Here is a 57,671-nt window from a genome sequence, read left to right as displayed (position 1 = left end):
GCATATTCTATTGCAGGAAGAATTCGGGATGAAAATAGGATGAATGATGATTATAGGAATTTCCTTTTTGAGAGTTATTTGGAAGTTGTGGATAAATTTAGACCAAAAGTATTTGTTTTTGAAAATGTTGAAGGCTTATTGAGTGCTTCACCAGGTGGTATTTCAATAGTTGATAGAATTACAAAAGCCTTTTCTGAAATTGGGTATGAAATAACAGACAACTTACGACAGCTTGCTCTACTTGACTGTTCTAAGTTTGGCATTCCTCAATCAAGGAAAAGACTAATTATTTTGGGAGTAAATCGTGAATTAATAGAAGAAGAGCCGCAAGTGGCTTTGTATGATTTTTATGAGGTTATTATAAAAAAATACTTAACTAAAGAAGTTAATACAGTACGTCATGCAATTGGTAATATGCCAAAAATGTTTCCTCTTGATAGTCCACAAAAAATTAATGGAAAATTATTTAGCCATACTTATGATAGAAATCAAGAGTTCTTAAATAATTTACCAAGGACTCAAAGCCAAAGAGATATTTCTATTTTTAAATTATTGACAGAGGACATAGAAACAGGTAGAAATGAATATATTAAAACTGACAAATTAAAAGAGTTATATACAAAAGTAACAGGTAGAAATTCAAATGTCCATAAATACCATGTACTCAGGTGGGATAAACCAAGCAATACAATTCCTGCACACTTATATAAAGATGGACTTCGTCATATACATCCAGACAGTAATCAGGCAAGAACAATTACGATTAGAGAAGCGGCAAAACTTCAAACATTTGAAGATGATTTTGAATTTTTAGGAAGCCAACAAGACCAATATAAAATGATTGGCAATGCAGTTCCACCACTTTTTGCAAAAAAAATCGCATTAGCTACAAATGAATTTATAGAAAAATATTATGGCAAAATACTACATAAAGAAATTAGGTTTTCAAGAGTTGGGCAGTCCTAAGCCTGATGGAAGCGTTTCAAGAGGAAGATATATCTATGTATCAAAACAGGTTCAATCTTTTTTTCCTCAATTATCAAAAGTTATAACAAATGATGCTGTTGTTATACCCATAGTACCCTTTTTTAAAAATGAAAAAGTATATTCATGGTATGTATATCATAACGACAAATATAATCAGTCAAATGGTACGAGAGATGAGTTTCGCATTTATTTGAATAAACTTATAGACCCTAATAAACTTTATCAGCCCAATGATATTGTTGTTTTTGAAAGAGTTGAACAGAATGATAATGAGCTAATGCCTCTATATTTCATGTATCGGTTTGATAATGAAAATGAAAACTACCACTTTTTGACTTCTTTAATAACTAACTCAAAGATTAAAGGTGGTCATGCTCTTTTTGAAGGTGATTTACCTTTTATAGAACATAATACAAATAATGTCGAAAATATTAAAGTTATCATTGCAAATGATGCTGAAAGAGAGATAGTAAAACAACAAGATGAAATTTTACAGGAGTTTACTATTGCTAATGATACTACAAAGCAACAAGAAGAAAATTTAGAAGAGAATGAAAATTACGAAGATATAGAACAAATTAGAGGTGCCCATTTGTTTAACTCTGTGAGTTTTAGAGATTTTGTATTATTAGCTTATGACTATAAATGTGCAATTACTGAAAAAGTAATTTATTGGAATTCATTTTATAATTTAGAAGCTGCTCATATAAAACCTAAAGCACATTTAGGAACTTTTTTGCCTTGCAATGGCATAGCACTTTGTCGAGATATGCACTGGGCTTTTGATAAAGGATTTATCACTATCGACAATGAATTAAAAGTAATAGTTCATGAGGATGTTAAAAATACTCTTTTAAACGAATATCATGGTAAGAAAATCATTGTTCCTAAAGTTGAATATTTTCAACCATCTATTATTTTTCTTAAACACCATCAAACAAATGTTTTTGGTATGTTTAAATATTCAGGTATGATCAGAAAAATATAAATTACAAAAAAAGCCGTTTCAGATTATCTGAAACGGCTTTTTCAATATAAAAACGAATTCCTATTTAGAACTCAAAACTGCACCATAATACTCACGGTTCATACGAGCTATGTTTTCCAATGAAATACCTTTTGGACATTCAGCTTCGCAAGCTCCTGTGTTGGTACACGCTCCGAAACCTTCTGTATCCATTTGTGCAACCATTTTCTCGGCACGCATAGTACGTTCTGCTTGTCCTTGTGGTAATAAAGCTAATTGAGAAATCTTCGCTGAGGTAAACAACATCGCCGAAGCATTTTTACAAGCTGCTACACAAGCACCACAACCGATACACGCTGCTGCTGCAAATGCCTCATCTGCATGGTCTTTACCGATTGGTAAAGCGTTGGCATCTTGTGCGTTACCTGTGTTTACAGAAACGTAACCACCCGCAGAAATGATACGGTCGAAAGCTGAACGGTTTACCGCTAAGTCTTTTACAATTGGGAATGCTTGAGCTCTCCAAGGTTCAACTGTAATAGTATCACCGTCTTTGAAACTACGCATGTGTAACTGACAAGTAGTTACACCTTTGTTTGGTCCGTGAGGCTCTCCGTTGATATACATTGAACACATACCGCAAATACCTTCACGGCAGTCATGGTCGAATGCTACTGGAGAATCTCCTTCGTTGATAAGACGTTCGTTCAAAACATCAAACATCTCTAAGAAAGACATATCTTCTGATACACCTGCAACTTTATAGTCTTGAAAATTGCCTTCTGAGTTGGCATTTTTCTGACGCCACACTTTGAGCGTCAAATTCATATTTCCTTCCATTATTTATTAGGATTTAGGGGTTGGGGGGTAGGATTTAGTGTTGCCCTTCACTCGGAAGATTTAACTTTTCATTCAATGATTTTAATAAGCTGTTTAATAAAATCAGAACTTCTTCTATTTTCTTTTTACCCTCTAACGCCTGAATATTTGTGATATAACCTAAATTCTCTGAAATAATAATACAGGTTTCTGCTTCCATAATTGACCCACGAGCTATTCTTAAAAATTGAATATAACTTTGGGTACTGTGTCGTCCATATCCTTCTGCAATATTGAGTGAAACTGATACCGTTGCACGTCTTAATTGAGAGGTAAGCCCAAATGTTTCATCTTTGGGAAAACTTTTTGATAAATTATAGATAAAGGTTACAAGCTCAATCGCTTTTTGCCAAACTCGTAAATCTTTATAACTTTTTATCATTGTTTTGAGAACTATATTATGAAAGTTAAGATTTAGAACTTAGTTTATTTTACGTAATTACGTTTCTATATCTAAATCCTAAATCCCAACCCCTAACCACTATTTATAATTTCTTTGAGCAATTTTAATATTTTCGTAAACTAACTCTTCTTTGTGTAATTCATACGCTGACTGACCTTTGTATTCCCATGCGGCAACATACATATAGTTTTCGTCATCACGTTTTGCTTCTCCGCCGTCTTCTTGGAATTCTTCACGGAAGTGTCCTCCACATGATTCATTACGGTTAAGAGCATCAATACACATCAATTCGCCAAGTTCTAAGAAGTCAGCTACACGAGCCGCTTTTTCTAATTCTGGGTTGAATTCGTCTGCATCTCCCGGAATTCTTACATCTGCCCAGAATTCTTTCTGTAATGCTTGAATTTCAACGATTGCTTCTTTCAAACCAGCTTCGTTACGAGCCATACCACACTTATCCCACATGATTTTTCCTAATTTCTTATGGAAATAATCAACAGATTTCGTGCCTTTAATACCCATCAATTTGTCAATAGTCTCTTGAACAGCTTTTTCAGAAGCCACAAACTCAGGAGCATCAGTTGGGATTGCTTTTGTACGAATATCTCCTGCCAAATAAGCACCAATTGTATATGGTAATACGAAATAACCATCAGCCAAACCTTGCATTAAAGCAGAAGCTCCCAAACGGTTAGCACCGTGGTCAGAGAAGTTTGCTTCTCCCAAAGCATAAAGCCCAGGAACAGTTGTCATTAAGTTATAATCAACCCAAAGTCCACCCATTGTATAGTGAACCGCAGGATAAATACGCATTGGAACTTCGTAAGGGTCTTCGCCAGTAATTTGCTTATACATATCAAACAAGTTACCGTATTTCTCTTTTACTACTTCTTTACCCATTACTTGCAATTCTTCAGTAGATGGATTAGCAAGTCCTTTTTTGTTGGCTTCGATACGACCATAACGTAAGATAGCTTCTGCATAGTCAAGATAAACTGCCATTTTAGAAGTACCCACACCATAACCTGCATCACAACGTTCTTTAGCCGCACGAGAGGCAATATCACGAGGCACTAAGTTACCAAAAGCAGGATAACGACGTTCTAAATAATAATCACGCTCATCTTCTGGAATTTGAACGGCTAAACGAGTATCATTTTGTTTTTTAGGAACCCAAATACGACCGTCATTACGCAATGATTCTGACATCAAAGTCAATTTCGATTGGTGGTCGCCTGATACAGGAATACAAGTTGGGTGAATTTGTGTATAGCAAGGGTTTGCGAAGAATGCACCTTTGCGGTGAGCTTTCCAAGCAGCCGTTACGTTAGACCCCATTGCGTTTGTAGAAAGATAGAATACGTTACCATATCCACCTGTACACAATAACACAGCGTGTCCGAAATGTCTTTCTAATTTACCAGAAATCAAATCACGAGCAATGATACCACGAGCTTTGCCGTCAATCATTACTACGTCCATCATTTCGTGGCGAGTGTACATCGTTACGTTACCTAAACCAACCTGACGTTGTAAAGCAGAATAAGCACCTAACAATAATTGTTGTCCAGTTTGTCCAGCAGCATAAAAAGTACGTTGTACTTGCGTACCACCAAATGAACGGTTTGATAATAACCCACCATATTCACGAGCAAAAGGAACACCTTGAGCCACACATTGGTCGATAATATTACCAGAAACTTCAGCTAAACGGTGTACGTTTGCTTCTCTTGCACGGTAGTCACCACCTTTAATGGTATCATAAAATAAACGGTGAATAGAGTCACCATCATTTTGGTAATTTTTGGCAGCATTGATACCACCTTGAGCAGCAATTGAGTGAGCTCTACGTGGAGAATCTTGGAAACAGAAAGCTTTCACTTTGTATCCTAATTCAGCCAATGAAGCAGCAGCAGAAGCACCAGCTAAGCCAGTACCTACCACGATAACTTCGATATTCCGCTTGTTAGCAGGGTTTACTAAAGGTACTGATGATTTGAACTTTGTCCATTTTTCATCAATTGAACCGTTAGGTATTTTAGCATCTAATTTAGTTGACATAAACGTATTTATTTCAGTTAGAAGTCTTCAGTTTACCAATTTACTATATCCTAAAAACTTACAACTATTGACTTATGACTTAAAGATTATTTAATCCAACCCAAGTGCATGGCAATTGGCATGGCAGCAAATATCAAAGGAATAAGAATTGAGAATCCTGCACCTAAACATTTAACAAAAGGAGTGTATTTTGGGTGATTCCAACCCATTGTTTGGAAGGCACTCTGGAAACCATGTAATAAATGGTAAGCCAAAGAAAGACATCCTACAACATACAATACTACTGGAATAGGGTTAGCAAAAACCTCTACCATTTCTTGGAAAAGAGTTTTTTGTCCTCCAGAAATGACATCAGTAAAACGACTTACTACCCAAAAGTGACGTAAGTGAACTACCAAGAAAATCAATAATAATGAACCTAAAAGACCCATTGAACGAGAATACCAAGTTGAGTTAGCTTCGCCTTTTACAACTGCATACTTTACTGGACGTTTTTCGTTGTTTGATTTCCAAAGCATCAATCCATCCACGATGTGAATAAGAAGTCCTGCCATAAGACCAACTTCTGAAATTCTGATGAATAAATTGTGTGCCATAAATTCAGCGGCTTCGTTGAATGTATGCCCTCCATCATTAAGAAAAATACAAGCATTAATTGCACAATGCACTACAAGAAAGGCAATTAACGAAAGCCCCGTAACAGCCATAATGAGTTTTCTACCCAATGAACTTGTTAATGTTTTTGTTACCCAAGACATTTTTTATTTGTTTTAGTTATCAGTAATTAAGTTATTAGTTATTGGTAATTAGTGACTAATTGCTGATGGTTAGAAATTACTGATTAGTTGAAGATTTTTCAAAGAGATAATTTTGTTTAATAATTTCACAAACGAAGTCTTTAATAAAACCAACAAACATTCTCAGCCAATCACTAATCACCAATCACAATTCACAAATAACTTACTCCAAAACTACTACCCAAACGGCTGTCTTTCAAATTATCTATCACTTTTTCGCAATTATTTATAATGTTTTTACGTTTTTTTACAATAAAATAAGAATGTGCCGTTAAATTCTGTTTTATTAAAAACGGTATCGAAACATTTGATTTTTCAACCTTGTGTTTTAAAAATTTGTTTTGTTTGTCGGTAAAAAAAAATAATGTTTTAACTTGTGGGCAAAAGCTTGACCTTTTTATTCAACGTCACATGAAATTAAGATTACTATATATCCTCGTGCTGGGATTTTTTCTGAGCCTTTACTCTACCAAAACTTACGCCACTCACTTGAGAGGAGGTGAGATTTCTATTAAAAGGATTTCTACCACTTCACTCACTTATGAATTTACGCTAACCATTTATTGTGATAATACTTCTGGAGGCGGATTGACAGCTTGGAGTCAACAAAAAACGGCTAAATTTTGCTTTGGAGATGGATTAGGTGTTATCATTGAAGCTCCCAGAATTAATGGAGGAGGAAATGGTGAAGACCTTGGCAATGGTGTAGCCAAAGGAGTTTATAAAGCTACTTATACTTTTGCGGCTGCGGCTGACTATAAGGTTTCGGTAGCGATTTCTAACAGAAATGCCAATGTAAGAAACATGGCGGGAACTTCCGACCAAATTCCTTTTTATGTAGAAACAATTTTGAAGGTGAATCCGGGTTTGGGGCAAAACTCGACGCCCATTTTATTGAACCCCGCAGTTGATTTAACGGCAGTGATAGGACAGAAATTTATTCATAACCCTAACGCAATTGATGTAGAGGGGGATAGTCTTGCCTATAAGTTAGTTCCTTGTAGAAAAGGTAATCAAGATGATTGTAAAGACCGAGGAACGGCAATTACGGGTTTTGTTCAGCCCAATGAGGTCGCTTCTGCCTCAAGTAACTTTACCATTAATCCACGCACAGGAGATTTAGTTTGGGATGTTCCACAAGAACAAGGTTTGTATAACTGTGCCTTTATTGTAGAAGAATGGAGAAATGGCGTACTGATTTCAATAACGGTGCGTGATATGCAAATTGAAGTAAAAGATGCTGATAACGCTGCCCCCAAAATAAAAATCCCTGACGATATTTGTGTGGAAGCTGGGACGTCAATAAATGAAATTATTACGGCAACTGATACTCCTTCAAAAACAGGTAGAATGGATAATTTGACTATTTTATCAACAGGAGCGGTATATAAATTACCTGACGGAACAACATTTATTTCGCCTGATTATGCGGTATTTACTTCAACGGCTAATCAACCATCTACCGCTTCTGGAAGATTCGTTTGGAAAACAAGTTGTAGTCATATCAGGCAAGAACCTTATGATATTTTATTTAAAGTATCTGATTTGCCACTTTCTAAAAGTATTCCGAGCTTAGTAGATAGTAAAAACTGGCGTATTAAAGTGATTGCCCCAAGAATTAAAAATCTAAAACTTACGCCAAACGCAGGTAGCCGAACCATGACTTTACAATGGGATAGTTATGCGTGTCAAAACACAGGTGCGGTTATCATTATTTACCGAAAAGAAGGTTGTGATACCTATAAACCTCCTGTTTGTACCGTTGGTTTACCTGCTAATTTAGGATATGTAGAAGTGGGTCGTGTACCTGTAAATGCAACAACTTTTACAGATAGAAATCTTAAACGAAATACTGATTATAGTTATCGTACTGTGGTATTATTCACTAATGGAACAAATACTACCATGAGTGTAACTTCAGACCAAGTTTGTGCTAATTTACCATTTCAAGGGCCAGTAATTACCAATGTTACCGTTGATAAAACTGATGCTACCAATGGAGAAATTACGGTGAGATGGACTCGTCCAATAAGTTTGGATAAAGTACAGTTTAAAGGACCATATCAATTCCGTTTATTCAGAGCAACTGGCGAAACAGGTGCTACGGGCTTTACACAAGTATCACCAAATATTGATACAGATTTGACCGTCGGGAAATTGGATACACTTTTCACCGATAAAGCACTGAATACTACTAATAATGTATATCGCTATCGTTTAGTTTTTTATTACACAGATAACGCAACATTGACGGCATTAGATACTGCCGAAATGGCAAGTAGTGTACGTTTAACGGCAACAGGCGGATTGAAAAATGTAAGTTTGACATGGCAAGCTACTGTACCTTGGACTAACGACAATCAAGCTCACAGAATCTATCGTGAAACCAAACAAGGTTCTGGTATTTTTAACAGAATAGCCGACGTTCCTGTTACAAACACAAGCTCATTTAGATTTACAGATACAGGAGCAGATACTTATGCCGCAGATGGAATTGTTCTTGCTAAAATGTCTCCTGATTCTTCATATTGTTATAAAATTGAAACTGTTGGAACTTACGGTGATGCGAAAATAAAACCAGCATTGCTGTATAATTTCTCGCAAATTACTTGTGCAACACCATTCCTGTTACCGTGTCCTCCTGACTTAACAATTGATATTTTAGATTGTAATCAGATTAAAAATGACGCTTCAAAGTGTAATCAAACCACTTTTGAAAACAAGTTGAAATGGACAATGCCAACCAAAACAAGTGCTATTGAGGAATGCGACCCTGAGATTGTGAAATATACCATTTATTTCTCCGCACGTTCTGGTGCAGCTTTCACAAAGATAGGAGAGGTTACATCGCCAACACCACCAGAGAAAGCATTTACACATACAAAAACAGACTCATATTTGGGTTGTTATTATGTAACGGCAACGAACCGTTTTGGTAAAGAAAGTGAAAGAAGTAATGTAGTTTGTAAAGACAATTGTACCAGCTTTGAATTGCCAAATATCTTTACGCCAAATGGTGACGGTAAAAATGATATTTTTCAAGCAATGAAATGCCCACAAGCGGTGCAAGGTGTAAACTTCATTGTTTATAATCGTGCAGGACAAAAAGTTTATGAATATACAGGTCCAAAATTAGAATGGAACGGAACAGATGCTTCTGGCAATCAAATGCCAGCAGGGTCATATTTTTATACTTGTGACGTACAATTCTTAACATTAGACCCAGCTTCGCCATTATTAAGTTTAAAAGGCTGGGTAGAATTGGTTAGATAATAGTTTTGACAATAAATTTTAAACGTCGTTGAACACTTCCATAATCGAATTGTTCAACGACGTTTTTTGTTTGTTTGAACTATGATTTATAAGATTAGAATATTTCATAATTTTTACAAATCATAAATCGTTTAGGAACAATGTACTTATTGACGCAAACCGCAGACGGGGTGAAAAACCGCCGTCAGGGTTTCGACCAAATACCCTGACGGCGGTTTTTCACCCCGTCTGCGGTTATTGAAGTCGTAGTATAGACTTCCGAATCGTTCTGTAACCTCATAAATTTATCTTATAATCAACGAATCCTATCAATCATAGTTCAAACAAAAAACGCCATGAAAACTTAATTTCATGGCGTTTTTACTGAGAATTGATAATTATACTAAGCTATCAGCAATTTGCTTGAACTCTTCTACATCAATACTCTTTGATTCAATTTTCATATTGGCTACAATTACATCAGAGATTTTAGAAGCATAAACTTCATTAAACATCTTCATGAAATTGTCTTGTTTATTCTTGTCTGTCAAATATCCGTTTGCGATACGCTCAATCATTTCATTCATGCTATCGTCAGCACCACCCATCATACCGAACTGTCCACGAATCATATCTTTAGTTCTTTCTAAAACTTCTGGATATTCAACTTTGATTTCGTTTTTCGTAGCAATTTCGTTTTTGATTAAATTCCAACGAATGTCTTTCTTAACATTGTCAAAATCTTCTTCAATTTGTTCTGGCGTAAATTTACCCTCGTTGATTTCAACTAACCAAGTTTTCAAAAACTCTTCAGGTAATTCAATAGAAATATTTTCTAATAAAGCTTTTTCAGAATCAATTTTCAATAAATATTCTGATTCACGCTTGTAGTTAGATTTGATAATTTCCATGATTTCAGCACGGAATTCTTCTTCCGAAGAAACTTTACCTTCACCTAAAATTTTATCAAAAAATGCTTGATTCAATTCAGCAGGCATTTGACGAGTAATATCTTCTACTACAAAAGTTACTTCACCCGTTAAACCCGTTTTATTTCCAGTAGCTAATTCAATTGATTTTTCATCAACAAAAGTAGCTTGTAAGTCAAAGGTTAAAGTAGCATCTTTAGCAGCTCCGATGAAAGTTCCTTTTGCTTCTTCTTTGATAGCTTTGAAAGGAATAGCCGATTTTTCTGACCATTCACCTTGCGTAAATGTTCCGAAAATCATATCACCTTCTTCAATAGAATCTGGGTGAATTTGCTCGCCACCGTTTTTCTTTAAATTCTCAAGCGTTTCTTCTACTTCTTTTTCAGTTGCTTGAATATCATAAGTCTTTACAGCAGGAATTTTATCAAAATCAACAGCAAACTCACCTGCTAAACCAAGGTTATAAGCAAAATCGAAATCCTTTTGGTTGTCCCAATCAATACGGTCTTGCTCCTCACGTGCAGGCATTGGCTCACCTACAAGATTAAGATTATTTTCACGGATATATTCTTGTACAGCCTTACCCAACATTTGATTGATTTCATCAACTAAAATTGATTTACCAAACATCTTTTGAACCATCTGCATTGGTACCATACCCGGACGAAAGCCTTTGATATTAGCACGCTTACGATAATCTTTAAGATTTTTATCAACTTGAGGTTTGTAATCTGCTTCTACAATTGAAACGACCAAACGGGCATTTACAGGGGTACTTTTTTCGAGAGAAATGTTCATCTTTTTGATTTCGGATTGTCGATTGCGGATTTCGGATTTTATTTTTCCGTAAAATCAATGTTTGTCATCAATTTTATAAAACTATTGAGAATTATTTCAGATTGAAATTTCGTAAATCCGCATTCCGAAATAGACAATCTAAAATCAAAAAAGCCCTCAAAACCGTTTCGGTTGAGAGGGCTTTGAATAAAAGTACGGGCGGAGGGACTCGAACCCCCATGCCTCACGGCGCCAGATCCTAAGTCTGGTATGTCTACCAATTCCACCACGCCCGCTTGCGTTGAGGATTGTTCCTTTTGGGAGTGCAAAATTAGGAAGAGGTTTTTTTATTTGCAAATGGTTTTGCAAAAATTTTTCATTTTTTTTGAAATTATTTTAAAACCATCAATGCTTTTACTAATGGTTCGCCTCCTGTATCCACTTTTACAAAATATTTTCCATCTGGAATATTACTAACATTTAACGAAATCTCAGTCCGAGAAACCCGTGTTGGATTGGTGTTAAAATTACGTCCATACACGTCTGTTATTAAAAACTCGACATTGTTTTTAGCAAAGGCTTCTGACGAAATAATGGTTTCTACTTGAGCTGGGTTCGGGAAAATGGTCAAGTCTGTCAACGGTGTTTCATTTTCATTTGCCAATACTGCTGGTGCTTTGAAAATCGGAACAGGTTTAAAGGTTTGGTCTAATAAAATATTTTTTACAGAGCTGGCACTTGCCCCCATCCAATCCTGTAAAATTGCCGCATAAACAGTTCTAAAATCAGTTTGTAAAGGAATGTTGTTGTCTTTGGTAGTGAGGAGGCTCAAATCTGGATTTTTACCTATGATTTGCGTTTTTACGGCATTGCCAAAAACAAATAAAGGTGCAGCCCATCCGTGGTCAGTTCCTTTACTTCCATTTGAAAATCCACGACGTCCAAATTCTGAGAATGTCATGCCCACCACACGGTCTTGCGTTCCTTGTGCTTTTAAATCGTCCATAAAGGCAGTGATTCCTTCTGATAGCCGTTGCATAAGGGTTGCATGAGTGCCTGTGGAAGTATCGGTTGAAATTACTTGGTCTGAGTGTGTGTCGAATCCTCCGAGTGTAACGTAATAAATTTTTGTTTGCAAACCTCCATGAATAAGCCTTGCAACAATTTTTAATTGGTCTGCCAAACTATTGCTGGTAGGATATGTGACAAAGTTCTTTCCTAAACCTGAGGCTGTTTTCAATTGCCCTGCGTAGGCAAATGAGGAGGTTTGTTGCTGGCGAACAAAAGCAGTATATTTCCCGCCTGCTGTTTTGGGTAATGGGCTTGGGCTTATACTGGGTTTATCTCCTACAATTCTTGCAAATGCGTCAGGGTCTTGAATAGCAATAGCCGATGTTATAGATGTTGTATTGAAAATTGTTGCAGAAATAGAAGAAATCTGAATGGCTAATGGGTCAGGGTTAGTGGTATTTGGATAATTATCAAGAAAGTTGGGGTATCTATCCGAAACGTATCTCCCCAACCATCCCGAAGTAGAAATTTTGTCTGAATCTACCGCAGTAAACCAAATATCACTGGCACGGAAATGTGAAAAATTAGGATTAGGATAGCCCGCAGAATGCACAATGGATAATTTCCCCTCATTATAGAGTCTTTGTAAGCCTGTCATTGAAGGGTGTAATCCTGTTTGAGGGGCATTATTGAGTTTTAATATTTTACTTTCACTAATGGCAATATTTTCTCGTACACCAGTAGAAGAATACGTTTTATATTGGTCGATTGGTAAAACCATGTTTAACCCATCGTTTCCACCTGATAATTGAATGACAACTAAAATATTGTCGTTGGTATCGGCAGCATCCAACATGGCTTGCATAAACGGTGTTGTTGCTTGGGTATGTGCTTTAGCTCCAAATCCGTCAAGAATCAGAGGTAAAAAAAACGATGCTGAAGTATATTGTAAAAAATCTCTACGTTTCATGTTAATTTGGGATTTAATGGATTGAGCAATTCAAAATAATTTTGATTTGATAAATATCAAAATCGAAAATTATCCCATTTGAAATTCAGCTAATCTTAGAATAAAATTCACTAATCGGTCTAAACGTGTTTTAGCGTTATTTTTCTTGGTTGCATTAGTTGGTGCATTGGTGTATTCATCCCAAATTGTTACCCATTCATAATACGGTGAACCTGCCATTAAAGGCTGTTCAACTAAGTATTTCACTTGGTCGTCGGTTAAAGAGAAAGAAAGTAAAGAATCGGTTAATTCCTTGACCATTTTATAAGGGTCTCGTGGGTCAGAAGTTACCAGTGGTAGTCCTAAAGTATTAATATCCAATGCCGTTGCCGTAGCTCCTTTTACAAGATAGTCAGTCCAACTCCCTCTCAAAGCAAGCGTTGTAGAGTTTATCCAAATCTCATAGAAATCAGTATCATAGTATGGTCTCCAGCCAAAAACATTAGGTTGGTCAATAATATCCATTTGCTGTTCTTTCAATCGAGCATTGAAATAATTGGTTGCCGCATCGTACTTGGTGCGGTCTTTTACGGGGTCTGGAAGTTGATAATTGAAGTTTCTCAATGTGCCTATTACCAAGTCTGCTGGTGACTTTATTTGTGAACCCCAGAGTGTTTCATCATAAAAATGTTGACTATTAAAAAGTGTTTGTAGTGTAATTTTTATATCATAATTTTTTCTAAAAATAGCGGCTAAGGGTTCAATAAAATCTTTTTCAATTTGCTCCGAAATGTCGGCTTGAACAAACCAACGATAAAATTTTCTGACAATAAAACGTGCAGTTTCTGGTTGTGCCAAAATCATGTCAATCAACTCTTTTAATTCATTTTCTCCTGTGGCAGTACCTGTCGTTGATTTTATAGTCTTTTTTTGATATAAGTCTGAAAAAACTTTATCAGCTACATCATGTTGTGCCGACCTAAACTCTGAGCCGATATATGTTGAAGTGATGTTTCGGTAATTCAGAGAACGCCAACCTGTTAATACCCGTGCTGCTGCTTTTACGTCATCTTCTGTATAATTTCCACGACCAATGGTAAATAATTCCATCAATTCACGAGCATAATTTTCGTTAGGTTTACCTACAACATTACTTGCTCCGTCCAGATAGATGAGCATCGAAGGGTCTTTGGTGATTTCAATCACAAACTCTTTAAAATTGCCAAAAGCATATTTACGTAATAATTGATTTTGACGATATAAAAAACGAACATCCGATACCTCGGTGGAGGTAGAAACAAAATGGTTTTGCCAGAATAATGTTGTCTTTTCTAATAAAGAAACAGGTTGCGAAATCATCAAGCCAACCCACCATAATTTGAGTCGTCCACGACGAGTTCCATCAAAAGCGTTACGTTCGGTATCGTTTGTACCAGTTCCTCCCCATACTAAATCATGGGAAGTCTTCTGATTTTCATCAGTTGGGTCTGATGGGATTGGCTGAGTTGCCAGTAATTTTTGAACGACAAAATCAGATTTTTTGCCAGTAAATTCCTTTACTTGGGCAGGAGTTGCTCCGAAGGATGCCCTACGCAACAAATGTGTTACTTGACGAGCCGTGAGATTTTGCGTGAAAGCGTCAATCAATGCCATAAATTTTTCGGAAGTTTAATATAAGAGTTTAATGATTAGATTGTAAAGAAATACAATGGTTTAACGTGTCGGGAAGAAATTGTAAATAATTGATTGGCAGGTGAATAGAAGGTCGTTTTCTCAAGTGGTCATTTCTCAAAAATACAATATTCTGAGAAATATTAAAGATTTTTTATGTTATCATTTAAAGATTAAATATAATATTTTCTACTTGAAAAAAGTCAATAACACATTATTGTTCAATAGATTACATAAAAAAAGCGTCAATGAGTTTTGAGTCATTGACGCTAAAATGAGTTTTTATTTGATTTAAAAAGAATTCAAACAATTATTGATTCTCTTTAAATAACTTCTTTATATTTAAGTATTAGGACAAAATGAAACGCTATTTCGAAATATCACAAACCATTGATAATCAAGTTTATGATAATCGTAATTCTTAAATCGTCCTTGTACTTACTTATTCAAAATACGCTTAATATCATTGGCTTGTGTAAGATAGTCTTTGAATTTGTCGTAGCTATCTGAAATCATTAAACCCTTGAATTTCAGTAGCGTTGTGATATATTCGTCTAAGACGTCAATAATATTTTCTTGATTTTGGCGGAAAATAGGAATCCAAGTTTCGGGGTTAGACTTCGCCAAACGAACCGTTGATTCAAATCCAGAACTTGCCAAATTGAAAATACTTTCTTCATCTTTTTCCTTTGCCAAAACGGTGGATGCAAGAGCAAAAGAACAAATGTGTGAAATATGCGAAATATAAGCCGTATGAATATCATGAGCCGTTGAATCCAGATAAGTTACTCGCATTTTAAGTCCATTTTCGTACATTTTCTTGATAAGTTCAATCAATTCAGGTTTAGAATCTTCAATATCACAAAGTACACAATTTTTATGGTCAAATAAATTCCTAATGGCAGCATCTGGTCCCGAAAATTCAGTTCCTGCCATCGGGTGAGTTGCCACAAAGTTCTGACGATTTGGGTGCGATTTTACCGCATCAATCACAGGCTTTTTTGTTGAACCAACCTCAATAACTACGTGATTAGGAGAAATGACATCCAACACTTTCGGGAGTAAAGAGATAAGCGTATCCACAGGCGTAGCCATGATAATAATATCCGACTCATTAATGGCTTCATCCAATGTAGCGATAACGTCAACTAAGCCTAATACAAGAGCTTTTTCGGTATGTAAAATGTTATTATCAACACCAATTATTTTATCAGCAAATTTATTTTCTTTCAAACTCAGAGCCATTGAGCCACCAATGAGTCCAAGTCCAACAATAGTAATTGTCATATTTTTAGTGATAAGTTATAAAGGATGCGTTATGAGTAATAAGTTATGTGCATGAATAACACTCATAACGCATCACTATTTTTAGATATTTCCTTCAAAAACTTTTACGGCAGGACCAATTAGATAAATATTGTCGTAGCCGTTTTCTGTACGGTTAAACTCAATTCTAAGATTTCCCCCAACCACTTTAATGTCCACGAATTTATCAAAGCCCAGTCTCGAATTTGCCGACAAAGCACAAGCAGTTACGCCCGTTCCGCAGGCATAAGTTTCATCTTCAACGCCACGCTCATACGTCCGAACATTTAATTTATTATCGCCAACTACTTCTACGAAATTAACATTTGTTCCTCCTTTGCTTACAAATGGTTCACCATATCGTACAGCTTTTCCTTTAGCATAAACATCCAAATTCTCTAAATCATCAACGTATTCCACATAATGAGGAGAACCTGTATTCATGAAATCATAAGATTCTGTTTTTTCAATATTGTTAACATCAATCATTTTTAGAGAAACAACTTCTGGACTAACTTTCGCTTCATGTTCGCCATCAGTAGCAATAAAAACAGTAGAGTCTCCAATGATTCCTAAATCATGAGCAAAACGAACCAGACAACGTCCGCCATTACCACACATAGAGCCTTCAGTACCATCAGAATTGAAATAGACCATTCTGAAATCATACCCTTCTGCGTTTTGCAAAAGCATAAGTCCATCCGCCCCAACACCAAAACGGCGGTGGCATAAATCTGCAATTAATTTTTGAGAAACAGGAAACGTTTCATCACGGTCATCAATAACCACAAAATCATTACCTGTACCTTGATATTTATAAAATTTCATAACGCTATTTTTGGGGAACGCAGATGACACAGATACTACGTAACACAGATTTAAAGAGATTTTCTATTTATAGAGATACGTTTTACCATCTAAGCCTAAAGCTGTTTAGTAAAATGCAAGTCTTAAAAATAAAATCCTTTTAAATCTGCGTTGCGAAGCATCAGTGTCATCAGTGTTCCATTATTGTCCGATTAAATATTTTTCTTTTAAAACTTTCAAATGATGTAATTCATGTCCAGCAATCATCGTCACCAAAGCACGAGCCGAAACAGGATTATTATTTGCAAAACCAATTTGAGAAGCAACTTCATCAGAGAAAGTTGAAAATAAAGCAATAGACCCTTCACGGACTAAACGATACTGTTCAAACAAAGATTCAAAACTTTGTTCAGAAAATTTTGCAGCATTTGCATAATTATTTTCATCAAAAGGAGGTAGAGATTGCTTTTCTCCTCGTGCAATACACAAAGCACGATACCCAAAAATTCTTTCAGTATCTGTTAAATGACCCAAAATTTCGTGTGGCGACCACTTCCCTTCGGCATATTTGAAGTTTTTTTGTGCTTCAGACAAATTTTTATACAAATTTTTTACAAAATCTTTTTGACTCGTAAGTGCTTCAATAACATTTTGATTTTCAACTTGTTCTATGTAGTAAGAGAAGTAAATATTCTGCGGATATTCGCTCTGGAGAGGCCTATTCATAATTTTTTTTCGTTTTTTTTTTCACAAAGGTATTGCATTGTCAGAAATTTCGACTAATTTTGCATCACAATCAACGACAATGAAATGGTTCTGAAATCAAAATCAGCTCGTTTAGGAGATAAAGTAAAAGGTTTGGTAGTTCAGTTGGTTAGAATACATGCCTGTCACGCATGGGGTCGCGGGTTCGAGTCCCGTCCAGACCGCCAATTAAAAGTCTGATAATCAGAAGATTATCAGACTTTTTTCTTTTATTTGGTTTAAACTTAAAATCTTGGTTTAAACATAGTTTAAACATTTTTGAATTTTTGTTTAAACCGAAAAAAAGAAATCACTCCCGTTAGGAAGTGATTTCTTTTTGTTTCTCAGCAAGTTTATTTTGTTGTTCTAAGGAGGTCTTTTTCTTTTCATCTTTTTTTTCTTGATAATTGATAAAAAAAAGGAAAGCTACACACGTTAATAATACTCCCGCAATCCACCAAAGCCAAGCAAAATTTTCACTTTTTTCACTTTGCTTGGCAATGTAACCAAGACCATTTGAGACTGCACCTTGTGCCATTTCTACAAATGGATTTGAAACCACATAGAACATTATATTTAAGCAAGTTTTACAATATCTGTAAGGATTAAATAAACATCTTCAATTTGATTAACAACTCGGTATGTTTGTTGCCCCAAGTGATTAGTGTAAGGAACAGACTTGTTTTTATACAACTGAAAGGCTTTTTTCAATAAATCATTTTCGTAGAAATTTACCTTCGCCTCTAATTGTTGAATTTGCTTCTTTTGCATTTCCATCTTTGGGATTAGTTCCGAGGTACTTTTCGGGGTTTGGTTTTGTAATGAGTGGCGTGTGGAAATTACAGTATCAACGTACTCACTCAACGTCATTCCTGTTTGCTGTGCTTCTTGTGCTAATTGTATTTTTGTTCCTGCATCGCACTTGAAACCTAATGTTACTTTGTTTTGAGCGAATTGGAGTCCTTCCAATTGTAATGCTCTGCCTGTTTTAATTTCTTTCATTTTATGCTTTGAATTAAAAATAATTAGTGGTTAATCCTCTATAACTTACTGACACAAAAGTAATTAACCCTCATTAATTACTTTCGGGTTAATGAGGGTTAATCAAGGTTAATTCAAGTTAATTCCAGTTAATCAGGAGGTTCTCCAAGATGTTGATAGATTAATCCAACCTGTTTTGGAGTTAATGTTCGTAAGTTTTTATCATATGTAAAATCTGGAATCATTGATAACATTCTATTGAATGTTGGTAAGCATACTTGATATTGTTGTGCTAATTGTGTTCGTGTCATTGTTGGATATTTATGAATTTCCATTTTTATAAAATTTATACTGTAACAAGTGTAACGGTTGTAACACCTCGTTACGGCTGTTACAACTGTTACAGATTATATTTTTCACAGAGTCGTTTAACCTTCATGTGATTAATATCCAACTCTTTAGCAATTTCTCTCAGGGAAAGCTCTGAATTATCATTTTTCAATGCCGTAATCATTTCCTTCAATTCTTCCTCTGCTTCACTTTTGGTTTGTAAATGATTACTTTCTTTGTCTTCCTTTTTAAAAGTAAACCCTAAAAAATTGTACGGTTTATCTAACTCACAAACCATCACATTGTCAGAGACACCACAAGAACGTGCTTTTACTTGTTTAACATAGCGTAAATGCTCTCCTTGACTACTTTTCCCTATACAAAAAATAGAATCAGCAAAATTGGCTAATTGCTTACTGCCTGCTAAATCATTCACTGTTAAAGGATTCATAGGATTAGACCGCTTAGGAGTGTGTGCCAATATCATCATAGACAAACTCAATTTATTCTTGAGCTGAATTAAATGCTTCATTAATGGCAATGCTTCTTTTCCTGATTCTGTGGATTGCATACGTAAGTAAGTGATGTTATCAACAATCAAAACCTTTGCCTGCTCTCTTATCAGAATATTTTCAATTTCTTCAAATAATTGCTTTTCAAAGTTCTCAAAATCGGTAAAACTAACATTAATCATTACACGGAGAAAATTACTATTAAACAAATAATGATTCTCCCATTCTACGGAGTAACGCCTTTCAAATTGCTTATCAGATAGTTCAAAGTCGAGATAAATGACTTTTTGAGGTGGTGCTTTTGAACCAAACATGCCTTCACTATTACCATCACTAATATTGTTGGCTGATTGTACCGCAAAAATAGATTTACCAACATTGGTATCTGCAAATAAGATAGCGACCTCTCCTTCAAACCAAAAATTTCCGCAAAGACTTAAAGGGACTGCTTGATTCTTAGCATCATCTATACAAGCGTTAGCGGTACGAACTACAAGCAAACCTTCTTTCTCTTTTGTCTTTTCTGGTGTCTCTAAATCTGGTTGCTTCTTACTTACGGGATTAAATTCCATGTTCATAAAGGTTTAGAGGTAAATAATGTAGTAATCCTATCGGTTTGTACCTTACATCTAACTGAATACCATTAAAGTCTTGGTTATTTGCTCGTTGATGTTGCCAATACGATTCCACTTCTTGCCAGATATTATGATAACGTAAACAATTAAGCTCATTGAAAACATCTGTCAGAGATGCTAAAAGTTTGTTCTCTTTCTCAATATACCAATCTTTGGCATTTGGAGTTAGGGCGTACTTCTCTAACTCCGAAGTACGCTCATTGATGAGTTGTTTTAGTTGCTCCTGTGCCATCATCTTCTACCTCCTTTTGTTGAAAGATTTGACAGAGCCTCTTCTCTTATTTCCTTAGCAGTTTTTTTTCTCCCAGAAGCCAACCATTCATCTAATTCAGATTTCAAGAAATAGTTGAATTTTCCACGTTTGTAGAAAGGGATTGAATTATTGTGGCAATCGCTATACAGGGTACTAATGGAACGTTTGAGAAAAATAGAAGCCTCTTCTATTGAAAGATACTCGTGTGGCTGAAAAGTTTTGCCTTTTGGGGTTGGATTTGAATGCTCGGAAAGAGCTTCACGAACTGAGTTTTGAATTAGATGTTCTAATTCTTCTGAAGTCATTAAGACTAATTTTGGGGTGTTATTCATAATGTTGCACCAAGTGGGAGTTAGTTGAGTGGTTAGTGATTGGTAATTTGCTCCACTTTGGTGATACAAAGGAAAAAACTATTTTCAATTGGCTCGGGAGTGTTTGGGAGTACTCGGGGGTGTTTGGGAGTGTTTGGGGGTATTAAGGGTTGTTTAGAGATATTTTTTTAAAGAAAACTCTATTTATTAAAGTATTTAGAGCTTTACTGATTATCAAATCTATGAATTAATTCTAAATTAACCCTCATTAATTGAGGATTAACCCATAAAAAAAGCCACTCAAATAAGTGGCTTTTCCTTTAATTAACTATCGTATCTATCCTTCCAATACCGCAAACACTTCATTCACTAAATCATTTATTCTTTCCGTTTTGGTTTTGATTAGGTCTTTCAATTCAAGGGTGCTTCTAAGAGCTACTTGGTTTTGCTTGGTTGGGTTTTTGGCTGAAATATCAAAATTCTGAATATCGCTTGCCTTGACTGTCCAAGCGTTTTCATTCGTGGCTTTGGTTGGTAATAATGCCAAAAATTCCTTGAAATGGTCGTACTGAATGGGTTTGTTCTTCGTTAATTTGTAGGGTGGATTCAGTTCGTAATACCATATTTGCTGTGTGCTTCCTGTTTTTTCTAAGAACAAAACGTTGGTTTTTACGCCTGAGTAGGGCAAAAATACCCCCGATGGCAAACTAATAATGGTATGCAAATTAAAATCCTGTAACATGGATTCTTTTACTTTGGCAAAGGCATTGTTGGTCTGGAATAAAATACCTTCTGGCAATACCAACGCTATTTTACCGCCTGTTTTTACGGATTTCAAAATGTGTTGCAAAAACAGTAATTCGGTGGCGTTACTCGTAATTGGAAAGTTACTTTGGATAGATTCATTTTCTTTTCCGCCGAAGGGTGGATTGGCTAAAATGACTTCAAAACGTTGGCTTTCTTGAATCTGTCTAATGTCTTTGGTTAAGGTATTTGCCTTGACAATATTGGGTGCTTCAATGCCGTGCAGAATCATGTTCATCAATCCCATTGCGTAGGAAAGTGGCGTTTTTTCGATACCCACTAACGATTCAGTTTGTAAAAACTTCATTTCATCGGTGGATAAATTCAGTTGTTTGTCTTTGGTATTTTTGGCTTTGATGTATTCGTAAGATTCAATTAAAAAACCGCACGTTCCGCAAGAAGGGTCATAGATTTTATTGCCGATTTGTGGATTCACTGCTTCTACCATTGCTTTAATGAGTGGACGTGGCGTGTAAAACTCACCGCTATTGCCTCCGTCACTGCCCATGCCTTGCAACAGGTTTTCATAGACTTTCGATAATTCAAATAAATCATCGTTGTTTTGAAATTGCAGACTATCCACCAGATTCAAGATTTCTCTGAGATTCCCTCCGTCTTGAATACGGTTGGCGAGTACCTCAAAAACAGCCCCAATTTTGTATTCAATGGCTTTTTCGTTGGCGTTGGTATCTTTAAATCCTTGTAGGTACGGAAAGAGTTTATTGTTTACAAAAGCAATTAAATCATCACTGGTTAAAGCGTTTTTGGTATCTATTTTTCCTTCCTCATTCTTCGGACACGCCCATATTTGCCAACGGTATTCTTCGGCAATGGTATAGGTGTATTCCTTGAAATCCATTTCTGCGTCTATTTTACGATTTTCTTCAAAATCTGCCATGAATTTCAAGAATAATATCCATGAAATTTGTTCGGTGTAGTGCATTGCTCCGCTGATGCCATCATCACGGCGGAGTATATCGGTAATTCTATTGATTTGACTGTGCATAATGATTGGATAATCTGATTTTAAATCGTATTTTTGTACTACCTAATCGTTTCGGACGTACTGAGAAGGAAGGTTTCGTACCTCATGTATCGTAGGTTTTTAAAGCCGTCAAGCCTCCTTGTCGGCTTTTATTTTGTACATAGTGTGAAACACTAAACGGCTCACCTTGTTCTTTTTTTGGCTCGTGATAGTTCTTACTTCTTTCACCACAAATATTTTATCTTCAATTTTTTTGACAAATTGTATTGATGGTTTTTTGGATTTGTTGGTTACTCCTGTCGAATGTATTTCGTCAGGAAATAAAAACACCTCTAACATCTTTACAAAATCTTCTTTCACCACAGCCTCTTGCCCTCTTTTTCCCTCTGAAACAGGTTTTCCATGATGTTCGAGTGCGTGGGTTACGCCATAGTTATCCAAACAAACCCAATGACCCGAAACATCCATTTCAGTAGCTTCCTTTATTCTTTCTGCAAGATTATCAGGCACAATAAACAAATCTAATTTACGATGAAAGGGTTCTAATGAACTGATACATTCGTCGTATAATTCATATATTTTTTGCCGTATTTCGTTATCTATCAATATCATATTTCTGTATAGCAATTACAATTTCCCCTCAAAAGCCTCCTGCAAAACACTCTTTTTCAACTCTATTAGTTGTGCCAAACGCTCTTCTTGCTCCATAATTAACGCATCCAATTTGGCAAAACTCGTATCTAAATAAGCTATGATTCTTTCTTGTTCGGGGAGTGGGGGGAGTGGGATTTTACAACTTAATAAATCCTTATCAGAAATTGCAGGATATTGCGTTCCTCTAATTAGGGGTGATATTTGTTCTTGAATAAAATCTGATGTAGCATGATAATACAAATATTTACTATCAATAATAGATTTTGGACTTAATATACAAAAGCCAGTTGAGCAAATTAGGTTGTCATATTCTGCTTCAATAATAGCGATATTTTTAAGGCTTGGACGAGTAGTTGCAAAAACAATGTCTCCTTTTTTAGCTAATTTTCTTGCTCTACTTGGAGCATCCTTTCCAAGCATTAATTTTGTTTCTGATACTTTAAATAACTTATTGTCAATTGAAGAAATATCAAGATAATTTATAAAATCATCGGGTTTAGACTCAGGATTTTTTGTTTTTGAAATGTTTACCACCTCCCCTAACTTCTTCATTTCACAATCCAAATTAGCAATTTGTTCTACCAAAACCGCCTTTTTAAGTTCTTGGGTATGGGCAATATTTTCTTTTTGTAAAGTTATGGCTTCATCAAGGCTTTGGAAGGCGGTGTCTAATTTTTGTACAATTCTCTCTTGCTCTTTTAAAGGAGGGAGGGGGATTTCAAAATCAACTAATTTTTCAACGTTCAAATTCATCTGAGCCGATTTCGTTGCTTTTGATTCAAGTTTTTCCTTTAATGTTGTCAAAAAATAATACATAAACTCATTATTACCTTTTTTTGATAATATTCCAACAACGCTATCTGGAAAACAAGCATCTACTCCTAATATTGCCACATCTCCAATATTTGCAGCAATAGTAAGACAAATCGTACCTTTTGACCATAACTTACTTTGTTCTAATCCTTTTTCACTATACGATTCAGTAAATTCAGTAATATATTTATGGGCATTTCTAACATCACCAGTTTGTATAAAAGGAAATTTTCCACCGAATAAACTTTTATCATTTCTTGGTCTATGCTTAGATTTTCCTCTTTTCACCTCTGCAACTTCCCCCAATTTTTTCCATTCCCAACCATTAGGCAATTCTTTGGTATTGTTACTTGTATTTTTAGTCATTAGTATTGGTTAAAATGCTTATTGTTCTCTAAAATAAGCGTCAAATAAAATCATTACATTTTAGGCAAAAAGTATCTTTTGCAAGTCGATAAAAGCCGTTTGTAATTGTTGTACATTACCGCCAAAGGCTTTGAGGGCTTCTTGTCGGTTACCCGCAAATTGGCTTTTTTTAATCAATTCCGATAAGTTTTCAGCGTCCAATTCTTTTACACCGTAGCGTTCGTATTGTTCCAAAATAAAGTACAAAAAGTTCTTGGCTCTTTGGTCTTTATATTGTTCAAAAAAGGTTTCATTTCCTTTTGCCAACAGCACTCGTTCGGTGTAGGTAGTTAGGTCGGTATTGTATTGCAAATACGCCAATACATCAATTACATCGCAGTTTTCAGCTTTCAAAAGTCGTTTAAATTCCATTAATTGCTCGCCCGAAAGCCCTTCTGCTTCTAATTTTTTGATAAAATCCTTACGAGTTTGTGGGTTTTGCCATACCTGTCTCAATTGGGTTTCATCCTTAAAAATGGCAGGTAAATGCCCCATAATTTCACGGAGGTAGGCTTCGGCATCAAGCGTTTGTCCGTTGGCATTCACGTAAAAATATTGTTTAGAAGCAATTTCTATTTTTTTGCCATTGAGTTGAATTGTTAGGATTTCGGGTTTGCCTTCACCACCATCTTCTTCTCCACCCGTTGGTTTTTCGCCTTTGGGTTTTGGAGTATATGGAGGTTTTGGTTCTTCAGCAATGGGCGTTTCGGGTCGTAAATCACCATCCCAAAGTGGGTCATTAAAAAGCTCAGTAGCACCCGTAAAATCAATAATGGTAAAAAAATCTTTGCCTTCATACAAACGAGTTCCCCGCCCGATGATTTGCTTAAATTCAGTCATAGAATTGATTTGTCTGACCAAAACAATATTTCTTACATTCAAGACATCCACGCCCGTTGTCAGCATTTGCGAAGACGTAACGATGGTAGGCATTATTTTTTCATTATCTTGAAATCTCTCTAACAATTCCTTTCCTACGTCACCATCGTTGCTTGTAATGCGGACACAGTAATTTTTATCTGAATTCTTTTTGTGTTTGTTAATAGCATCACGCATTTCGGCGGCGTGTGGTTGATTGACACAAAACACAATCGTTTTATCAAATTCGTTGATATGATTGAGTAATTGTTGAGCAATAAAATCAGTTCGTTCGGGAATGGTAAGATTGCGTTCAAAGTCAGAAAGTGAATATTCTTCCTTATCAACCGACCCCGAAACAACGGTATCATTGCCATCTGGACGGTAGGTATCAAGATTGGTGGTCATTCTTAAAACCTTGTAAGGAGTCAAATAACCATCATTAATACCATCAATCAAAGAATATTTATAGACAGGTTCACCAAAATACGTGTAAGTATCAGCATTGTCGCTGTGCTTAGGCGTAGCCGTTAGCCCGATATGCAAAGCCGATTGAAAATAATCCAATATTTTTCGCCAACTCCCTTTATCATTCGCCACCCCTCGATGGCATTCGTCAATGATGATGACATCAAAAAAATCAGATGGATAGAGTTTATAGAAACCATCAACCACATCCTCGTCGTTTTCTGGTGGCAAAGCATAAATTAATTTATCATCAGACAAGGTGGAAACTTGTCCTACGGTACGGTCAGAAATAGCTTGATAAATAGCAAAGTAGAAATTTCGTTCCATCGGAGCTTTTCCACCTCTCTTTCTAATTTCCTTACCTGTAATTTTTACGATGTCTTTATCAAAATGATTAAAGGCGTTAATGGCTTGGTCGGCTAAAATATTTCTATCCGCCAAAAACAAGATTTTGGGTCTGTGGTCTTTGCCGTCGGCAGTCCATTTAGCTTGATGGAGTTTATTGGCAATTTGAAAAGCTACGTAGGTTTTACCCGTACCAGTGGCAAGCGTCAATAAAACTCGTTTCTGACCATCGGCAATGGCTTCCATTGTTTTACGAATGGCAATTTCTTGGTAATAACGTTCCTGTTTTCCTTCGGGATTGAGTAAGGGAATCGCTAATAGCTTCTGAATAAGGCTATTTTGGTTTCCGAAAAGGCGTTCATAAAGAGCTTCTGGCGTTGGAAAATTATCAATATATTGTCCTTTCCCCGCCACCATATCAAACTCATAGATTTTATGTCCGTTAGTGGAATAAGCAATATTGAGTTTTAATAAATCAGCATAATTTTTAACCTGTTCTAAACCTTCGGTGGGCGAAAGCGTCTCTTTTTTAGCCTCGATAAACGCCAAATGAGTATTGTTGAATTTCAGTAAATAATCAGCTTTAAGCGTTGAAGCACGTTTGTTACCCACTAATTTTCGTCCTGCCTTAATTGGATATTCTTCACGGAGATTAGGGATAACCCATCCAGATTCTTTGAGTTTAGGATTAATCAGATTGGTGCGTGTTTCAGTTTCGTTCATCATGGCGTTTATCGCTTTTGTGGTTTGAGGTAGTATGCTATTAATTTAATTGTTAAAGTTCGGTTGGTTTTTGGGATTTTGGAAATTATTTGAGGAAAATGAAGGGCTTAGATTTCAAATTCACCAAATATAATCTTGTAAGTTCATATTTAATCTGAATTTTGATACAAGAAGAAAATCAGCGGTTCTTTGCTGAACTTGCTTTTAGGAGCTTTAATAGATTTAATTTCAATGCCGTATAATTCTTTTAGCCACTCTATTGCTTGCTGAGTATATTCAAAACAGATAAGTCCTTCACTGGTTTCCCAAGACTTATTTATTGTTAGATTTTTGGAAAGACTCTCAATATCTGCCAAATATTTTTCTTCCAAATCCTTTCCTTCTGACCACTTTAGGGTAAGATAAAGAGTATTGTATTTGAATTGATAATCACGTGCATTTATAATAGGTAAGTGAATTCCTGAGAGATATATTTGTTCACACCAAAAACCTCCATATTGATGATTAAAGTAGTTTTTACTTCTTAGGTTTCTATCTGTTGAATAATACCCGATGAAGAAACAAGGTGTATGTTCATTGGGTAAATATGATATTGCTAATTCCATTGATTATTTAAGTTTTGCTTTTTCTTTTAATTTTACTTTTTACCGTATCAATGTCAATTAATTTTCGGATAATTAGCATTTTACCAAGTTCAAAAAACGCTACGAACTCAAAAAAATCTCTATTATTTTCGGTATGCGTGTAGAAATGAATTGAGTCGGTTATTTTTACAACTTCCCAATTCTCTTCTGGGGGTACTGATTCCTCTGTTCTCGGTTTGCCCCAAGTATAATTATTTAATTCCCACCAGAGCATATCCCAATCTGTTTCTAACATTCCATCGTCGGTAATTCTATAATGTTGTAAAGATTCATCTAATGATTTCGTCTGAAAGTGTTGTCCTTCTAATCGTTTCCTGTCTTTTTCTGTTACAGGCAACATTGCGACATTGATTGTAATAGTATCATACATTCCCATCGTTAAAATTTAGGTTAATTTGTTTAAAATCAACATCTACTCAAATTATCAAAAGCAAAAGAGTTTTGAATTTTTACCCTTGAAGTTTTAATGTAAAAACAGAATTTTGAATCTTGATTATCACATTCAGAGTTTTTACAAATTGTCATTCTCTATATCCATTTCAATTCCCTTAGTTTTTCATCCTAACACCATTACGGCACGAGCAATTGATTCTTCTTTCGATGTTGAATATTTTTATATTTCTGTCAAGGCGTTGAATTCGTCCAATTCATCTTGTATTATTTCAATGCGTGCTTCCAATTCTGAAACTAATTCATCTCTTTGTTTTACTTTCAGTTCAGACTCATAGTTTTGAGTTTCATCGTAACGGTGGTCTTTCGACAAGCCATCTTTAATTTCGAGGTCTTTGTAAAACTTAGCAAGTCCTTTCAACTCACTTAATTCAAATATTTTGGAGTAAACCAATGTATTTGCCTGAGCGAGTCGGGTTTTCAACGATACAAGTTCTTGCATCTTTGTCATAAGTTGTACTTGTATTTCTGTAATGTCATAAGGACGTGGATTGCCACTAATAACCGAATTGTATTCTTCAATCCTTTCTCGAAGCATTTTTAACTCTGCCACGATTTTATTTTTTTGTTTAAGTGCTTTTGCAATTTTCATGTTGAACTAATTTTTCTGTGAAGAAGTAAAATAAAAAACCCGAACTTTTCGGGTTCGGGTTGTATAATCATTTTGTGAATTCTATTAGAATCAGCAAAAGCTAAACCATACCCTAACACCTCTGAACTGTTTAGTACAGATTTGGCGAGAAGAGATATGTCTGCGTTGAATTTGCATCGTTTTATTTTTCACAAAGGTAGTATTTTTCTAAAATGACAATCAAGATAATCTTGATATTTATTTTTAAGCATCTTGTAGTCAGTGGGTTATTTTAGGGTTTACGATTTGGATTAATATTGAATTAATCTGGGTTAGTTTAGGGTTAATACTAAAAGTTTATGATACTTATGGATATACCCATCGTTTGTGATTAATATGCGTATATCCATAAAATAGAACCCGACACGACTTATGAGAATACCATCATCATTTTATTTTTGATTGACATTAGAAGTTTTAGTTACCATTATTATGTATAAATTCTGGGCTTGTAGGCTTCTAAGTTAAAATATGAAAGCTCCAATATTTATCCCCACAAAATTTATTTGTGCAGTTGTACTTTCCCAAGGTTTTAAAAATTTATTAGCGTCTTTACTGTACAATGTACCCAACTGGCTGTAAAATAATTCAATGGAATAGCCGTATTTCCCACTACCTTTTGTTTTTTCTAATCCTAACGCAACTGAGAATCCACCATATATTTTGTCATTGAAGGTTCTGTTTGTGTAGTCTTCTAAAAAAGGGATATTAGGTGTGTTTGTATTATATCTACTAACTATTAAACCTGGGGCAACATAATACCTAATCTTTGAGGGACAGGTTGGGAGTGTATGAAATTTAAAATCAATATTTCCATTTAATACTGACATACTTGAAATAGTGCTTGGAAAGGTCAATTTTGAATCTTTTACAGTATAATAAAAGCTTTCACTACTTATTCCAACTCTTAAATCCAGAATCTTTTTATAACTCATAAGATTTACCCTAAAACCAAAACGCTTTCCTAAATCAAAAGTGGTATTATATCCATCATCTGCTGAAACTGCAAGAGGATAAATTGGTTTAAACGTTCCTAATGAACCTCCTATAAAAAACTCAAACCTTACTCTGAACTTTGTAGTCGTATCACAATTGTTTCCTTGTGCAATAGCTAATGGAATTTCAGGACAATTCTCCTTGAAATTCTTACAACGACAATCTTTGTATTGACTTTCAAGTTTGAGACTATCTTCTTTTGTGCAGGTGAATTTTACAGCTTCTTTAATATAGTAACAAACATCTGTTCTTTCTCTAATTGCATAACTAAGTCTTGTACTATCAAGATATTTTGCTTGATTCAATTTCATGTGCTGAATAAATAAAGTGTCATTGATACAGCATCTTACTCTTGTTGATAGCGTATTATATCTTATGGAGTCTGTTTTACTTAAACAGTTTACAGTTATATCTTTTAGTATCTCAAAACTTCCTTTGCAACGACCATTTGTAAATAGAGAGTCAGCTTGCAATAGAGATTTCTGAGATTTCTCTCTACATAGTTTTTGGCTATTCTTTTTTGTTATTTCATCTAATAAGGTCGAAATTCTTATAGGCAGTTCGGTAGAGTCTTTTTTAGAGATACAATCCAAGGTTGTAATTTTTTTATCAGCATCTTTTAATCTTTGCTCTGCTAAGGTATAATTCCCAGATTCTATATTTAAAACTGATTCTTTAATTTCGGTTTTTATTCTCTCCAGTTGTTTAAATTGCTCCTTACAGTCTCTAACAAGTATAGTAGTATCCTTATCATTACTTGGCTTATTATTGCAAGTTTCTAAAAGAGATTTAATACCATCTGTGATGAATAATTTTTCATCTAAAGAGTTCATTTTAGAACTGTATTCTGCTGATTTGCCACCACATGGATTTTTTAAAAATCTTCCTTTACAGTATTCATAAAAATCTTTTTTTAATCCTTGAGACTGAGGGGCATATTTAAAAGTCAGCTTTTGGTAAGCATCTAAAACTCTGTTTATATTAGATTCGTCATTATTGTTTTCTAAATCACCAATTAACTGCAAGAGGTAAATACTTCTGTTGCAGTAAAATATAGCATCATCAATCCATCTTGTATTGAGATTACACTGGAGATTTTTTGCTTGAGTGTAATTTTTTACTGATTTTTTGAATTGGCTTTCGCCGTATTGTTGGTTGGCTAACTTAACAAAGCTGTCAAATTGAGGTTTACAGTCTGCTGATGGTGGGACAACTATATTTTCTTCAATCTTTTTGAGTTGTGTTTTGACATACGCTTTTTTATAATCGTCATTTGATTGAGTAATAACACGATAAAAGGCTCTTGCTTCCTCAAATTTCCCCTCCTTCAATCGCTCGTCGCCTTTCTTTATGAAGTTTTCCAAGAAGCTATCATGCTTAGTATTTATGACAGATTCAATTCCTTCCAATAATTTTTTGGTAGTAATATCTGGATTTATTTTTAGAATTTTTTGACAAATATTTTTAGCAGTTTGATAGTCTTTTTGAATGAAAGCTGTCGTTGCCTCTTCTCGAAGTTTAAATAAATTCTTTGAATTCTGAATTAATCGTAAAAGAGGTTCTCTATCTGAATTATCTATTGTATTTATACAGTAGGTATAATAAGAAATTGCTTTTAAATAATCACCGTTAGCATAGTTTGCGTCTCCCTTACCCTTGAATAGTGTATAAGTATCTATTGTGTTATTATTTTCATATTTTTTTTGTGAAAAAACCGAAAAACTGAAATAAACTGATACGAATAATAATAAATATGTAGTATAATTTTTCATTCCATTATTGGTTCGGTGTAATTATTTCGTCTAACAACTTGATAGCCTCTTTAAATTGAGTGTTTCTCTTTTGAATATCAGGGTCGTTGATTATAGCTTCGTCAGTGGTTATTTGGGAATTAAATTTAGCTTTTAAGGTTTTGACTTTTTCTTTATCAGCACAGTCTTTACAGTCTTTCATCAAACTAAAAGCTGTTAATGATTCTCCGTTAGCTTGTTCAATATTTTGTTCACCAATCTTCAAAAGGGAATCAAATTTTGCTTCGCAATTAGTGATTTTTGGAGCTTCTTCGACGAGTTTTGGGGAAGAAGTATCTATTGTGGAGCCTGTTCCCCCAGACCCTCGTAGCGAATTAGTCCACCAGTAGCCTGCTAACAGTAACACTAATGAAATCCCAGCTGCATACACCCAAATAATCTTAGCCTTGGGTGGTGGGGGATTATTTCCTTCTGTCTCAATTGGTGGTATGGGCGGTATTTTTATAATTTCTTCGGCTCCAATAGAAACATTTTGAGCTGATTTTATATCATAAGTCTTTTCTTCAATTTCTGAAAGAATAATAGGGAGAGGTATATTTGGTTCGGGTTCTGAGAATAACTGAGCAAGTTCTTCAAACTTTTCCGCCTCTGTATAATAAGGATAAGGCTGTTCATCTGTAACATTACCCTGCACATCTGGACATACCTTAGTATCACGAGTAATATTAAATTCTCGAAGTTCTTCTATGGTAAATGACTCTTTGGTGGGCTTATCTTGTTTTAAAATGAAATACTTCATAATAGATTTATAGATTGGTAATATGTTGGTGTTTTATGTAGTCCTTTTACTACACGTATTCAATTTTAATCTTATTCTTTATTCGCCAGCCGTTATTTTCTTTGATAACTATTCCAGCTTCTAATTCATTGATAGAGTTATGTTTTTGGCTATCATAACCGTTGAAGGCATCACATACAGGTACAATGTGCTTTGTTCGATTATCAATAATATTTTTTAAGGCTCTATCATTCTTAGATGCAATAAAATGTATCTTGGGGTTTGTCTGGGACTCTCCAATTATTATTATTTGATAGTACGTGTAACTGTCTGGTCTTTCCAAAATCGTATCTTCACTAAAAAAGCCTGAAGTGTCAGGGTTACTTAGATATATGATTTTTTCTTCTACCACATTAGGTAACTCAGATTTTTCAATAACTGGAAGGGGTGTTTCCTCAATAGCATCAATAGTGGTTATAAAAGAAGGGGTTATTATTTTACTTTCTTCGATTTTGGACTCAAACTCAAGCTTATCAAGCTGTTCTCCTTGTAATATTTTTAGTAAATAATCTTTATTATTCCCTGATTCACTTTCAAGTACAGTTACAATTTTTATTAAAAATTCTTCTACATTTCTTATTTCAATTCCGAAAGATTTTATTTTATCTATGTTCCATTCAACTTGACGATTTTTTAATGAATTTTGACTCATATTTTTAGCGATTAACCATATTGAAATAAATAATAAAAGACCACCTAAAGTACCTAAACCTAATACGTCCTTATGTTTAATAAGTGAATCTAAACTTATATCATCTTCTACGGGTATATTTTTATCCTCTACAATATGTGGCTTTTGAAGTTTATATCCAATCAAATTGATTGTAGTCATTCCAAGACTTTTATAAGAGCTTACCAATGAATCTATTATTGCACTATTAATCTTGGTTTTTGTAGTATCGTTTGATTGTTTTTTTATAGTATTGAGTATAGTTTTTAATGAGTCATGCTGCTTAAATACCGCATCATACTTTTTAACTTTATCTTCTATTTTTTTGAGTTGAATAGTATCACTTTGAGCCTTACTACTAAGGCTCAAAGCTATCATTAATAATAAAAAAGGAATTTTCTTTTTCATAGAGTAGGTTAGTTACTGAATTAACTTATTGATTTACAGTTGATTTGAGATTTCAAATGCTAATTGATTCATAGTTCCCATAATAGGATAGAAGAAAAGTGTTTCTTCTAACTCTGTATCTATTTCTGTAAGTCCTTTCTTTTTAGCTTCAATTGCTTTGTTTAAAAAATTCCTTAAATCTGCGTCATTCAAAACATTCTTTGTAAGAACAATAGCTTCTTTTGATATATCAAAATTATTTTCAAAACTAAACTGCTTATTCATGTTTAGAAAAAACTGTATGAAGTTCTCTGTCTCTTGTAAAATTGCATCAATTATTTCTGCATTTTGAAGGTCTTCATATCTAAGACTTTCAAATTTATTTTCATGCACCCCTGCATACACAGAAGGCGATAATGGCTTTTCTATTTGTGTTACATCCATTAATAAAGCTCCTTTGCAGGTTGCTTCTTTGGGAGTAGAGCCTTTATAAACGACTAATTTTTCTCGATTTCCATATACTGTACCATAAACTTGTTCTATTATTTTTTGTGTAAATTCTTCCAAAATCTGGGCATCTCCAGTAATAATATCTAACATTTTTGCACCTGTACCACTAAAAGTAATTGTACGTGGTTTATCGAAGTTATTAGCAACCATTAATTTAACAACATGATAGACACTGGCAGTATAAAACAATAAAAATACGATACGTAAATTATCATCTTTTGATAGTTGCTTATTGAAAGACCATCGGTTTTTATCATTTGTGCTGTGCCGGTTTTTTTCGAGTCCAAACCAAAATGAAATAATTTCTTCAGAGCAATTATCCTCTAATAATTTATTATTAAAATTCTCTAAATCAGTATTGGTTTCTAATAGTTCTTCAAAATATTGCTTGTATCTATTGACAAATCCATTATTTTTTGCACCACGTTCAAGCAAAAAATCGCCATATATGGCATTTCCTGCAAAACGGAATGATGTTAAATAAACTGGACGATTGTCTCTATAAATAGCTATGTCAGAACTTCCACCACCAATATCAATAGATACGGCGGATGATGTATTTATTTGCGTATTGACATTTTGATAATGATAAAATGGTGCGATAGATTCCAATATTTCTATTGGTTTGGCATCTGAACGGTTTGTAATATGTTTTCTAAATAATTCGTCCCATTTTTCTTTAAGCTTACCTTTTCTACCACGAGTCATACTTGAAGGGTAGAACCAGTAAATTTTGGTTGCACTAAGATTTCCCCCTTCCAATAAGACCTTATTTCTTATCATCATGATAAGCTCTTCTAAAAAATGATATACTTGTAGTTCTGATTTTGCATCTCTTGGAATCCATTTTAAGTTTGGAGTAATTCTATCTCTATCACGAGTATTTCTTTTTTCATAATAAAATGGAGTATTTATATCAATAAGAGTATGTGCTTGTCCACTAAAGTCTTTGGGCTGGGCTATTACTGACCTTAAAGGAAAGCTATATTCAATATCCTGCCCAATCATAATTGGTAAAAATTCAAAATCAAATCGGCTTTTAATTTGCTCATTAAAACCCGCAAGTGAATTCTGATAGTAATTCAAATCCATCATTAAGGCTACTTGTCTTCTACCAAATTGAAAGGGAGATGATTCTGAATTGTTTTTCTTGAATTCAATATGTGTATTAGTTGTTCCAAAATCTATGGCAAAACTTAGTGTATCTGTTCCACCATTGTATAAATTCCAATTCGGAATCATTATAGCTTTTAATGATAAGTTATTATTTGAAATATCAAATGAGATATAATCAAATTCATTTTCTAAAGCATAGTATTTAGAAATTACAGAGTCGCCCGCATCACTTCGTTTTTTTTCAAGAGTATTCACTTCTTTCACTTCTGAAAGCTCATAAAACTGCAACTTAATACTATCATACTGGTCTAAATCTTCGATTAGTTGGACACGATAGTCAGCATTAATTTTTTCATTACCAGATTTTATGAAGGGATACATTGATAAACCGAAAGTTTGCTCAACAATATATCCTATATTTTCTTTAAGGTTAGGTTCAGTTAGAGGTTCATTAGGGTCAATAAATATATAACTTCGCTCTAAAGTAATGTATTCATTACGAAGCTTAGAAGCATCTCCCTTTATGGGAATTTGTAGGCTTACGTCAATAGAATGCCCATGACCTTCTTTGATTTGTACTTTTACTTTCCCGTTCCCGTTCTTTAAATCTTCTATATCAAAAAACTCAAAAAACGTATTTTTAATTGGTAACAGATAACCAGCTTTATCATTATCGGGCAAATTGTATAAGTTACCTACCCAGAAATCTTGAGTATTAATAGGGTATTTAACACGAATAAGGTATGGTTCGAGTAAATCACTTACGGTAAGCCAAGGGTAATTTTCACTTTGAGCAGGTAACTGTCTTTCATTTTTACGCCAATCTTCTGCGACAAATGAAGGTATTTCTAATCCATTTTTCCATTTAGCTTGAGTGTATTGTAGAGATTTGTGGTAGTTATTCTGTAAAACCAAGGGAATTGGTTCATTTGGAAATAACTTTCTATACTTTGTTGTATCAATTACAAAATCACTAATTTTTTCTACATCAGAAGCTACGACCTTTCGTTTACAAATTGGAATATCTAATACCTCTACTATGTTTCCTTGCTGTCCTGCATTTAATTGTTCAAACAATTGGCTATAATCTCCTTGCTTTAATAATAATTCCCCGTTTTGTGAACAAATATGTTGATGATATAAAGTAGGATTATGTTTCTCAAGAGCCTTAAAGCTATTTTCCAAATAGTCGTCAATTTCTCTAAAATAAGTTCTAAAGTTATTTTGAAGTTTCAGGCAATACCAAAATTTTTGATAATCAATATCTCTTTTGTAAAGTGGAGTGTAAGTCTTGTCAAATAACTGAGTATCAAATGCTAATCCTAAAGCTGACAAATCATTCGCAGAAGAAAAAAATAAAGTAGAAGGCGAAGTTCCGCCAACAATTTTACCTTGATATTGTAAAATAAAAAGTCGGTTAAGCTTATCAAAGTTATAGATATTAGCATCTTGATTAAGGTATAATTCGAGTACCTTCCCCAAACGCTTATGACCTTCAGATGATTTTGGGTTCAGAAGGTTTCCCAAATTGCCATTATTTTTATCAACACTCCAAGGAATAATTTTAACCTTATCCTTGATTTTATCATAGTTAAAAAATAAAAGAGCTACATCCAATGCTTCAGACACTAAACGTTCATCGTTGGGAGTTCCTTTTAAATTAGGATTTCGAGATAAATTAGCAAAAGCCGCTCTAACCAAGTCAAACCGAGCGAATGGACTTGGGATTGAGGTAGGAGGGTTTAATGTATTTCCGCCTTCGGGGTCTTTGATTGCCTCGATTTCACTTTTTCCATATTGGCTTGACTTAAACCAGTGGTCGCCATTGGCATTGTTATGATATGCTATTACCTTGGTCATGGTTTATGAGAATAAATTGAAAAATCTTTCTTTTAGTAATTGTTGTGTCCCTTTGTTGAAAAGAGATAAGAATTTCACTTCAGCATTTACAAAAGAGACTTCTTTTTTATTCTCTTTTGTCAAAAACTCATCAAACGAATTGAAGTCAACGTCAGGGGTAAAAAAAGATTTTAAACCACTTGATGCACTTGGTTTTACTTGATTAATAGTGTCTGCTAAACTTTCATTTCCAAGAAGGAATGGTTGGAAGGCTCGTTGGTTACGTCCCATTTCGATTAACCACTCTTTGTAGCTATTTAAAAAAGATTCTAATGTTTTATAAAAAGAACCTGTAGTGAAGTCTTTATCAATCGTAGGTGCAGATTTACTCCAGCTAACGTTTCCCAACGATTTACTAATTTGTGCATCCATGTATTTTTTCATGAATGTCATTTTAGAAAGAGGTAAACTTATAATTCGATTAGTTGCAGCACTAATGTCTGTCATTTTGATAGGGTCAGTATCATTTTTTATTGCGAATTCGCTAAAAGTAGGGTTTGTTGGCTGTCCCAAATTGACTTGTAACATAGCATCAGGGGTATTCATGAAATCTACAATACTCAGAGCTGCTGCCATTTCCACAAAGTGTGCATCATTTTTTTGCCCTCCTTCTCCTGGGTCATTTTGATAATCTTTATTATGGGCTTCACCGATGTAATACATTTTGTTTACAGAGGGATTTACTCCTTTGGTATAATATTGTAGGGCAGACTTAGTTTTTGAGATAAAAGTAGCTTTGTCAATAGTTTTGTCCGTTGATGGTAAAACCCCAAAATAGGGCATCACAGAGACAGCTCCAATTATTGCATTATTTAAAAAGCTACTATTGGGAACTTGATTAGTTGCTCCTCTAATGTTTTTAAGTATAATTGGAAACCCTGCGGCACCAGTACCTCCAAAAATAGAACTAATAATAAAAATTCTGTCATTAGCTTTAAAGTTAGAAGCAAAATATTGAAATTCGTTCGACTCTTTAAACTGATTAAGCACTACACTGCCAATATTAGGGTTACCAACAAAGCCAATATCCATTTCAGTGTCTAAGTTTTTTTCAGAAAATAATAAGCTGGCAAGAGCTTTATTAGAATCGTCTAAACTGGCAAAGTCAATATAATCCTTGAATTTTTCATTTGCTACACCTTTAAGCTCGAATATATAGCTACTTGCAATAAGGTCTGCATTATCAACCATATCCTTTAAAGTAGCAATCTTAGTGCAAAAAAAATCACCACTTTGAGGCTGTTGAACAAGACTATTACGTATTTCTTGATATTCTTTTAAGACATTTTCAGTACGTTGTAAGTCTTTATTCCCTCTATGAGGGTCAACAATGATTGGAATTATGGTATTTGTGTTGTTCATCTCTACACCAGATGCAAGCAACATCGTTAGTGCTTTTACAACTCGTGAGCCTGTTCCACCAACAGCAAAAATATATAGGTTCGACATAGTATTTAGATTAAAAAGGAGTTTTACGAGCGTTTAAACTAATATAACGCAATCCGATTGAAAACAGGGAAAAAAGAATAAAAGAAATAACCCCAATCCCAAATCCGAAAGATAAGAAAGTTGAGAACCCACTATCGAAGTATTCTCCTAAAGTCGGGTCATTTTCATCTCTTGGTAGCATTTTTTGTGCTTGCAGTAAGCAAATAATTATGCTCCATACTAAGCAAATAAATGCTGTTATTATGCCCGTAGTAAACCAATGACTGGTTTTATAAAACCAAGTACGAAAGCTAAGAGGGTTTTTATAAAAGAAGAAACATCCTGACAATGTAACAGCTATCAATATCCAGAAAAAATCGGTAGGCAAAAATCTATTGTAGATGTCTTCAACTAATTGTTTGTTAAATAGAGCCTTATAAATAGGCAACAGAAATCTGTCCATGTATTTAATTATTTAATTGTAAAGTGATTTTATAAAAATATTCTTCTTGATTAGGATTATATGCTCTATCAATGCCTCCAAGCATATTTTTAATACCATAAGTGGTATGTTCAAAATTAGGAATTTTGTCAGATTGGTCGTGAATCGTATTAGATTCTTCAATCCATTTGGGCGGAAAGTTTCGCTTGAACTTTAAATATAAATCACGTTTTCCTCCTACATTACGGCTACTACTTAATGTAAATTTATGAGTACCATCCGTGTGTTTAATAGGCGTTATTTTGTCAAGTACAAAAGGTTGGGTACACTCTACTTTATAGTTATTAATGTCTTCTTTAATCTCATTAGGAAGATATAATTTAGACAAATCAACTAACACATTGATTGTAAGCTTTTTACTATCACTATCTACTCTGACATTTTGTAGAGTCTTAACAACTTTACTTTTTGATACTACTTCATCATCATCTTGTTCGATGTCCCCTTCATTATCCTTGTCATGTAGTAATACTGTATAATAGGGCTTAAAAAGATTGACATTATTAGAGAATAAATGAAAATTTTCAAAACCAGTATATTTCACCCAATCTCTTGATACTTTATAATTATCATCCTCCAAGAACTTCTTCATCGTAGCATTTTTTGCAAAAATACTTACATAGTATGGTCTTGTTTTATTTCTGTATTCAAAAGGAGGTGCATTATGAGCATAATATTTTCCATCGTAATCACCATTGAATTTTAATACTAAAACTGAATAATCTTGTGCATAGTCATGAAATACATTCTCTGTTAATTGTTGTGCTTCAATTACAATTCTCTCATCTTTTTTACCAGTCATATTAGGAGTAGAGTAAATTAAATCAGAAAACATTATGCTTACTTCCCCTTCACTCAAGTCATTTAAAATTGTCTTGAATATTTTGTTGAAATCTGTAAAGTTTGGATTCCCAATTCCTTTGGTATATTTAAAAATATCATTGCTTTCTGCCAAATCAGTAAAGGTTCTATCTATTGGATAAACCTTGTCATTTACAACATAGATTTTATTAGCTTCTGGAGAAACAACATCGAAATTGTTTAACAATGAAGTTATTACAGTTTTGAATTGTCCATCTCCATTTGGTTTGTCATAGAAGAACATACTTCCACTACTCTCTAAATATAGCTTAGGTATTATTGCTCCAATTATGGTCTGTTCTCCTGTAAGAGCTATCCTAACCTCTTTTTTCTTCGATACCTTAATATAGAGTTCATTCTTTTTAATTAGCGACAATAAGGAATTATCATTAACAGCATCGTTAACGATTAAATCGGGTTGGCAATCTTTGAAATCTTCTTTATTATTAAGGATAAATGTTTTGAATGTTATTATTGATTCTGATGTAATTTGTTTGTCAGTTTTTATTGCATCAGTTATTTTCTCTTGAAGAGTGTCACAAGGTGTAGTGCATGAGGTAATTAGAAGTGCAATTGTTATTAGAATTAGGTATCTCATTATAAAGGTATTTTATTTTGGGAGTAAGATAAAATAGGTATTCTCTTTAAACAGGAGTTCTATAAAAAACTTTGTGATTTTTTATGAATAAATTATAAGGGTTGTTTTAGAGAAAATGGTTATAATCATTACTTCCCAAACTCTGCAAGTATGGTGTTTGTCTGTGAACTTCTCCTTAAAATAATTATTGACTCTTTAATTTAGGCTAAATAATAGAATTGAAGAAATAGTGTGTATTATTCCTCTGAAATACCCAATCAAGATTTAATTATGAAATAAGAAAATAGAACGACAATCGAAGGATTTTGATTATCTACAATTTTAGTAAATAATTATTGAATATAATACAGAATGTGATGCTATTTTTTTGATTTTTATTATTCGGAGTCTATAACAGTAATTTTATTGAAGTTATCTGTCTTCATCTGAGGGTTTTATACTAATTTTTTCTATAATGTAATTGTCAATGCGGATGATTTAACTTGATTGCGATGTACTTTGTATAATTTGTCTCATTATAGTTTTTAGTAAACGTTGCAGTTTGTGGAGTGTTAATTTTTTAAGGACTGTAAATATTTTTATTTGATAATTTTTATAAAAGAAGTCTTCCTATTTCGCCAATTATTTCAACAGATTTATTAGAGTAAAAGCCACTTTCGAGTAGTTTTATAATTCATATATGGTAAATACGTACCATGTCAATTAGCCAGAGGTTTATTTTTTACCACATAAATGGTACATAAAAACGACAAGGCTAAATGCTTAATTATTTATAAATCATATTGGTGGTGTGCATATTCGTCAATTTCTTTTAAAAAAGACTTTCAGTTACATAAGATTTATCATGCCAAAACGGAATACAACTTGCAAGTTTCTTTGAATAGACAATAATACACTTTATAATTTCCGAAAATAGTTTTCGGAAATTGCACTAAATCAGAAAAGCCACTCGAAAGTGGCTTCACAACAATTCATACATTGGCAAATACAAACTAAGCTAATATCTTTTTAGCTTTAACTCTATGAGCCAAAGGTTTATTTTTCATCTTTATTTGTTGAATCATTAAATCAATTTTTTCTAATTCCTGAGCATTGGCGTTGCTATTAACCACCAAGTCAATATTTAAAGGTTCTTCTACTAATCCCATGATTTTTTATATTTTTTCCCTTAGTTTCAGTTTTCAAATTTAAAGTTAATTTTGAGTATTTTGGTGTTTTATGATACAATCATTTCTTCATATCCGTCTCAATTAACCGTTTCAAGTCCTCAATTTTTGGTAATTCAATGAGGTATTTTGAAACAAAAATATCGTTATCTATTCCTCCCAATGTGTATTCCACAAAAGTATCGTTTTTATTAGCACACAAGATTAATCCGATAGGTGGATTATCGTGTTCTGTCATTTCATTATCCTTGTAGTAATTCAGATAGAAATTCATTTGCCCAGCGTCAGCGTGACTAAACTTTCCAACTTTGAGGTCAATCAAAATATTACACCGCAGAATTCTATGGTAAAATACCAAATCAATATAGTAATGTTCGTTATCAAAAGTTATTCTTCTTTGGCGTGCCTCAAAACAAAAACCTCTGCCCATTTCAATCAAAAAGTCTTGTAAATGGTCAATGATTGCAGTTTCTAACTGATTTTCAGAAATCTTTTTTCTTTCTTGTAATCCTAAAAACTCCAATAGCACAGGGCTTCTAAGTAAATCCTTTGCTGTTTCTGGTGTTTTATCTTTATGGCTTTTAATAACTCCTTTTTTATCTGTTGAAAGTCCAGTTCTTTCAAAAAGGAGTGTATTTATTGCTCTTTCTAATGCTCGCACTGACCAAGAACTTTGAATGATTTGCACTTCATAAAACCGTCTTTTAATCTCAGAATCTAACTGAATTAACTCTACAAAATGAGAGAAACTGAGCCGTGAAAGTAGGATTTCAGGTGGGTAGGATTCAATAGTTTCCAATTTTCCAGACAGTGTCTGGAAAATTGAAGGCGATAATTGTAAATCAGAGCCTTTCAATTTCGCAGACAGTGTTTGCGAAATCTGAGGATAGACTTGATAGAATGCTTTAAAAGTATAAAGATTGCTATTTGACAACCCTTTGATGTGTTTTACTCGCTTGGCAATAGATAGAATTATTTTTGCCCCATAAACGGCTCTGTCTTGTCCATTCAATTCAAACTCAATAATGTAATAGCCTATAAGCCAGTTTCTTAGCGTAAAATTTTCATCTACTTGTTTACTCGCACGAGCTTGGAAGAAATTGTGCGTTAATTCAATATTCTCAATAAGTTGGTCAAAATTCATATTCTTATTTTAAAGTAAATTCAAAGTAGCCTCATACAATTCTTCATTCTCAAAATCACCCAAATAAATTTTCGTAGTTTTCTCAGAATCATGCCCTAATAATTCACTGATTTTAGAAATTTCAACACCGCTACGTTTTAATACAGTCGCAAATGTGTGCCGTGCAACGTATGTCGTTAGTACAACGTCAATTCCTGCCATTTGAGCCAACGTTTTTAAATCCTTGTTAATCTGTTTAGTAACCTTTTTAATTCGGTTATTGATTTGTACTTCCGTTTTATGTTTAGCTTTATCCAAGTAAGGAAAAACATAATCGCCTACACTATATTTTCTATAATAGGCTAAAATCTTCTTAGCAGGAGGTAGTAACTGTACTTTAATTTGTTGATGAGTTTTGTTACGCTCATAGTCCATTAAATTGTCAGGAGAAATATCTTTCCATTGCAATTCCAATATATCGCTGATATTCATCCCAGAACAATAGTAACTATATAAAAATACATTTTGGGAATGATAGAGTTGTGTATCCTTTTCAATTTGTAGTGATGCAATTTTTAAAATATCCTCTTTTGTGATTGCTCGCTTTTTAGTTTTAGTATTAAACTTGGAAACCTTGAAATCTATAAAAGGGTCTGATTCTTTCTTTGCAAAATCTTCAACTATCGCACGATTATACAACGCCCGTAAAGTTCTAAAATACACACTCATAGAAACCTCAGTGACACCACGTTCCCGAAAATCTTGTTCAAACTTTCTGAGGAAAGCTCCATCTAATTCTGAAAAAGTAAAGTCTTTTTGATTTCGGAAACGTAGAATAACGTTACGTAGATTTTTATGAATATTTGCATTGCCAACTTTATCAACTTTGAGTAAGTCCGCAATCACTTCATCAAGAAATTGAATCACCGTAGTTTTTCTACTTTGATTCTTTAATTTCTTGGTAAATTCTTCTGCTGAAAAATCCGTTTGTTCATCCTCCAATTTCATTAGAAGGCGTTTGGCTTCCATTTTGGTTTTCTCAATTTTAATAACCATTTCTTTTGCCAAAGGATGCTTCTTAGAAGGAAGGTTTTTCTTATCGTCCCAAAGGGCTTTAGAACAACTTTCTCCAACTGAAATATATTTTGATTTACGGTCTTTAATCAAGCGAACCATAATTGGACTTTCGCCATTTTTTAATACCTTTGAAGTGAAAAGAACAACATCAATTGTAGCCATTTATTATATTTGTTTTGTTTCTGGTTTAAACATAGTTTAAACAAATGTACTAAAAATTAACAAATAAATAAAAATAACAAAAAGTAAAAGGTCTTTAACTTGCTGAAAATCAATATAGTAATAAATATTGAGAAGTATCTAAAAGTTGGATTATCATGCCTGTCACGCATGGGGTCGCGGGTTCGAGTCCCGTCCAGACCGCAAATAGCACTCAGTTTGAGTGCTATTTTCGTTTAAAGGCGGTTTAAAGCATTTTGAGAGGGGGACATTTAGTATGTTTTATCATATAATAACAGATTTTTTGCTACCCGTTTGATACCAGCTTTTATATAGATTTTTGGGATTAGGTTTGTTGCTCAAACAATAACCAATTTTCAAAATGAAAGTAAGATACACATTGGTCTTTGACCGAAAAAAAGAAGTTGCTGCCAAAGGCAAAGGTTTAGTTCAGATTCAAGCATATTTAGATGGTGGTCGAAGATATTTTTCTACCAAATTGTATGTAACTCCCAAGGAGTGGGATAAAAAAGCTAATTCCGTTAAAGAACCTTATACTGCCAAATTACTAAGAGAACGAATTGCAGAGTTTGAAAAATTTGAGGTAGAGTATAGAGCTTTACACTTAAAATTTAAGCTATCTGATTTTGATTTATTTCTTAACCCTCCCAAAGTTGAGATAGCTCCTGAGCCTATCAAAATATCCTTCACCGAATTTTTTAGAAATCAACTCTCCAAAGAAACGCAGTTAAAGCAAGTAACTCTAACGAATCAGGCAAATTGTCTGAGAAAGCTAATTGAGTTTAAAGAAGTCATTGAATTTGAAGACTTGAAATATACCCTTCTTCAAGATTTTGAAATATTCTTGAAAAATGTAAAGAATCTTAAAGTCAATACTATTGAGAAGTATTATGTATTATTTATACTCAAGCAACTTATAGAAATAGAGGGCATTTCAAATGTTTAATTTGCCCTCAATTCCTATAATAAAAATTAGAAATTTAATAATTCTCCATATCGTTTAGACCTCATATCAAAAGCATCTATTCCTCCTTCCATTATATTGCAAATTTCTTGCTTTATTTCCTTTGTTTCAACGCTACCTGTCAATTTCACCTGAATATGTTTTGTTTCTGAATCCATAACGATAATATGCTCACTATCTCCATTTACAGGAATATTTGCATTATGAGTTACGACAATAATTTGGCGTATTTCTTTTGAGTTTTTCATCTGATCAACAACTAAATCATAAATAAGTCGATTATCTAAATCATCTTCGGGTTGGTCTAAAATTAATGGTTTTGTTCCATGAGATAATAGAAGCGTTAAGATGGCTGCCGTTTTTTGTCCAGCCGAAGCATTTGAAATAGATTTATATGTATTCCCAACCTTGTATTCAATTTGAATCTCATCTTCTGGGAAGAGTAAGTCTAAGTCAATTAGACTTTCATCATTCAAAATATGTACCTTATTGGTAAAAAAGAGTTTACCAAATTGACTATCAATAGTTTTATTTTGATTGTGTTCAAATAGAAGATTGAAGATTTCTTGATTTTGTTCTAAAAACTTTTCGTTTCCTGATTTAGACCATTTCTCCGTTATTATTTTCAAATCGTTAGAATAATTTGTTTCATCCAAACTAAATATTTTTCTGAGGGATTCTTCATAATCATCTAAAGCTCTACAAAATTTAACCTTAGCTCTGACATTTCTATCTTTCAATATGGAATCTAAGAAACTTTGACGTTGTCTTTGAAGTTGTTGTCTTAATTCAAAATATTCTTTCTTTATTTCTTCCTTTTTGGCAATAGTTATCAACAAAACCTCTTCTTTTTTAGTGATTGTATCAAGCTCTTGCTTTTTGTTACTTAGTAATGTAATATCATTTTGAATACTTGCTAAATCTACTCCTTGTTCAAGTAATTCCGTTCTTGTTTTATTTAAGGATTCCTGTATTTTGTTAAATGTTTGTTTCCAATTACTTACGTAAATTTTTGTATTTAAATCACTTGAATAGCTATCGTATTTATCTTTTAATTCTTCTATTTCGAACTTTATCTTTCTTATTTTGGCTAAATTATCTGAGAAAATGGCACTCAATTCAATTTGATATTCATCCCTTAAATGGTTGATGTCAAAATCTTCAATATCATTTAATACATCAATCAATAGTTTCTATTTGGCTTTTATAGGAATTAATAAGCCTATTTTCCTCTTCAAAATTTTGTATTTTTTTTAATAATTCTCCTGCATCACTTGTTTTAAATTGATTTATTTTTACTTCTAATTCTTGATTACAGAAAATTTAATTCTCAAATATTTTTTTTTGAAGTCATTTTTTCTACAACGCTACAACGAAATGATTAATAGTTTGATTATTAAGCAGTTATTGTTTTTTTTATTGAAAATTTCCTTGTAAAGTCGTTGTATTTCGTTGTAGCGTTATTTTTTTCGTTGTAGCCGTTGTAACGGTTTACAACGAAATTACAACGAAGAAAATGATTTAAGTAGTTGATAATCAAATGATTATATTTTCGTAGTTAAAGAAATTGACAAACCTGTAAAAGTTACTCAAAGATTGTTTACAATTGTAAAGTGACTATAATCTTGATTAGTAGGGTTTAACGTTGAATTATTGGTGAAATAGTAAGCCAAAGCTGTATAACAGGCTTGGCTTTTTGTTTTACGATGCCTTGTCTCACGTCCTTTTATTAATATCTTTGTCAATACTGTCACACGATAAAAATTAGTATCACTATTATATAATTATGTCTAAAAAAATTACCCTCTCGTATCTCGAAGGATTTTTGTTTGATGCCTGCGATATTCTAAGAGGAAATATGGATGCCTCAGAATTTAAAGAGTATATCTTAGGAATGCTTTTCCTAAAACGTTTAAGCGATAAATTTGAATTTGACCGTGCAAAACGGTTGAAGGATTTGGAAGCTAATGGTATTGTTGAATCAAAACTTGAAAAGGCTCTTGATAAACATGATGCGTATCAGTATTATGTGCCACCAATTGCACGATGGAATTACGTTGTTAATGAAGAGGTTACAGAGATAGATTTAGAAATCTTTGCAGAAACGAAAGATTTTGAAAAAAGTCAAAAAAGGGAATTTAGGAATGTCAATAAAGGAATTTTACACTTAAAAGAAAACGTTGGGGATAGTCTTAACAAAGCTCTGGCGGCGTTGGAGGAAGAAAACCCTGACAAACTAAGTGGTGTACTCACAAACGTAAATTTTAACCGTACCATCGGTAAAAATAAAAGTACGCTTACCGATGAAAAACTAAAAGAGTTTATTGACCATTTTAACAAAGTTAGACTTACTGACGACAACTTTGAGTTTCCTGATATTTTGGGAGCTGCTTACGAATATCTTATCAAATATTTTGCCGATAGTGCTGGTAAAAAAGGGGGAGAATTCTACACTCCTGCCGAAGTGGTAAAACTCTTGGTTACGATGCTCGAACCCGAAGCCGATTCTTCTGTTTATGACCCTACGTGTGGCTCGGGGGGTATGCTTATCGAAGCTAAAAATTATGTGGAAGCTCGTTATGGAGATACTTCTCGTTTGAGCTTTTATGGGCAAGAATTAAATGGTACAACGTGGTCTTTGTGTAAGATGAATATGTTGTTTCATGATATTTTTGACGCTAAAATCTTACAAGGTGATACCCTTGCTGACCCACAACACATTGAGGACGGAGAACTGCAACATTTTGATATTGTACTGGCTAATCCGCCATTCTCTCAAGATTATTCCGATATTAAATATTTCCGTGACCGTTTCTTTCATTGGATGCCTAAGAAAAGTAAAGCTGATTTTATGTTTGTGCAACACATGATTTCAGTCTTGAAAGACAATGGACGTATGGCCGTGGTGATGCCTCACGGGGTGCTGTTTAGGGGTAGCGAAGAGAAAAGTTTGCGTAAGTGGTTGGTATCTCGTGGTTTGCTCGAAGCCGTGGTGGGTTTGCCACAGGGCTTGTTTTATGGTACGGGTATTCCTGCTTCAGTGTTGGTTATCAACAAAAAAGGTGCTGCTGACCGTAAGGACGTGCTTTTTATCAATGCTGACCGTGAGTTTAAGGAGGGTAAAAATCAAAATAAACTTCGCCCTGAGGATATTACCAAAATTAGCTATGTTTATCGCAAACGTGAAAATTTGGAAGGCTATGCTGAACTGGTTACGAAGGAGGATTTGCTCCGTGAAGATTTTAACTTTAACATCCGTCGTTATGTGGACAATAGCCCGCCTGCCGAACCTCAAAACGTAAAGGCTCACTTACATGGAGGAATTCCTTTGGCTGAGGTGGACGATTTACAGGCTTTTTGGCAAAATTATCCTGCTTTGCGTCAAGACCTTTTTACGGATGCTCATAAGGGTTTCGCTCAGTTTACGGAGGCTATTAGCTCTAAGGACGAACTCAAACAAGTTGTGCAAAATCATCAGGCTATCAAAGACAAGCGGTTGGCTTATGAACAATGTTTGGAGCAATGGTGGCAAACAAACTTGGCTCGTTTTGAAGCCTTGCCTGTCAACAAAAACGTGTTTGAGTTGCACCGTGAGTTCTCCAGAAGTATTGCTCACGATTTTAGTGCTTTGGGTATTTTGGATATTTACAAAAGCCGTGGAGCTTTTGCGACGTATTGGAATACGCTCGAAACCGATTTGAAATCAGTGGCGGCAAGTGGTTGGAATGCCGAACTGATTCCTGATGAAGAAATTTTACAATCTCAATTTCCTGAGGTATTGGCTGAATTGGCTCAAAATGAAGCTCGTCGAGATGAGTTGGAAGCTTTATTTAAGGAAGTGAACGACTTGGAAGAGGATGCTTACAACGAAGAGGATTTTGAGGTGTACCCCAAAGAGATATTGACAGCGTTTAAAGACCAATTAAAAACATTGAATGGCTCTTTGAAAACCCTTACCAAAGAGATAAAAGCCCTCAATATCCGTATTAAAACCAATTTGATTGTGGATGATTTGAAAAACGAATTGGAGGAAAAACAACAGCAACAAACCAGTATTGAACTTGAAATAAAGGCAAATGAAAGCAAATTAGCCCGCCACACTGCTTTGGAGAAAGAACTGAAAGACTGCAAAGCCACCATTAAGGAGATTAAAGACCGTAAAGAGGAATTGGTAGAAAAAGCACGGGAAAAAATTATGCCCGACGAAGCCAAAGCCTTAATTATGGCTCGTTGGAAACTGACCCTACAATATACCGTAATGGACTACGTAAGCCGTTTTGAACGGGCTTTGGTACAAGAAATTGAAAAACGCTATACCAAATATTGCGAAACCCTTAAAGGTATTTTACAAGACCGCAATACCGCTACAAATAAATTGGACAACTATTTAATTGAATTGGGATATGAAGGATAATTGGGTGAAGGTTCAACTGAGTAATTTGGTCGAGTGTCTGGATGGACAAAGAATACCTATAAAAAAAGAAATTAGAGAATTAATAAAAGGTAGTATTCCATACTACGGAGCTTCTGGAATTATTGATTTTGTTAATGATTATATCTTCGATGAAGAATTAATTTTGCTTGGAGAAGATGGCGAAAATGTTATTTCTCGAAATCTTCCACTTGCTTTTAAAATATCAGGGAAAAATTGGGTTAATAATCATGCTCATGTTCTTAGAGCCAAACATGGTTATGATACTGATTTTTTAGTGTATTTACTTGAAAATAGGGATTATACAGATATTGTATCTGGCTCTGCTCAACCTAAAATCAATCAAAATAATTTAATGAAATTGGTTTTTAACGTTCCAGAATCTTTACAAAAACAGCAAAAAATAGCCAAGATATTAAGTACCTGTGATGAAGTAATAGAAAAGACAGAAGCGGCAATTGCCAAATACAAAGCCATCAAGCAAGGTATGATGCACGATTTGTTTACTCGTGGCATAGATGTTTCAACGGGTAAACTCCGCCCAAGCTACCAAGAAGCCCAAGAGCTGTATAAAGAATCTGAATTGGGAATGATTCCGAAAGAGTGGGAAGTTTCGACATTTGGCAGATATACAACCCATAATTTGTACGGTCCTCGGTTCAGTGCGAATGATTATCATATTGACGGGAATGTAAAGACAATAAGAGGTACAGATTTTACAAAAGATGGTAATATTTTATATGACCAAGCACCAGTCGCTATGTTAGACAAAAGTAAAATATTACCTCATATTCTAAAAAGTGGAGACATTGTTATGATAACAACTGCTGATTGTGGTTTAACTGCTGTATTTGAAGAACAGGACATTGATTTTATTTCAAGTGCTTATGCTGTAAAATACAGATTCAACGAACATATAAACCCCTACTTTATTAAATATTTGATGCAAACTGAATCCTTACTTAAACAAGTTAATAAATGTATTCGTCAAGGTACTTTAGGAAATTTGCCAGGTTCTGATGTTCTAAAATTTTTATTTTGTAAACCAGAATTAGATGAACAAATTGAAATAGTCGAAAGATTCAAATCTTTATTTCAAAAACTTCAAGCGGAAGAATCTTCTTTATCCAAATACAAGAAGCTAAAAGAGGGTTTAATGCAGGATTTATTAACGGGGAAGGTTGAGGTATCAGAGTAGTTTTTTGTATTTACGTTTTACGGAGGCAGAATTGCCCTATCTATTTGATTTTAAGAACACATCCTATCATATTCAAAAAGTTTACTACCTCATGGCAGAATATAAAAACGTCGAAAAACCTTTTTTAACTAAATTAACCGCTTTAGGTTGGCAAGTAATAGACCAAGGATTTGGTGGCATACCTAAAGACCCCACTAAAAGTTTACGTGCTAATTTTAAGGAAGTTACCTTGAAAGAAATCTTCAAAGCAAGTATCAAAGAAATCAACAAACATCAGGGCGAAGCATGGCTAACTGATAAGCAACTCGAAGATATTTATCAGGAAATAACTGCCCACGAACGTAAACATACCTCTCTGTTAGAAGCCAACCGAGCTGTTTTTGAAATGCTAACGGGCAAAACCAAAATTACCGTTGCCGAAAACGAATACACAGGCGAGAAGAATCCAATCGTAAAACTAATAGATTTTGAGCATTGGGATAATAATACCTTCATTGCCATCAATCAGTTTAGAATTGTCACCACAGGCGGTCCTCGAGAAGGCATCATTCCCGATATTGTTTTGTTTGTGAATGGTTTGCCATTTGTCGTGATTGAATGTAAAGATGTAGATGTAGCCGACCCAATCTCTGAAAGTGTTAATCAATTAAGGCGTTATTCCAATACCCGAGACAGTGATTTTGGCATTGTAGAAGGGGAAGAGAAACTCTTTCATTATAACCTCTTCACGATAGCCACTCATGGAGAAGAAGCCCGTGTAGGCACCATTACGGGTGATGCAGAGTATTACCTAAACTGGAAAGATATTTTTCCAGAAGTGTATAAGTCTATCGACATCAGTACCTACACAGAAGAAGAAACCTTGCGTTATCGGGAAAACGGTTTATTGAAAGACCCGAAAGTTAGGCAAGAAGTGATGATTCACGGAATGCTCAACAAAGAAATACTCTTGGATGTGCTACGCCATTTTACGCTTTTTATGGAGGTAAAAGAAGGGGTTGTCGTAAAAGTAGTATGCCGTTATCAGCAGTTTAGAGCCGTAGGTAAAATATTAAATAAGCTTCGTAGCGGACACACAGGAAACGAGCGGTCGGGCGTAGTTTGGCATACTCAAGGGTCTGGTAAATCCTTAACCATGGTGTTTTTAGTGCGTAAACTTCGCTCACAAGCAGACCTCAAAGACTTTAAAGCCATTCTAACCGTTGACCGAGCTGATTTAGAAAAGCAACTATCAAAAGATGCCAGACTTACCGAAGAGTTTAAGGACAAAAACATTGTGAACTCCCGTAAGGAACTGAAACAAAAGCTAAGTGGTGACAGCTCAGACCTGAATATGGTGATGATTCACAAATTTGTAGAAGACGAACTCAAGCACTCGGCAAGTTTAATGAAAGCCTACGTAGAAGAAGGTGAAGTGCCTGAATTTAAGCCCTTTGAAGTTGTTAATAAATCAGACCGAATAGTATTGTTAATTGATGAAGCCCACCGAACCCAAGGAGGCGACATGGGAGATAATTTATTTGCGGCCTTCCCGAATGCTGCCAAAATTGCCTTTACGGGTACACCTTTACTAACAGACCGCCACAAGCAAAAGACCCACGAGCGTTTCGGAGGGTCAAAAGACTTCATTGATACTTATAAGATACGCCAAGCGGTAGATGACCGAGCCACCTTAGATATTGTATACATCGGCAAAACCACCACCGACCAAATTAAAAACAAAGAAGCTTTTGACAGAGATTTTGAAGACGTATTTAGCAAACGAACAAAAGAAGAAAAAGAGGAAATCCAAAAACGCTATGGTACTATGCAAGCCTATCTTGAAAACATGGATAGATTGCGTAAAATCTCAAAAGACTTAGTAAATCATTACATTGATGAGATTTTACCAAATGGCTACAAAGCGATGGTAGTAGCCAGTTCAATATTGGCAGCCGCACGTTATCAATATTTGATTTTGGAAGCAGTAAAAGAACGGTTGAAATTGGAAGAAAGCAAAGAAGTACGGGATGAGCAACTCATAAAGCAAATTGCTTTTATTGAAGCTTGTACCGTAGTAACCATGCAAGACAACAACGAAGAAGCCTTCATTAGTGCCGCCAGAAAGAAAGCAAAAGAGATGAATGCCGTTGAAAACTTCAAAAAGGACTTTAACTACAAAACGGATGAGACGGGTAATTATCTGAAACCAGAAACAGGCGTAGCGTTTTTGTGTGTCTGCGACCGTTTATTAACAGGTTTTGATGCACCTATTGCTCAAGTGATGTACTTAGATAGAAATATCCGAGAACACGACCTATTACAGGCAATTGCCCGAGTAAACCGAACCAAAGGAACAAAGTCGCACGGTATTTTGGTGGATTATTATGGCGTATCAAACCATTTAAAAGAAGCCTTAAATATTTGGGGAGCAGAAGATGAGAAAGATATTAAAGAGCTTTTGGAGTATTTCAGGGACATCAATAAAGAAATTCCCGTATTAGAAGCTCGTTACAATCGAATGATTCAACTCTTTGAAGATAAAGGCATTAAAGAATTTAGAGCATTTGTTGAGCAAACGATGAGTGATAAAAAAGCAGAGTTTGATTTAGCAGAACGCTGTATCACTTTAGCCGAATCCGTTTCATTTCGGGCTCAATTTGATACTTATCTAAAAGCCTATTTTGATAGTGTTGATTTACTCTTTAATACCCGAATAGCTAAAGATTACTATGTACAAACAAAGCGTTTTGGGTACTTATTAGTTAGAATTAAGAACCGTTATAAAGATGAGAGTTTAGACTTAAAATGGGCAAAGCCCAAAGTAAGAAAGTTGATTGACCAGTATCTCGAAACTTTGGGAATTGATAGTAAAATACCACCAGTGAGTTTACTATCTGATGATTTCTTTTCAGAACTTAATAAGCTTGGCGGACACACGCAGTCGAAAGCTTCAGAAATGGAACACGCTATCAGAAGGCATATTAAGGTAAATATGGAAAAAGACCCAGGGCTTTATCAACGTTTCTTAGAGAGATTACAGCAAATAATAGAACGCTATAAAGGTAATTGGGCGAACCAAGTAGATGAATTTACCGCTTTGCATAACGATATAGCCAAAGGACGAAAAGAAGATAAAGAAGAAGGACTTAACGAACAGGAACTACCTTTTTATGATTTGATAATCATGCGTGCTTATGAAGAAGGAACAACTGTACCAGAAGAAGATAAAGAATTAATAAAAAAGTTAGTGTCACAATTGGTTGAAATCTTGCAAGAAGCAATCAATAAACCTGATTTTTGGAAAGGAAGAGAATCCGAGATTAGAAAACTAAGAGGAGAAATAGATGATATGTTTGACTTTTCAGAAGTGGATGCACTTTCAGAGAACCACGAAAAGTTAAGTACAGAAGTATTAAGTTTAGCAAGTAAACGTCATCAAGAATTATTAAGCAAATAGAAAATGGTTATTTGGGGTATTGATATACAAATCACAAAAAGCAATAGAAAAACAGTGAGTATCTATGTGGAAAGGGATGGCACTGTGGCGGCTCTTGTACCAGAGTATTTGACCGATGAAGAAGTCATTGAAGTCATCAAAACCAAAGAGTATCAAATACACAAAAATCTTGCTCAGTGGACTCAACTGAACGAAGCAAAAGTAGAACGAGAATACGTGAGTGGCCAATCCTTTATGTATTTGGGACGTAATTATCGTTTACGCTTGGTGGATGAGAAACTTGGCGAAGTAAAGTTGAAAAATGGGTACTTTCTATTGAGTAGGCAAGAAAAACTGAAAGCTAAAGAGTTATTTGTTGAATTTTATAAATCGAAATTGAAAGAAAAAATTTGGCCAATTATAGAGCGGTACAAAGGACAATTGGGTGTGAAACCGCAAGAGTTGAAAATCATGGAACTCCAAAATAGGTGGGCATCCTGTACCTTGAAGGGTAACGTGAATTTTCACTGGAAATGTGCAATGGCTCCAATAGACGTTTTGAATTACATTGTGGTACACGAGTTAGCCCATATTATTCATCCTAATCATTCGTCTGAATTTTGGAATACAGTCGATAAAGTTATGGCAAATTATGATAGTCAAATAAAGTGGCTAAGGATGAATGGTGCAGGTATGGACTTATAAATAAATATTTAACTAAATGGAAAAAATACAAAATTTACCTATTGATTTTTTTGAAAAAATTGAGTTATCTACTTTAAACTGCATGACAGATAAGTATGTCATTAAATCAAAAGAATATCACATTTTTAGTTGTGAGAATAAGTTTAGGGGTATTAAGCAGTCATCAAATAACGGTGGAATTCCTTTTTTTATGACACATCAAGAATTGTTTGATACTGCCTGCTTGATTTATGAAAAAATGTACCAAAGTCCTCCCGAGTATCTTTATTATTCGGAATTATCTACTATTTGGCGGAATTAAGGTTAGGCTTCTCCGAAGCCCGTAATTCGAGGCTATTCTTGTGCTACAAAGGTTGAATTTCTCCGAAATTGTGTCGATTTATACCTCGGAGAGGTTCAACCTTTGTAGAATATAGTGAAAATTCTCGTACCCACTTCGGAGAAGTGTAACCTTAAAAGAGTCCGCCAAATGGTAGATAATTCCGATCATTTTAGACCTGTAAAATGGCTTGCAACAAACTTAAATATTCCCGTAGAAATGGTATATGAGAAGAAGTTTTCTCAACAAAGTATCTATGGAATGTATAAGGAACAAGTAAAGAAAGAGTTTTTCCAGAAAAGCCAAAAGTCTATCCCCGATAACTATGTCTTGATTATTGATGAAATAAATAGAGGTAACGTATCTCAGATATTTGGTGAATTGATTACGCTTTTGGAAGAAGACAAAAGGATTGATGCTGAAGATGGAATGCCATTAACTGTTACTTTACCATATTCTAAAAAAACATTTTCAGTACCCAAGAATCTATTTATCGTTGGTACAATGAATACTGCCGACCGAAGTGTTGAGGCATTAGACACAGCTTTACGAAGACGATTTAGTTTTCAAGAAATGACTCCTAATTATGACTTAAATGAATTGAATTACGAAGTTATTCCAGGGGTATCTGCCAATGAGTTACTCAAAACTATTAACAGTCGCATTGAAAAACTATTGGATAAAGACCATTTAATAGGGCATTCTTTCTTTATGAATAGGTCTGGCGGTAGCCCTTTAAATAATGTAGTTGATGCTTTTTATAGGAATATTATCCCATTATTACAGGAGTATTTCTTTGGTGATTACGGTAAAATCGGCTTAATATTAGGGCAAGGTTTTGTAAAACTAATGGAAGCAGAGAATGAGACAATTTTTGCAAAATTCGACTACGATATTGAAACCAGAGACGTATATGAAATTATAGACCATCGTGGTAATCACAACACTTTTAAAGTAGCAATCAAACAATTAATGAATAGAAATTGATTAAGGCATCTGAACATATTACGGTCTTTGAACACGAAACAATTCGGTTTGACAAAGGTGAAAAAAGGATAACAAGAGAGCTGTATGAGGCTTTACAGCTTTATTATGGCAAAGGAGTTCCTTACTTCCGACTTTGCTATAATGGTATTCAGTTTTGTGAGTATGTAGGTGTAATTCAAGTAGGGAAAACAGTAATAGAAATCTTGCCCAAAGCTGATAAGAATCCTAATTTAGGGCAGGATGAGCAAAAGTGGAGAGATGTTCTTATAGGGATGCTACGGGTAATAGGTGTATTTGATATTCATTCAACGAGCAATAGCCACTTGAATATCAAATCAAATACAATACTTGACCTTTACTTTGAATTGTTTCTTAAAGAGGTTGAATTTTTAGTACACAGTGGACTTGTAAAACAATATCGAAAGAAACAGGGTAATCTGACAGCATTAAAAGGAAGCTTACAATTTGGGAAGCACATTCAACATAACCTTGTGCATAAAGAGAATTTCTACGTGAGCCATAACACTTACGATGTTGACCATTTGCTTCATTTTATACTTTACAAAACGATTTGTTTAATTAAACAGATTAATACCAACGTATCGTTACAAAGTAGAATAGGCTCATTATTATTGAATTTTCCAGAGATGCCAGACGTAAAAGTTACAGAATCAACCTTTGACAAGCTTGTATTTAACAGAAAAACTCAAAAATATCAGAATGCAGTTGAAATAGCTAAGTTGTTATTGTTGAAATACCACCCAGATATAAGCAAAGGACAAAATAATGTTTTAGCCTTAATGTTTGATATGAATGTGCTTTGGGAGCGATTTGTTTATGTAAGTCTTAGAAAGGTTATTGGTAGAGAGAATACGATAACTTCCCAAACAACTAAGAGTTTTTGGAAGCCCCAAAACGGTAACTATTCAAGTATTAGACCAGATATTGTTATTAATTACGATTCAGAACAATGTGTTGTCTTGGATACTAAATGGAAAAATCTCGGAGGTACAAAACCCTCTCCCGACGATTTGCGGCAGATGTATGTTTATCACGAGTATTTCAAAGCAAAGAAAGTTGCTTTAGTATATCCAAGTAATATGTTTAACAGCATTGGAGGTGTATTTTCTCGTTTGAATGATAAAGAAACTTTTGAAAAGTCGTGTAGTGTAATTGGCGTAGGAGTAGGAGATAATATCACTATTTGGCAAGAAGAGATAGCTAAATATATTAAGAATTGGATGGATGATAAGAGTAATAACTAATGGAAAGACGAAAACTATTCAGTACTATCAGTGAAATAATATAGTATAAGAAACGAATCAAGTTGTTGAGGACTTCAATTATGAGATAGTGAAAATATATAATGATGGTTAAGTGCTTGCATAACAAACCATAATCTTATTTAACCGTTTGTTCTAAATTCTCTTGCGTTCAATTAGAATTTATCTATTTTTGTTTAAAAAATCTACCAATGTATCAACCAGGATTACACCTTATTTGTGACTGTCTTAGTAAAGAAACCACAGCTTTGTCTAACTATAAAGCTTGCCAAATACTGCTTGACCAACTAATTGAAAGTGAAGGCTTATCAAAGGTTGGAGAGGTTTATCATAATTTCCCTTCGGGTGGTTTTACGGGAGTAGTTTGTCTAACAGAATCACATATTTCCATTCATACATGGCCTGAATTTGGGCGTATTACTTTTGATGTTTTTCTTTCTAACTACCAGAAAGTCAATAATCAAATAGCTCATAGAATTTACGCTAAACTCATAGAATTGTTCAACGCCAATGTCATTGCTTCTCATGAGATTAACCGCTAATCAACTTTATCGTTATGACCAAGACCATCAATGTGGTGGTTGCTCGTCGTTACGCAGCATTACGAAACATGAGACGATAAACTTGGTGTGTAAATCGTGTGGTACTCTTCATGTGATACAAAAAAGCATTGTCTATGATGGTGAATTTCGAGTTGATGAAGTCCATAAAAATAAGTTTCAAAAGGGCAATTCTACCATTCCTGTTGGTACTAAATTAGTATTAAAAGGCATTAATTTTGAAGTTGTTGGAGTGCTAAAAAAAGCAGAAGGAAATGCTTATACATGGCAAGAGTATTACTTGTACAATACCAAGGTAGGTTATCGTTTCTTGACTGAATATCAGGGGCATTGGATTTTCTTAGAAGAAATTGTTGATAAAA

47 protein-coding genes and 2 tRNA genes (2 of these 49 running past the window's edge) are annotated in these 57,671 nt (G+C 34.4%); 14 read left to right on the top strand and 35 right to left on the bottom strand.

Annotated elements, in window-relative coordinates; genetic code table 11:
- Together LV89_RS05220 and LV89_RS05215 are read left to right on the top strand one after the other, a co-directional pair.
- Positions 1 to 966, top strand: the 3' portion of a protein-coding gene (locus LV89_RS05220) for a DNA cytosine methyltransferase (protein ID WP_109741817.1). It extends 318 nt beyond the left edge of the window; only the last 966 of its 1,284 coding nucleotides appear in the window; its start codon lies beyond the left edge, outside the window; its stop codon occupies positions 964 to 966.
- Entirely contained in the window at positions 914 to 1,975 is a 1,062-nt protein-coding gene (locus tag LV89_RS05215) for an HNH endonuclease (RefSeq protein WP_109741816.1), read from the top strand. The genes LV89_RS05220 and LV89_RS05215 overlap by 53 nt, the downstream gene beginning before the upstream one ends.
- A gap of 60 nt (positions 1,976 to 2,035) precedes the next feature.
- On the opposite strand, the gene LV89_RS05210 is transcribed toward LV89_RS05215, so the two are convergent.
- From LV89_RS05210 to LV89_RS05195, 4 genes are all read right to left on the bottom strand, one after another.
- Positions 2,036 to 2,782: a succinate dehydrogenase/fumarate reductase iron-sulfur subunit gene (locus LV89_RS05210; protein ID WP_109741924.1), complete on the bottom strand. Its 747-nt coding sequence runs from the start codon at positions 2,780 to 2,782 to the stop codon at positions 2,036 to 2,038.
- 46 nt (positions 2,783 to 2,828) lie between these two features.
- Positions 2,829 to 3,215 carry a four helix bundle protein gene (locus LV89_RS05205; protein ID WP_109741815.1) on the bottom strand — a complete coding sequence of 129 codons (387 nt, stop codon included), beginning with the start codon at positions 3,213 to 3,215 and terminating at the stop codon, positions 2,829 to 2,831.
- Positions 3,216 to 3,314: 99 nt separating this feature from the next.
- A complete protein-coding gene (locus LV89_RS05200) occupies positions 3,315 to 5,297 on the bottom strand; it encodes a fumarate reductase/succinate dehydrogenase flavoprotein subunit (protein ID WP_109741814.1) in 1,983 nt (660 codons plus the stop codon).
- An 86-nt stretch (positions 5,298 to 5,383) separates the two neighbouring features.
- Positions 5,384 to 6,055: a succinate dehydrogenase cytochrome b subunit gene (locus LV89_RS05195; protein ID WP_109741813.1), complete on the bottom strand. Its 672-nt coding sequence runs from the start codon at positions 6,053 to 6,055 to the stop codon at positions 5,384 to 5,386.
- Between the two features lie 450 nt (positions 6,056 to 6,505).
- On the opposite strand from LV89_RS05195, the gene LV89_RS05190 reads away from it, so the two are divergent.
- Positions 6,506 to 9,367 (top strand): T9SS type B sorting domain-containing protein, encoded by a 2,862-nt coding sequence (locus LV89_RS05190; RefSeq protein ID WP_146199083.1) that lies wholly within the window; start codon positions 6,506 to 6,508, stop codon positions 9,365 to 9,367.
- A 377-nt stretch (positions 9,368 to 9,744) separates the two neighbouring features.
- On the opposite strand, the gene LV89_RS05185 is transcribed toward LV89_RS05190, so the two are convergent.
- The 7 genes from LV89_RS05185 to LV89_RS05155 form a co-directional block, all read right to left on the bottom strand.
- Positions 9,745 to 11,073, bottom strand: coding sequence for a trigger factor (locus LV89_RS05185; RefSeq protein WP_109741811.1), 1,329 nt, complete (start codon positions 11,071 to 11,073; stop codon positions 9,745 to 9,747).
- Between the two features lie 193 nt (positions 11,074 to 11,266).
- Positions 11,267 to 11,348 (bottom strand) — tRNA-Leu (locus tag LV89_RS05180).
- 95 nt (positions 11,349 to 11,443) lie between these two features.
- Complete coding sequence (locus LV89_RS05175; RefSeq protein ID WP_109741810.1) at positions 11,444 to 13,033, bottom strand: DUF1501 domain-containing protein; 1,590 nt, start codon at positions 13,031 to 13,033, stop codon at positions 11,444 to 11,446.
- Positions 13,034 to 13,102: 69 nt separating this feature from the next.
- The gene (locus tag LV89_RS05170) at positions 13,103 to 14,665 is read right to left on the bottom strand and encodes a DUF1800 domain-containing protein (RefSeq protein WP_109741809.1); all 1,563 of its coding nucleotides are present in this window, start codon (positions 14,663 to 14,665) and stop codon (positions 13,103 to 13,105) included.
- A gap of 456 nt (positions 14,666 to 15,121) precedes the next feature.
- Complete coding sequence (locus LV89_RS05165) at positions 15,122 to 15,970, bottom strand: prephenate dehydrogenase (RefSeq protein ID WP_109741808.1); 849 nt, start codon at positions 15,968 to 15,970, stop codon at positions 15,122 to 15,124.
- Positions 15,971 to 16,051: 81 nt separating this feature from the next.
- A complete protein-coding gene (gene dapF / locus LV89_RS05160) occupies positions 16,052 to 16,816 on the bottom strand; it encodes a diaminopimelate epimerase (protein ID WP_109741807.1) in 765 nt (254 codons plus the stop codon).
- A 180-nt stretch (positions 16,817 to 16,996) separates the two neighbouring features.
- Positions 16,997 to 17,521, bottom strand: a complete 525-nt coding sequence (locus tag LV89_RS05155; protein WP_109741806.1) for a DinB family protein — start codon at positions 17,519 to 17,521, stop codon at positions 16,997 to 16,999.
- A gap of 129 nt (positions 17,522 to 17,650) precedes the next feature.
- On the opposite strand from LV89_RS05155, the gene LV89_RS05150 reads away from it, so the two are divergent.
- A tRNA-Asp gene (locus LV89_RS05150) sits at positions 17,651 to 17,727 on the top strand.
- A 131-nt stretch (positions 17,728 to 17,858) separates the two neighbouring features.
- On the opposite strand, the gene LV89_RS05145 is transcribed toward LV89_RS05150, so the two are convergent.
- The 23 genes from LV89_RS05145 to LV89_RS05040 all read right to left on the bottom strand — a co-directional run bounded on the left by LV89_RS05145 (position 17,859) and on the right by LV89_RS05040 (position 43,425).
- Positions 17,859 to 18,101 (bottom strand): hypothetical protein, encoded by a 243-nt coding sequence (locus tag LV89_RS05145; protein ID WP_146199082.1) that lies wholly within the window; start codon positions 18,099 to 18,101, stop codon positions 17,859 to 17,861.
- 14 nt (positions 18,102 to 18,115) lie between these two features.
- Positions 18,116 to 18,541: a hypothetical protein gene (locus LV89_RS05140; RefSeq protein ID WP_109741804.1), complete on the bottom strand. Its 426-nt coding sequence runs from the start codon at positions 18,539 to 18,541 to the stop codon at positions 18,116 to 18,118.
- A 128-nt stretch (positions 18,542 to 18,669) separates the two neighbouring features.
- Complete coding sequence (locus LV89_RS05135) at positions 18,670 to 18,831, bottom strand: DUF4248 domain-containing protein (RefSeq protein ID WP_146199081.1); 162 nt, start codon at positions 18,829 to 18,831, stop codon at positions 18,670 to 18,672.
- Between the two features lie 89 nt (positions 18,832 to 18,920).
- Positions 18,921 to 19,934: an AAA family ATPase gene (locus tag LV89_RS05130; protein WP_158279515.1), complete on the bottom strand. Its 1,014-nt coding sequence runs from the start codon at positions 19,932 to 19,934 to the stop codon at positions 18,921 to 18,923.
- The gene (locus tag LV89_RS05125; protein ID WP_146199080.1) at positions 19,924 to 20,229 is read right to left on the bottom strand and encodes a hypothetical protein; all 306 of its coding nucleotides are present in this window, start codon (positions 20,227 to 20,229) and stop codon (positions 19,924 to 19,926) included. The genes LV89_RS05130 and LV89_RS05125 overlap by 11 nt, the downstream gene beginning before the upstream one ends.
- Positions 20,229 to 20,555, bottom strand: a complete 327-nt coding sequence (locus LV89_RS05120; RefSeq protein ID WP_158279514.1) for a helix-turn-helix domain-containing protein — start codon at positions 20,553 to 20,555, stop codon at positions 20,229 to 20,231. Before LV89_RS05120 ends, LV89_RS05125 begins: the two co-directional genes overlap by 1 nt.
- Before the next feature lie 343 nt (positions 20,556 to 20,898).
- A complete protein-coding gene (locus tag LV89_RS05115; RefSeq protein WP_109741799.1) occupies positions 20,899 to 22,371 on the bottom strand; it encodes a class I SAM-dependent DNA methyltransferase in 1,473 nt (490 codons plus the stop codon).
- A 108-nt stretch (positions 22,372 to 22,479) separates the two neighbouring features.
- The gene (locus tag LV89_RS05110; protein ID WP_109741798.1) at positions 22,480 to 22,962 is read right to left on the bottom strand and encodes a PBECR3 domain-containing polyvalent protein; all 483 of its coding nucleotides are present in this window, start codon (positions 22,960 to 22,962) and stop codon (positions 22,480 to 22,482) included.
- Between the two features lie 15 nt (positions 22,963 to 22,977).
- A complete protein-coding gene (locus tag LV89_RS05105; protein WP_109741797.1) occupies positions 22,978 to 24,183 on the bottom strand; it encodes a restriction endonuclease subunit S in 1,206 nt (401 codons plus the stop codon).
- 60 nt (positions 24,184 to 24,243) lie between these two features.
- Positions 24,244 to 26,619 carry an EcoAI/FtnUII family type I restriction enzme subunit R gene (hsdR, locus tag LV89_RS05100; RefSeq protein ID WP_109741796.1) on the bottom strand — a complete coding sequence of 792 codons (2,376 nt, stop codon included), beginning with the start codon at positions 26,617 to 26,619 and terminating at the stop codon, positions 24,244 to 24,246.
- 146 nt (positions 26,620 to 26,765) lie between these two features.
- Positions 26,766 to 27,221, bottom strand: coding sequence for a hypothetical protein (locus tag LV89_RS05095; protein ID WP_109741795.1), 456 nt, complete (start codon positions 27,219 to 27,221; stop codon positions 26,766 to 26,768).
- Positions 27,222 to 27,228: 7 nt separating this feature from the next.
- Positions 27,229 to 27,630 carry a hypothetical protein gene (locus LV89_RS05090; RefSeq protein WP_146199079.1) on the bottom strand — a complete coding sequence of 134 codons (402 nt, stop codon included), beginning with the start codon at positions 27,628 to 27,630 and terminating at the stop codon, positions 27,229 to 27,231.
- A gap of 243 nt (positions 27,631 to 27,873) precedes the next feature.
- Positions 27,874 to 28,302 (bottom strand): hypothetical protein, encoded by a 429-nt coding sequence (locus tag LV89_RS05085; protein ID WP_109741793.1) that lies wholly within the window; start codon positions 28,300 to 28,302, stop codon positions 27,874 to 27,876.
- 503 nt (positions 28,303 to 28,805) lie between these two features.
- Entirely contained in the window at positions 28,806 to 31,109 is a 2,304-nt protein-coding gene (locus LV89_RS05080; protein ID WP_109741792.1) for a tetratricopeptide repeat protein, read from the bottom strand.
- Positions 31,110 to 31,113: 4 nt separating this feature from the next.
- Positions 31,114 to 31,887, bottom strand: a complete 774-nt coding sequence (locus LV89_RS05075) for a hypothetical protein (protein WP_109741791.1) — start codon at positions 31,885 to 31,887, stop codon at positions 31,114 to 31,116.
- Between the two features lie 49 nt (positions 31,888 to 31,936).
- A complete protein-coding gene (locus LV89_RS05070) occupies positions 31,937 to 33,004 on the bottom strand; it encodes a hypothetical protein (protein ID WP_109741790.1) in 1,068 nt (355 codons plus the stop codon).
- A 33-nt stretch (positions 33,005 to 33,037) separates the two neighbouring features.
- Positions 33,038 to 36,469: a cell division protein FtsA gene (locus LV89_RS05065; protein ID WP_109741789.1), complete on the bottom strand. Its 3,432-nt coding sequence runs from the start codon at positions 36,467 to 36,469 to the stop codon at positions 33,038 to 33,040.
- 3 nt (positions 36,470 to 36,472) lie between these two features.
- On the bottom strand, positions 36,473 to 37,957 hold the full coding sequence (locus LV89_RS05060; protein ID WP_109741788.1) for a hypothetical protein: 1,485 nt from the start codon (positions 37,955 to 37,957) through the stop codon (positions 36,473 to 36,475).
- A 10-nt stretch (positions 37,958 to 37,967) separates the two neighbouring features.
- Positions 37,968 to 38,138: a hypothetical protein gene (locus LV89_RS25535; protein WP_211321149.1), complete on the bottom strand. Its 171-nt coding sequence runs from the start codon at positions 38,136 to 38,138 to the stop codon at positions 37,968 to 37,970.
- Between the two features lie 265 nt (positions 38,139 to 38,403).
- Entirely contained in the window at positions 38,404 to 39,897 is a 1,494-nt protein-coding gene (locus LV89_RS05050) for a hypothetical protein (protein WP_109741786.1), read from the bottom strand.
- 992 nt (positions 39,898 to 40,889) lie between these two features.
- Complete coding sequence (locus LV89_RS25030; RefSeq protein ID WP_158279513.1) at positions 40,890 to 41,045, bottom strand: hypothetical protein; 156 nt, start codon at positions 41,043 to 41,045, stop codon at positions 40,890 to 40,892.
- Between the two features lie 79 nt (positions 41,046 to 41,124).
- Positions 41,125 to 42,207, bottom strand: coding sequence for a PDDEXK nuclease domain-containing protein (locus LV89_RS05045; RefSeq protein WP_109741785.1), 1,083 nt, complete (start codon positions 42,205 to 42,207; stop codon positions 41,125 to 41,127).
- 9 nt (positions 42,208 to 42,216) lie between these two features.
- Positions 42,217 to 43,425, bottom strand: coding sequence for a site-specific integrase (locus tag LV89_RS05040; RefSeq protein ID WP_109741784.1), 1,209 nt, complete (start codon positions 43,423 to 43,425; stop codon positions 42,217 to 42,219).
- A 379-nt stretch (positions 43,426 to 43,804) separates the two neighbouring features.
- Here LV89_RS05040 and LV89_RS05035 point away from each other — a divergent pair, with 379 nt between their 5' ends.
- Positions 43,805 to 44,389 (top strand): phage integrase SAM-like domain-containing protein, encoded by a 585-nt coding sequence (locus LV89_RS05035; RefSeq protein WP_109741783.1) that lies wholly within the window; start codon positions 43,805 to 43,807, stop codon positions 44,387 to 44,389.
- Positions 44,390 to 44,415: 26 nt separating this feature from the next.
- Here LV89_RS05035 and LV89_RS05030 read toward each other — a convergent pair whose 3' ends face one another.
- The gene (locus LV89_RS05030; protein WP_109741782.1) at positions 44,416 to 45,594 is read right to left on the bottom strand and encodes a P-loop NTPase family protein; all 1,179 of its coding nucleotides are present in this window, start codon (positions 45,592 to 45,594) and stop codon (positions 44,416 to 44,418) included.
- A 599-nt stretch (positions 45,595 to 46,193) separates the two neighbouring features.
- Here LV89_RS05030 and LV89_RS05025 point away from each other — a divergent pair.
- From LV89_RS05025 to LV89_RS04985, 9 genes are all read left to right on the top strand, one after another.
- Positions 46,194 to 48,821, top strand: coding sequence for a type I restriction-modification system subunit M (locus LV89_RS05025; protein WP_109741781.1), 2,628 nt, complete (start codon positions 46,194 to 46,196; stop codon positions 48,819 to 48,821).
- Positions 48,811 to 50,037: a restriction endonuclease subunit S gene (locus LV89_RS05020; RefSeq protein ID WP_109741780.1), complete on the top strand. Its 1,227-nt coding sequence runs from the start codon at positions 48,811 to 48,813 to the stop codon at positions 50,035 to 50,037. Before LV89_RS05025 ends, LV89_RS05020 begins: the two co-directional genes overlap by 11 nt.
- Before the next feature lie 91 nt (positions 50,038 to 50,128).
- Positions 50,129 to 53,476, top strand: a complete 3,348-nt coding sequence (locus tag LV89_RS05015) for a type I restriction endonuclease subunit R (RefSeq protein WP_109741779.1) — start codon at positions 50,129 to 50,131, stop codon at positions 53,474 to 53,476.
- Positions 53,477 to 53,479: 3 nt separating this feature from the next.
- On the top strand, positions 53,480 to 54,160 hold the full coding sequence (locus tag LV89_RS05010; RefSeq protein ID WP_109741778.1) for a M48 family metallopeptidase: 681 nt from the start codon (positions 53,480 to 53,482) through the stop codon (positions 54,158 to 54,160).
- 16 nt (positions 54,161 to 54,176) lie between these two features.
- The gene (locus LV89_RS05005) at positions 54,177 to 54,461 is read left to right on the top strand and encodes a hypothetical protein (protein WP_109741777.1); all 285 of its coding nucleotides are present in this window, start codon (positions 54,177 to 54,179) and stop codon (positions 54,459 to 54,461) included.
- Positions 54,462 to 54,629: 168 nt separating this feature from the next.
- Positions 54,630 to 55,466: an McrB family protein gene (locus LV89_RS05000; RefSeq protein WP_109741776.1), complete on the top strand. Its 837-nt coding sequence runs from the start codon at positions 54,630 to 54,632 to the stop codon at positions 55,464 to 55,466.
- Complete coding sequence (locus LV89_RS04995) at positions 55,463 to 56,731, top strand: McrC family protein (protein ID WP_109741775.1); 1,269 nt, start codon at positions 55,463 to 55,465, stop codon at positions 56,729 to 56,731. The genes LV89_RS05000 and LV89_RS04995 overlap by 4 nt, the downstream gene beginning before the upstream one ends.
- 209 nt (positions 56,732 to 56,940) lie before the next feature.
- Positions 56,941 to 57,291, top strand: a complete 351-nt coding sequence (locus LV89_RS04990; RefSeq protein WP_109741774.1) for an S-adenosylmethionine decarboxylase family protein — start codon at positions 56,941 to 56,943, stop codon at positions 57,289 to 57,291.
- On the top strand, positions 57,260 to 57,671 hold the beginning of the coding sequence (locus LV89_RS04985; protein ID WP_109741773.1) for a DUF4178 domain-containing protein. Its footprint extends 944 nt past the window's final position; the window shows 412 of its 1,356 coding nt (coding positions 1-412); it begins with the start codon at positions 57,260 to 57,262; its stop codon lies beyond the right edge, outside the window. Before LV89_RS04990 ends, LV89_RS04985 begins: the two co-directional genes overlap by 32 nt.

The sequence above is a fragment of the Arcicella aurantiaca genome, from assembly GCF_003148625.1.
In the GTDB taxonomy this organism is placed as follows: domain Bacteria; phylum Bacteroidota; class Bacteroidia; order Cytophagales; family Spirosomataceae; genus Arcicella; species Arcicella aurantiaca.
The sequence above is the reverse complement of the archived record's forward strand: the minus strand, read 5'-3'. Positions and strand labels throughout refer to the sequence as shown.

What these genes read in the sequence shown, in the direction of transcription:
- LV89_RS05095 (WP_109741795.1), bottom strand. Translation starts at nt 27,221, where the DNA reads ATGGAATTAGCAATATCATATTTACCCAATGAACATACACCTTGTTTC.
- LV89_RS05190 (WP_146199083.1), top strand. Translation starts at nt 6,506, where the DNA reads ATGAAATTAAGATTACTATATATCCTCGTGCTGGGATTTTTTCTGAGC.
- LV89_RS05185 (WP_109741811.1), bottom strand. Translation starts at nt 11,073, where the DNA reads ATGAACATTTCTCTCGAAAAAAGTACCCCTGTAAATGCCCGTTTGGTC.
- LV89_RS05155 (WP_109741806.1), bottom strand. Translation starts at nt 17,521, where the DNA reads ATGAATAGGCCTCTCCAGAGCGAATATCCGCAGAATATTTACTTCTCT.
- LV89_RS05125 (WP_146199080.1), bottom strand. Translation starts at nt 20,229, where the DNA reads ATGGCACAGGAGCAACTAAAACAACTCATCAATGAGCGTACTTCGGAG.
- LV89_RS05085 (WP_109741793.1), bottom strand. Translation starts at nt 28,302, where the DNA reads ATGAAAATTGCAAAAGCACTTAAACAAAAAAATAAAATCGTGGCAGAG.
- LV89_RS05130 (WP_158279515.1), bottom strand. Translation starts at nt 19,934, where the DNA reads ATGGAATTTAATCCCGTAAGTAAGAAGCAACCAGATTTAGAGACACCA.
- LV89_RS05040 (WP_109741784.1), bottom strand. Translation starts at nt 43,425, where the DNA reads ATGGCTACAATTGATGTTGTTCTTTTCACTTCAAAGGTATTAAAAAAT.
- LV89_RS05135 (WP_146199081.1), bottom strand. Translation starts at nt 18,831, where the DNA reads ATGACACGAACACAATTAGCACAACAATATCAAGTATGCTTACCAACA.
- LV89_RS05000 (WP_109741776.1), top strand. Translation starts at nt 54,630, where the DNA reads ATGGTAGATAATTCCGATCATTTTAGACCTGTAAAATGGCTTGCAACA.
- LV89_RS05175 (WP_109741810.1), bottom strand. Translation starts at nt 13,033, where the DNA reads ATGAAACGTAGAGATTTTTTACAATATACTTCAGCATCGTTTTTTTTA.
- LV89_RS05200 (WP_109741814.1), bottom strand. Translation starts at nt 5,297, where the DNA reads ATGTCAACTAAATTAGATGCTAAAATACCTAACGGTTCAATTGATGAA.
- LV89_RS05050 (WP_109741786.1), bottom strand. Translation starts at nt 39,897, where the DNA reads ATGAGATACCTAATTCTAATAACAATTGCACTTCTAATTACCTCATGC.
- LV89_RS05140 (WP_109741804.1), bottom strand. Translation starts at nt 18,541, where the DNA reads ATGAAAGAAATTAAAACAGGCAGAGCATTACAATTGGAAGGACTCCAA.
- LV89_RS05110 (WP_109741798.1), bottom strand. Translation starts at nt 22,962, where the DNA reads ATGATATTGATAGATAACGAAATACGGCAAAAAATATATGAATTATAC.
- LV89_RS05215 (WP_109741816.1), top strand. Translation starts at nt 914, where the DNA reads ATGGCAAAATACTACATAAAGAAATTAGGTTTTCAAGAGTTGGGCAGT.
- LV89_RS05090 (WP_146199079.1), bottom strand. Translation starts at nt 27,630, where the DNA reads ATGTATGATACTATTACAATCAATGTCGCAATGTTGCCTGTAACAGAA.
- LV89_RS05015 (WP_109741779.1), top strand. Translation starts at nt 50,129, where the DNA reads ATGGCAGAATATAAAAACGTCGAAAAACCTTTTTTAACTAAATTAACC.
- LV89_RS05075 (WP_109741791.1), bottom strand. Translation starts at nt 31,887, where the DNA reads ATGAAGTATTTCATTTTAAAACAAGATAAGCCCACCAAAGAGTCATTT.
- LV89_RS05210 (WP_109741924.1), bottom strand. Translation starts at nt 2,782, where the DNA reads ATGAATTTGACGCTCAAAGTGTGGCGTCAGAAAAATGCCAACTCAGAA.
- LV89_RS05205 (WP_109741815.1), bottom strand. Translation starts at nt 3,215, where the DNA reads ATGATAAAAAGTTATAAAGATTTACGAGTTTGGCAAAAAGCGATTGAG.
- LV89_RS05165 (WP_109741808.1), bottom strand. Translation starts at nt 15,970, where the DNA reads ATGACAATTACTATTGTTGGACTTGGACTCATTGGTGGCTCAATGGCT.
- LV89_RS05195 (WP_109741813.1), bottom strand. Translation starts at nt 6,055, where the DNA reads ATGTCTTGGGTAACAAAAACATTAACAAGTTCATTGGGTAGAAAACTC.
- hsdR (WP_109741796.1), bottom strand. Translation starts at nt 26,619, where the DNA reads ATGATGAACGAAACTGAAACACGCACCAATCTGATTAATCCTAAACTC.
- LV89_RS04990 (WP_109741774.1), top strand. Translation starts at nt 56,941, where the DNA reads ATGTATCAACCAGGATTACACCTTATTTGTGACTGTCTTAGTAAAGAA.
- LV89_RS05045 (WP_109741785.1), bottom strand. Translation starts at nt 42,207, where the DNA reads ATGAATTTTGACCAACTTATTGAGAATATTGAATTAACGCACAATTTC.
- LV89_RS25535 (WP_211321149.1), bottom strand. Translation starts at nt 38,138, where the DNA reads ATGCTACCAAGAGATGAAAATGACCCGACTTTAGGAGAATACTTCGAT.
- LV89_RS05010 (WP_109741778.1), top strand. Translation starts at nt 53,480, where the DNA reads ATGGTTATTTGGGGTATTGATATACAAATCACAAAAAGCAATAGAAAA.
- LV89_RS05065 (WP_109741789.1), bottom strand. Translation starts at nt 36,469, where the DNA reads ATGACCAAGGTAATAGCATATCATAACAATGCCAATGGCGACCACTGG.
- LV89_RS25030 (WP_158279513.1), bottom strand. Translation starts at nt 41,045, where the DNA reads ATGGGATTAGTAGAAGAACCTTTAAATATTGACTTGGTGGTTAATAGC.
- LV89_RS05035 (WP_109741783.1), top strand. Translation starts at nt 43,805, where the DNA reads ATGAAAGTAAGATACACATTGGTCTTTGACCGAAAAAAAGAAGTTGCT.
- LV89_RS05120 (WP_158279514.1), bottom strand. Translation starts at nt 20,555, where the DNA reads ATGACTTCAGAAGAATTAGAACATCTAATTCAAAACTCAGTTCGTGAA.
- LV89_RS05080 (WP_109741792.1), bottom strand. Translation starts at nt 31,109, where the DNA reads ATGAAAAATTATACTACATATTTATTATTATTCGTATCAGTTTATTTC.
- LV89_RS05105 (WP_109741797.1), bottom strand. Translation starts at nt 24,183, where the DNA reads ATGACTAAAAATACAAGTAACAATACCAAAGAATTGCCTAATGGTTGG.
- LV89_RS05005 (WP_109741777.1), top strand. Translation starts at nt 54,177, where the DNA reads ATGGAAAAAATACAAAATTTACCTATTGATTTTTTTGAAAAAATTGAG.
- LV89_RS05115 (WP_109741799.1), bottom strand. Translation starts at nt 22,371, where the DNA reads ATGCACAGTCAAATCAATAGAATTACCGATATACTCCGCCGTGATGAT.
- LV89_RS05025 (WP_109741781.1), top strand. Translation starts at nt 46,194, where the DNA reads ATGTCTAAAAAAATTACCCTCTCGTATCTCGAAGGATTTTTGTTTGAT.
- LV89_RS05060 (WP_109741788.1), bottom strand. Translation starts at nt 37,957, where the DNA reads ATGTCGAACCTATATATTTTTGCTGTTGGTGGAACAGGCTCACGAGTT.
- dapF (WP_109741807.1), bottom strand. Translation starts at nt 16,816, where the DNA reads ATGAAATTTTATAAATATCAAGGTACAGGTAATGATTTTGTGGTTATT.
- LV89_RS05020 (WP_109741780.1), top strand. Translation starts at nt 48,811, where the DNA reads ATGAAGGATAATTGGGTGAAGGTTCAACTGAGTAATTTGGTCGAGTGT.
- LV89_RS05070 (WP_109741790.1), bottom strand. Translation starts at nt 33,004, where the DNA reads ATGAAAAAGAAAATTCCTTTTTTATTATTAATGATAGCTTTGAGCCTT.
- LV89_RS05170 (WP_109741809.1), bottom strand. Translation starts at nt 14,665, where the DNA reads ATGGCATTGATTGACGCTTTCACGCAAAATCTCACGGCTCGTCAAGTA.